The sequence below is a fragment of the Mesorhizobium sp. M0910 genome (assembly GCF_040319465.1).
In the GTDB taxonomy this organism is placed as follows: domain Bacteria; phylum Pseudomonadota; class Alphaproteobacteria; order Rhizobiales; family Rhizobiaceae; genus Mesorhizobium.
This window is the reverse complement of the sequence record NZ_JAMYNZ010000004.1, coordinates 283,303-340,332: the sequence shown is the minus strand read 5'-3', so window position 1 is coordinate 340,332 and position 57,030 is coordinate 283,303. Positions and strand designations below refer to the sequence as shown.

Sequence of the window (57,030 nt, the reverse complement as noted above, 5' to 3'; positions counted from 1 at the left end):
CGGAAGCCGAATGGCAGGCGGCGGGAATTGCTGCTCCTGACCTGCTCGCCATGCGCCGATACCGGCTCGAGCGCATCCGCGCCGAGCTGAAGCGCCGCGACTATGCGGGAGCCTTGCTCTACGATCCGGTCAACATCCGCTATGCGACGGATGCGACCAACATGCAGCTCTGGGTCGCACACAATCGGACCAGGCATTGTTTCGTCGCCACCGATGGCCCGGTGGTGCTGTTCGACTATTTCTCCTGCGAGCACCTTTCCGATCATTCCGGGGTCGTCGACGAGGTGCGGCCGGCAGTGTCGTGGGCTTATCTGTACAGCGGCGAGCTGACCGGTCAAAAAGTCCGCCGCTGGGCAGCCGGCATTGCCGAGCTGGTATTGGAACACGGCGGCGGCAATCGCCGTATCGCGATCGACCACATCAATCCCGAGGGCATCGAAGAGCTCGCCCGTCTCGGCATTTCGACCGGCAATGGCGAGGCGGTGATGGAAAATGCGCGGCTGATCAAATCGCCCGACGAGATCCTTGCCATGCGCCGGGCGATCGTCGCTTGCGAGGCAGCGATGAGTGAGATGGAGCAGGCGCTGAGGCCTGGCATCTCGGAGAATGAATTGTGGGCCGAACTCCATCGTGGCAACATCGCGCGCGGCGGCGAATGGATCGAAACCCGGCTCCTGTCGTCAGGTCCGCGCACCAATCCATGGTTTCAGGAGTGTTCGTCGCGGACGATCGAGGCCGGCGAGCTCGTCGCTTTCGACACCGACCTGATCGGTCCTTACGGCTTCTGCGCCGACCTTTCGCGCACTTGGCTTTGCGGTGACGCGCCGCCCTCGCAGGAGCAGCGCGACCTGTTCCGAATCGCCGCCGACCAGATCGCCCACAACACGGAGCTGATGCGGCCGGGCGTATCGTTCCGCGACCTCGTCGAGCGCTCGTCAGTGCCGCCCGGGGACTGCTTCCCGGCCCGTTACGGGGTGCTCTATCACGGCGTCGGTCTTGCCGACGAATACCCGACCTTGCCGCATGCTAGCGACTGGACCGACGACACACCCGACGGAGTGCTCGAACCTGGCATGGTGCTGTGCGTCGAGAGCTATATCGGCCGGCTTGGCGGCTACGAAGGCGTCAAGATCGAGGAACAGATCCTGATCACCGAAACCGGCAATGAGAAGCTTTCGACCTACCCGCTCGACAATCGGCTGCTTGGCGGCTGAGCGACGCTAATGCATGTCGCGTAAAAGCATGCCCCCGGGCTTGACCCGAGGGTGTGCAGCGGTTCTGCGATAACGACATGCATAAACAGGAATCTAAAGTGCTCGCATGAGGCCGACCGAACGCGACGCGGTTATGTGAGCGCTGCGATCGCCTCGCGCATCGTGGTGACGATCGTTTCCGGCGTTGTCCTTGCCGTGATGAACGGCAAGCCTTTGCGACGCCTTGTCCAGCCGACCACCGTCACCTTCTGGGCCGCAGGCTCGAAACGCTGCGCCAGCGCCCAGCTCTCGCAGTCGATCGCCGCGACGTCGGCCCTGCCCTCGGCAACAGCAACGATCGAAGCACGGTGCCCACAGCTTTCGCTCAACGCGGAAAAGATGTCCAGACTCTCGCCCAATGCTTGCAGGTCGCGAGTTGGCGCGATGATGCCCGACATGGAATCCAAGCTGTTAAAGGTGAAACGCTGGCCGCGCAGCAGATCGAGCGGAATGACGGCACCGCCGTCGGCCGGCGACCTTGCCTGCGGTGCCTCGCCCGCTCTCATGATGATGGCGCTCGAATAGAGTTCGCCCTGTCCACCCTCGAAGGCATCATAACGCGGCTGACCGACGAGCTGGACACGTTGCGACAGGCCGAGTTCCATCGGTCCCCAACAGGTTTGCGCAAGGAGCAGCGCCGGGTGCAGCCAGAGCCGGTGAAAATCCAGCTCGTCCGGCGGCAATGTCGCCGGATCTGGCGCGACGGGTTTTCCCTGATCGTCTCGGATACCGCCAGGCACTGGAGGCAAATCGCCATTGCGGCGGATAATCGTCTCCGGCGCATCGATGCCTCTTTGTCTGAAGGTATCGCGCAACCGCGCCCATTGCGCGTCGACCTCGTCCCGCGCTTCCGGCCAGTCATACATCGGCAAAGCCGCAATGAATTCGCTCATGCCGGGGATTTGACCGTTATGCGAGGAAATTGACAAGTTCAGGAAAGCGTCGTCCGCGCGGAACCGCCTGCAACAACGCAAAATTCACTCTTTCGGCGGCTCGGCGGGTACCGGTGCGCTGCCAAGCCCATTGAGGCTGCGTGCCCTGACACGCGGCTTGAATGCGCGTCCCGGTTCCGGCATGCGCCGCAGCACGGGATGGACGACCGGCTCCTTCGCCTTGAAGGCATAGGCCTTGAGCAACGCGAAATAGTTCGGATAGGCGTAGCCATTGTTCATCCGCAGCCACTCGTCGCGGCGGTCGCGAAACAGTTTCGGCAGCCTGTACCAGGCCACCGTCGGGCTCTTATGATGGACGAAATGTAGATTGTTGTTGAGGAACAGGAAGGACAGCGGCGAGCGCTCGACGATGATCGTGCGGCCTTCCGGATGTTCCGACCATTGGTGCTCGGCGTAGGTGCGGATCGAAATCAGCGATTGTCCCAGCCATACCGGCACCAGAACGTAAAGCCACAATGGCATGCCGAAGCCGAACTGCACGATGGGCAGCACGATGGCGAGGCCGATAGCGTGCAGCAGCCAGGCCTTGCGGACGACCTTGTCGCCCGCGGCAACCTGCCTGGCGTCGTCGATGAAGAAGCCTATGCAGGACAGCCAAGGGCCCAGCACGAAACGGCCGAGCATTGTGTTGTTGATCTTCAGCAGGAATTTCATCGCCGACGGCAGTCCCTCGTGCTGCCAGAGCGCCTTGTAATAGCTTTCGGGATCGTCGAGCGGATCGGTCAGGCGCTCGTCTGCATGGTGGCGCAGGTGAATGGTCTTGAACCGGCGAAACGGCCAGACAAGGCCAATCGGCAGGAACACAAACGCTTCGTTGAGCCGCGCGTTCCGGGTTGGGTGGCCGTGCAGGACCTCGTGCATCAGCGAGGATTGCAGCGTCGCAATCAGGGTCAGAAAGGCGAGCGCCAGCAGCGGGTAGGATGGCCAGAGCAGAAAGCCGGCAGCGAGCCAGCCGCCGTAGCAGAGAAGTGCGAGAAATACGGTCGGCCATTCGATGGCTGCTGCGCCGTGTCGCCTATTGCCCATGCTCGTCATGCTATCGACCACTGCCTTCCAGTCGCCGGAACCCGTTTGATTCCTGACAGCATTGTGTCAGGAGTGTTGCATCGAGGCAACGCGATAAAGCGCACAAACTGTTGCGATTGCGCATTTTCAGCTGCATATGTTATGCATTGTAAACAACGAGCCGGATTCATTTACGCCTGAAGCCCGCGTTCGCAGGTTTCAGCGCAAATTTTTCCTCCTATCGAGTGGGACGGCGATTTGGACAAGCGCGACCTGTCGACGATCTTTCGCGAGCGCCTGAAAACGCTCTTGACAAGGTCCGATTTGAACCAATCAGCGTTCGCCGGTGCGGTTGGCATCGACCGTTCGGCACTGTCGCAGCTGCTCTCCGGCGGCTCGACCCGCCTTCCCCGTGCTGAAACGCTGCTTAACATCGCCGCCGAATTCAAAGTCTCGCTCGACTGGCTGCTCGGCCTCAGCCACGACGAGGGCGTCACCGGTGAAATCCGCGAGAGCCTTGAGATCGAGGAGGCGCCGGACGGCTTCGACCGCACGCTGCTGGCTCGCTGGCATGCCGAGGCGGCGGGAACGAAAATCCGCTACGTGCCGGCCGGCATTCCCGATCTTCTGCGCACCGAGGCGCTTGTCGACTATGAAGCCGTCATCGCCAACAAGAGCCGCGAGGCACAGGCCGGCGAAACGCAGTATCGCATTGACTATAACCGACGGCCCGAAACCGACATGGAAGTCTGTATGCCGCGCCACACGCTGGAGATCTTCGCGCGCGGGCTGGGCGTGTGGGACCGCTTTCCGGAAGCCGACCGCCACCAGCAACTCCTCCACATGGCGACACTGCTCGACGACCTCTATCCCACCTTCCGCCTGTTTCTCTATGACGGGCGGATGCGCTATTCGATCCCCTACACGATCTTCGGACCTTATCGCGCTGCCATTTACGTCGGCGACATGTATCTGGTGCTGAACGCCACGCAGCCGATCCGCATCCTGACCAGCCATTTCGACAATCTGATCCGTGCCGCGGACGTCAACGCGCATGAGGCGGCCAGCTTCACACGAAAGCTGGCGGAGATGCGATTTTGACCGGCTGTTTCCCGCGCCGACATTGACGTCACATAAAGAATTCTTTATATCGTTATCTCAATAATTCTCCGGGAAGGCGTATTCCACAATGACCAATCCGATCGACGCGCTGCTTGCCGAAAGGGGCGTCCTGCTCGCCGATGGCGCCACCGGCACCAATCTGTTCGCCATGGGCCTTGAGGCCGGCGAGGCTCCCGAGCTCTTGAACGAGACCGCACCCGATACCATCACCAGCCTGCACCAGAACTTTGTCGATGCCGGCGCCGACATCATCCTGACCAACTCTTTTGGCGGCACCCGCCATCGGCTCAAGCTGCATCATGCGCAGGACCGGGTCTATGCACTGAACAAGCGCGCCGCCGAGATCGCAAGTGCCGTTGCAAAAAAGGCCGGCCGCAAGGTGATCGTGGCCGGCTCAGTCGGCCCGACCGGCGAGTTGCTGGTACCGCTCGGCGCCATGACCTATGATGAGGCGGTCGAGGCCTTTGCCGAACAGATCGAAGGCCTGAAGGCCGGCGGCGCCGAAGTCGCCTGGATCGAGACCATGTCGGCGCCCGACGAGATCCGCGCCGCCGCCGAAGCCGCCATCCGCGTCGGCCTGCCGTATACCTATACCGGTTCCTTCGACACCGCCGGGCGTACCATGATGGGGTTGCTGCCAAAGGACATTCACGGCGTTGTCGATGGCCTGTCGCAGACACCGCTCGGTGTCGGCGCCAATTGCGGTGTCGGCGCCTCCGATATTCTCGCCTCGCTGCTCGACATGACCGAGGCGAAGCCGGAAGCAACGGTGATCGTCAAGGGCAATTGCGGCATCCCCGAATTTCGCGGTGCCGAGATCTACTATTCGGGCACGCCCGAGCTGATGGCCGATTATGTGCGCCTAGCCGTCGATGCCGGCGCCAAGATCGTCGGCGGCTGCTGCGGTACCTCGTTCCAGCACCTTGCCGCCATGCGCAAGGCGCTCGATGCGCACACCAGGTCGGATCGCCCGACCATCGAGCAGATCGTCGAACGCATCGGTCCGATGCGTAACAAGCAGGCGACGGTCAACGTCGCCGAGACCAGCGAAGCCCGCCGCGAACGGCGCCGCGGACGCGCCTGACGCTTTCGTCTGCGACATCGTCCGCGCGAAGCAGTGCGGCCGCGAAAAAAGGCCGGCAAGGTTTCCCTCGCCGGCCTGCCTCACCCGCCCGTAGGCCGGCTCCCCCTATCAGAACGATCCCATCTGAAAGAAACCGGCCGTCATTGCCACTACCGGTTACCGCCGAGCGCCGAGGCAAGGCGCACAAGCGAGAGGAACTCGGACCGGTATCCAAACGGGTCGGCTCCTCTGGCGGCGATGGCAATCTGCATGATCTTGTCGTAGCCGAACTTCGCGGTCGCATCCTCGTCGCGCAGCTTCTGGCCGAAGGCAGCAACGGCAACGGAGAAACGCTGGTCGGTGCTGGCCTGGTCGAACGACGCCACTTCGTTGGCTGACGTCACTGGCGTGGTGATCAGCTTCGAAGTGTCCTCGTTCGGCAGCTTGTAGCGGATCTTGACGAAGGCATATTCGTCGGCATTGGCAACACCGCCATTGTTCACCGAGGCCTGGCCATAGCGCAGTTGATCAATCTGTTCGCCGCCGCTGCCCTTAGGCGTGATTTCGTAGATCGCTGTGACCGAATGGCCTGAGCCGATCTCGCCGGCGTCGACCCGGTCATTGTTGAAATCCTCGCGATTCATGGCGCGGGTCTCGTAGCCGATCAGCCGGTACTCCGAAACCTTGTTCGGGTTGAACTCGACCTGGATCTTCACGTCCTTGGCGATGGTGAACAGTGTCGAGGAGGCATCCTCGACCAGTACCTTCTCGGCCTCCGCCAACGTATCGATATAGGCAGCGGTGCCATTGCCGTTCTGGGCGATGGTCTGCATCATCTGATCGTTCAGATTGTCGCGGCCGAAGCCGAACACCGACAGGAATACGCCTGTCTTGCGCTCCTTTTCGATCAGCCGCTTCAGATCGTCATCGTCGGTCTGGCCGACATTGAAATCACCGTCGGTGGCGAGCATCACCCGATTGATGCCGTCCTTGACGAAGGATTTCTGCGCCAGCCGGTAGGCTTGCCTGATGCCGGCCTCGCCTGCCGTCGAGCCGCCCGATGTCAGATTGTCGATGGCAGCGAGGATCTTGTCCTTTTCCGAAGCCTGGGTGGGCTCCAGCACGGTACCGGCATCGCCCGCATAGGTGACGATCGAGACGGTGTCGTCAGGTCTCAGCTTGTTGACCAGCAGTCGGAAGGCCGACTGCAGGAGCGGCAGCTTGTCCTGCTCGTTCATCGAGCCCGACACATCGATCAGGAAGACCAGATTGGCCTTGGGCTGCTCGGCCGGCTTCACGTCGAAGCCCTTGATGGCGACATGCATCAGCCTGGTGTGCTCGTTCCACGGGGTCGGCATGACGCTGACGGTCGAGTTGAACGGCGCCGAGGCGGAGCCCGGTCCCTTCCACTCATAGGGGAAGTAGTTGACCATCTCCTCGACGCGCACCGTATCGGCTTGCGGAATAAAACCTTCCTTCAGCGAGCGCCGCACGAAGGAATAGGAAGCGGTGTCGACATCGATAGAGAACGTCGAGACCGGATCTTCCAGCGCGGCATGCACCGGATTGGTCTTGAAATTCTCGATGCGATCGCGGTTTTCCTCTTGCGGCAGCATCTGGTCGGCCGGCGCAGCGGCAGGCTGCTGTGCCATCAGCTTGGGCTCGGCAACCGTGCCAGGCATACGTCCGACCCGCGCGCCGCCATCGACCGCCGGAGCCGCGGTGCTGGTGCCGCCATTCAGCGCAAACTCGCCACTCTGCGCCGGTTCGGGAGCATTGCGGGTGAGCACGTCCTGCTGCGTCAACCCACCGACTGCCGTCGATTCCGCTTTCGGCGGCGATGTCGGCGCCACAAGCGCCTCGCCGACGTCGCGATTTTCACTGTCAGCATCCGCCTTCTTCTGCTTGTCCGCTTCGGCCACGACCGGCGGTTTGACGGTCGCCGGCTTGTCGGCCAGCGTTTCGGTGATCTTATCGTCCCCGCCGAATTCGGGCCCGCTGAATGTGGATTCCCCAAGCATGTACATGGTAGCGTATCCGGCGATCGGCAGGGCAACGAGCCCGGCGAGGGCCGGCGTGGCGAAGAGTTTCTTTTGCATGATTTCGCTCCAGAGCCTTTGTGCTCGCTCTGTGAGACGAAGCCCGCTCACCGATCCTTGGGCGGCCGGTAAAGTTCTTTCTTCCATGTCATAGGCGCGCAGCGCGGCCTGGAGGGCACGCGCCTTTGCGTCCGCGTCCGGCGCCGGTGCCGCGATGTCGCGCAGTCTCTTGAGTTCGTTGTCGTCGACCATGGTCACACTTCCCCGGCTGAACGCATCAGCGTCTTCAGCCGTTTCTTCGCTTCATGGATGTGCCAGGAAACCGTCGTCTCCGAGATCGCCATCGCCTCGGCGGCGGCTGCATGGCTCAGCCCTTCGCCATAGACCAGCAGCACCGCGTCGCGCTGCTTGTCCGGCAGCTTGCGCACCGCCGCCCAGAGCGCCTCGGCCGGGTCTTCCGGCTCAGCCGAGATTTCCCCCAAAATCAGGACATAGGCGCCATAGGCATCGGTCTTGACCGTCTCGCGGGCGGTCTTGCGCATCATGTCGCGCGCCGCATTCAGCGTCATGGCGTAGAGCCATGTCGTGAAGGCGCCGCTGCCATGATAGTCGCGGATCGCCCGGCCAAGCCGGACGCAGACTTCCTGGGCGATATCCTCGGCGTCGGCCTTTTTCCCGCACCAGCGATAGGCGGCGCGATAGACGAAACCGTAGTGCCTTCCGAGCAACTTGCCGAAAGCACCCCGATCTCCGCCCTTCGCCCGCCCGATCAGTTCAGCGTCGGAGGCTTCGCTTTCGTCCAGCATCATCGCCATCATTGCCTGTTGGACGAAGGCTAATGGCTGTTCCTTGGGGCGATGGAAAGAATTTTCTGGCGCGCCGTCACGTCGTAACGGTTGGCGTGCCCTGACCGAGCGTCTCCGCGAACAGCGTCGTCAGCCGCTTCCAGTGGCGCTCGCCGCCGGCTGCATCGAAGGCGCTGTGGTCCGGCACGCACCAGCCGTGCGCCATGCCGGCATAGTTCTCGATGACATGGTCGACCTCGGCCGCGCGCAGCGCTTCAGCCAGCCGCGCCGTTTGCGCGGGCGGAAAGCTGCGATCTGTGCCGGCCGTACCGATATAAACCCTTGCCTTGAGCGAAGCGGCCTTCCGGTGCGGACTGTTGGCAGCGTCACCAGCCAGATTGCCGCCGTGGAAACTGGCCGCCGCGACGATGCGGCCGGGATAGCTGGCCGCTGCGTTCAGCGCCCGCGCTCCACCCATGCAGTAGCCGACAATGCCGACCGGCCCGGCGTGCGATAGATACCCGCGGTGACCGTCGCGGCAAGCTGTAGTGAGGCGATCTGCTTCAAGATTTCGTGCGGCATCGGCGACGCTACAGACGCGCGAATGCTGCCATGTGAAAGGCCTGAACTTCGGCCGGATAGCGATAGTCGGTGCCGTAAGGACAGGCGTTGCGATCAAGGCAGCCGCCGGTGCGGCAGGGCGCGCCGTTTTGCCCGCGCACATGGGCCAGACAGGTTTCATGTGCAAAACCATCCGCAGAATAAGCCTTTACCGGACAGGATTTCAGGCAAGGTTTTTCCAGACATGTATCGCAAAGGTGAATTATGTCGCGGGGTTCTTGGAGCGCAATTTCGTCTTCGAACAGCAGCGCGCCGCGATAGGCATGCCAGAGCCCATATTGCGGATGCATGAGAATGCCGAGCGGTGACGGCTTCAGCCCCTCCGCACGCATCGCCCATTGCTGGAATGGCAGATAAGGCCTGTCGGACGGCGACACCGCGCGCGCCCCGAATTTTCCGGCCACCGCGCCGATCACTTCGCGCGACCATCTGTCGAGCGGATCGTCGATCGGCTGTGACTGTTTCTCCAGCCAGCGCATGAAGTGCGGCCAAGGTGCGGCACCCGCCTGCCCCACCAGCAGGATGGATTTGGCGGCAGCGCCGGAGAGATCGGAAGGCGCCTTCTCAGCGCCTGCAAAATTGAAGCCGCCGCAAAGCACGAGACCGTGTGCGGAAAGTGCCGCCGCGATGGTTTCGACCATGCTGCGCTCGAGGATCATCCCTTCTTGTCCGGGTCGGAGAAGGCGCTCCGCCAGACTTCCTTGTGGATGATGTTGGCGACTTTAGCCCCGCCTGATTCGGGCTCCTTTCAGGTGAAGGCGTCGGCCATCGACGCCTTCTTCCTGGCAATGAAGTCCTTCAGCCCGTCGTCGATACCCGGATCGAGATGCGGCGCCTCGTAGCTTTCCAGCCAGCGGCGGGCGAGCTCGTTGGCGCGCTGCGGCGCGGTTTTTTCGCCTTCGGCCAGCCATTGCTCGTAAGAATTGTTGTCGGCGATGTTGGAACGGTAGAACGCGGTCTGGAAATTCGCCTGGGTGTGGTCGCAGCCGAGATAGTGGCTGCCCGGGCCAACCTGGCGGATGGCGTCCATCGCCTGGCCGTTTTCCGACAGGTCGACGCCTTCGGAGAACTTCTGCGTCATGCCGAGCTGGTCGATATCCATCATGAACTTTTCGTAGCAGGAGGCGAGACCGCCCTCGAGCCAGCCGGCCGAATGCAGCACGAAATTGGTGCCGGCCAGGATCGTCGAGTTCAGCGTGTTGGCGCTCTCGTAGGCGGCCTGCGCATCGGGGATTTTTGAAGCACAGAGCGAACCGCCGGTGCGGAACGGCAGGCCGAGCCTGCGGGCAAGCTGTGCGGCGCCATACGAGACCAGCGACGGCTCCGGCGTGCCGAAAGTCGGCGCGCCCGACTGCATCGAGATCGACGAGGCGAAGGTGCCGAACAGAACCGGCGCACCCGGCCGGATCAGTTGTGTGAACGATGCCCCGGCCAGAACCTCGGCCAAAACCTGTGTCAGCGTGCCGGCGACCGTCACCGGGCTCATCGCACCGGCAAGGATGAACGGCGTGACGATACAGGCCTGATTGTGGCGCGAATAGACCTTCAGCGCTCCCAGCATGGTCTCGTCGAAGACCATCGGCGAGTTGGCATTGATCAGGCTGGTCAGCACCGTGTTGTTCTCGACGAAATCGTCACCAAACACGATCTTGGCCATCGCCACCGTGTCTTCAGCGCGCTCGGGCGCGGTCACCGAGCCCATGAACGGCTTGTCCGAATATTTGATATGGCTGTAGACCATATCGAGATGCCGTTTGTTGACCGGCACATCGACCGGCTCGCAAACCGTGCCGCCCGAATGGTGGATCGACGGCGCCATATAGGCGAGTTTTACGAAATTCCGGAAATCCTCGATCGTCGCATAGCGCCTGACGCCGTCGAGATCGCGCACGAAGGGCGGTCCATAGACCGGCGCGAACACTGTCGCGTTGCCGCCGATCTGCACCGAGCGCTCGCCGTTGCGGGCGTGCTGGGTATACACGGACGGAGCGGTCTTCAACAGCGAGCGGCAGAGGCCCTTGGGGAAATGCACCCGCTCGCCCTTGACGTCGGCGCCCGCCTCTTTCCAAAGCTTTAGCGCCTCGGCGTCGTCGCGGAAGATGATGCCGATCTCCTCCAGCACCGTGTCGGTGTTCTTTTCGATCAGCGCCAGCCCTTCCTCGTCCAGCACTTCATAGACGTTGATCTTGCGCTTGATATAGGTGAGCTGTGTGCCGGGGCCGCCGCCCGAACGTGCAGCCCGTCGGGCTGCGGCGCCACCGCTGGCAGCGCGCCCGCGCCGCGCGTTTGACGCTTCCTGATCGACCGGCGCGTTCTCACTCATAATCGTTCTTCCCTGGCTTTCGTTCTGGCCTTGATTTACTCCGGCCGGGCTCTTGTACCGGCCTGAAATCCGTTTGCGGCCGCATATTGCGGTCTCTGGCCGGATCGTAGCCATGCACCCTATTCGAAACGGCCCGCCAGCGCCAACGCCTGTCGCAAAATCGACAAGAATTCCAAGAGATTTACGGTCGCTTTCGTTTTGCGGGAAGTCGCAAATCGGCTATGGACAACCGGCCCATGCGGGTTAGGTATTGGCGCGATATTTTTAAGCTGCCGCGATAGTTGTAGCCGGCAAGGAGCCTGAGAAAAAATGGCCGACGACGAGATCATCCTTTCGGAACTCTCCGACGACGAGTTGGTGCAGCAGATGCACGACGATCTTTATGACGGGTTGAAGGAAGAAATCGAGGAAGGCACCAATATCCTTCTCGAACGCGGCTGGGCGCCTTACAAGGTGTTGACCGAGGCTCTGGTCGAAGGCATGCGCATCGTCGGTGAGGACTTCCGCGATGGCATCCTGTTCGTTCCCGAAGTGCTGCTGTCGGCCAACGCGATGAAGGCCGGCATGTTCATCCTGCGTCCGCTGCTTGTCGCCACTGGCGCACCAAAGCAGGGTAAGATGGTGATCGGCACCGTCAAGGGCGACATCCACGATATCGGCAAGAACCTGGTCGGCATGATGATGGAAGGCGCCGGCTTCGATGTCATTGACCTCGGCATCAACAATGCGGTCGAAAAATATCTCGATGCCATCGAAAAGCACCAGCCCGACATTATCGGCATGTCAGCGCTACTGACGACGACCATGCCTTACATGAAGGTCGTCATCGATACGATGAAGGAAAAGGGCATTCGCGACGACTATGTTGTGCTGGTCGGCGGTGCGCCGCTCAACGAGGAATTCGGCAAAGCCGTCGGTGCCGACGCCTATTGCCGCGACGCCGCGGTGGCGGTCGAGACCGCCAAGGACTTCATGAAGCGCAAGCACAACGTCCGCGCTTCGGCCTGAGGTCAATAAGTCCGGCACCAACGAGAAAAGCCGCGCCTTGCAGTGCGGCTTTTTTATTCCCAAATGTTTAGAGCCGTGCGGATCAGGGTTTCTTGACGGTATCGTCAACAGCTTTAGCAGTGGATTTGATATCCTTACCGACGCCGCGCACCGTGTTGGCGCAGGCCGAAACAGCCAAGGCGCAGGCGAGAATAGCGATTGGCGCAACGCGGAACAATTTCATGAATGGTGTCTCCCTCAGCATATAAATTCGCTGGACAGCAACGAAGATGGATTAGACTGGTTCCATGACTACCGCGCGAAAACAACAATCCGATCAGGGCGACAGGCTGCTCGTCATCGCCTGCGGGATGATTGCGCGCGAGGTTTTGGCGGTCAAGGAGCAGCTTGGGCTCGACCATCTCGACCTGACCTGCCTGCCAGCGGAGTTCCACTTCTATCCGGACCGCATCGCGCCGGCCATGGACAAGGCAATCGAGAAGGCCAAGACCGACGGCTACAGACACATCTTCGTCGGCTATGCCGATTGCGGCACGGGTGGCTTGCTCGATCGGATCTGCGAGAAGCATGGCGTCGAGCGCATGGCCGGGCCGCATTGCTTTGCTTTCTACCAGGGCATGGATACCTATGCGAAGGTCGCCGATGATGACATGATGTCGTTCTACATGACCGATTTCCTCTGCCGGCAATTCGATGCCTTCTTCATGAAGCCGCTCGGCCTGGACAAGCACCCGGAGCTGATCAAGGACTATTTCGGCAACTACGAGAAGCTGATCTATATCGCTCAGACTGACGACCCGGAACTCGACAAGGTCGCCGAAAAGGCGGCGAAAATGCTCGGTCTCGCCTATGAGCGGCGCTCGACCGGCTATGGTGACCTGACGAAGGAACTGGCCAGCGCTGCAATCCTGGCTTGACGGTACTTCTAGGCAAGGCCTTCTTCAGCTTCGAGCCCGGCGAGCACATCGGCAAAGCTCGTCTTGCAGACGAAACCCAGCCGGTCCCTCGCTCGCGACGCATCGTAGACCCGGTCGATCGACGAAAAAATCGTCCAGCCTTTCTTCGCGTAGAGTGCCGGATAATCCGGAAAATAGCGTGCGACGACCGAGGGTGCATCGGCGATCAATGCCGCGCAATCCTCGGGCTGGAACGGTGTCGGTGCCGAAATGATGAAGATGTCGAAGCCCAATTGCGGTGCTTTCTCCAGGCAGCGATATGGGCATCGGCAGCATCCTCCACCGTCAGCCGGCGAAACAAAAGCTCATTGGCTTTGGTGTTGGCGTCCGACTGTTCGATCACGTGCGCCATATCGTCTGCTTCGGGAAAGAACCGAGCGGTGCGCAGTACGATCGACGGAAGGCCGAACTGGAGCTGGTAAAGGCGACAAAGATGTTCCGCGGCAAGCTTGGTGACGCCATAGATGTTGCGTGGCTCCGGCGACATGTCTTCCGTCAGCCATGCCGCCTTGCGCGCGCCTCCCGTGAAACCGGCGCGTATGGCCTCGGAAATCATCAGCGATGTCGTCGACGTAAACACGAAGCGCTGAACCGCGAATGCAGCGGCCGCATCGAGCAGGTTGAGCGTGCCGCGCACATTCGTCTCGACGAAATCCTCGTTGCGATAACGTTCGATGTCGGGCTTGTGCAGCGCGCCGCTGTGGATGATGGCCTCGATGCGGTTCTCCTCGACCGCCTGCATGACCAGGTCGCGATCGGCGACTGAGCCGACGATTGGAGTTTCCGAAGACGGAACGGGATCGAGGCCGGTGACGTCATGGCCGAGGGCCCGCAGGCGCGGTGCCAAGGCGCTGCCCAGCCAGCCCGACGATCCCGTCAGCAAGATCCGCATTCTTTCCACCTCGTTTCCGCTGTCGATGCCCAAGCACGGATGACAGAACGTGGCGAAACATTAAGGTATGCGCCAGACAAGAAAACGGGCTGCTCTAGCCATCAACAGGGAAACGCCACCGATGATCGCTCGCCTCATGTTTGCCGCAGCAACTGTCCTCCGCTTGACCATGCCCGCGTTCGCCGACGGCGAGGTGCAGAAGTTGATAACGGCTGCCGACAAGGCGCGGCTCGACAAATATGGCGAGACGCGCAAGGCAGCGCTTGACGAGGCGAAGGCCGGCGATCCGGCCGAGGTCAAGCAGCTCGACGCCTTGCTGGCAAAGCCGCTGGTTTCCTTCTCCGACAACGACCTGACCGGCAAGTGGCAATGCCGCACCATCAAGGCCGGCGGATTGAGCCCGCTCGTCATCTATGGCTGGTTCAAATGCAAGGTGAGCGACGATGGTTCCGGCTGGAGACTGGAAAAGATCACCGGCTCGCAGCGCACCAAGGGCCGCTTCTTCGACGATGGCGAGAAACGCGCCATCTATGTTGGTTCCTTCTACGTCAACGACGATCCGGCAAAGCCCTACGGCAGCGGCCCGGAAAGCGATCAGGTCGGCTATGCCTTCCGCAACAGCGCCAGCGAATGGCGCATCGAGTTCCCGGCGCCCTATTACGAATCGAAGCTCGACATCCTCGAACTCAAGCGCTGAGCCCCGATCACCAAGGGTTAACCCGGTCAGCCTAGCATTCGCGCGCAAAGAACAGGTCTTTGCGGAGGTCGCGAACCATGGCACGGTCGAAACCAAACCAACGACCGATCGTCGTCGTCACCGAAGGCGGCTCGCATATCTGGGCGATCGTCAACGCGGTCGCCGATCAACTCGGGCCGGTCAGTGTTATCCTCGAAGCACCTGAATCCAAAAAGCAATTGCTTCTCGGACGGGCGCGACGGCAAGGCTGGGCCTCGGCCATCGGTCAACTCGGCACGATGATGCTGACCCGGCAAAACCGCAGCCGGGCGACACAATTTCAAGCTACGCGTTGCGGCAGGCGGCGTTCTCGCGCGACATCTGCGTCGAGGCGGTCAGAGATGCGCTGGCCGGCAAGCTCGGCACGGTCGAGCCCGGCCTGCCTTCGAAACAATGGTATCACCCGACGGTCTGGTCCTATCTCTGGACCGGGATAACGAACGGCGTCTGGTGACGCGCCGATTTACCGGATGCCCACCCGCCGCTAACATTGCATCATGAGCGACATCGATCACCGCACCATCATTGCCGGCCTTTCGGTCGAGGACCGTCGCGACCTCACCGCCAGGCTTGACCGGCCAGGCATTTTCCGGCTGGCCGCCCATGGCGGGCTGGTTATCCTGCTGGGCGCGTTGATCGCCGCCCGCATCCCGTTCTGGCCGCTTCTCGTCTTGCGCAGGGAATCCTGATCGTCTTCTTCTTCACGCCGCTGCACGAGACCATCCATGAAACGGCGTTCAGGACGGCGTGGCTCAATCGCGCTGTTGCCGCCGTGGCCGGCTTCCTGATCCTGCTGCCGCCGGCATGGTTCCGCTATTTCCATTTCGCCCATCACCGCCATACGCACGACCCCGAAAACGACCCCGAACTGAGGGCGCCGAAGCCGGAGACCGTCAGCCAATATCTGCGCTATCTGTCGGGCGGCCCCTATTGGATCGCCATGGGCCGCGTGGTCGCAACCAATGCGGCTGGCCGCAATCGCGACGGCTTCGTACCGGAAAAGAGTCGCGGCAAGGTGGTTGCCGAAGCACGGCTGTTCCTTATCGGTTATGCGGTGTTGCTGGCCGCATCTCTCACCATACAGTCGGCGCTGCTGTTGTGGGTCTGGATCGTGCCGGTGCTGGTAGGACAGCCGTTTTTGCGGGCCTACCTGCTGGCCGAGCACGCGTTGTGCCCGCATGTCGCCAACATGCTCGAGAACACCCGCACCACCTTCACCAACAGGCTGGTGCGCTTCGTGGCCTGGAACATGCCATACCATTCGGAGCACCATTCCTATCCGGCCGTTCCCTTCCACCGCCTGCCGCGCTTCCATGAGATCGTCGCGGAGCATCTAGGCACGACCGAACGAGGTTACGTGCGTTTCCACAGGAAGCTGGTCGGCAGCTTCGATGGCCGCGCCGGCTGACCTGTGCTGAAAGACTCCGCTTTCAACCGCGGCCGTCGATTGCGTCGCTTTTGAAGGCCCCCGCGTCGTCCCATAACAAGCAGCCCAACAGCGCTTCCGGCAATGCTCGAAACCACTGCATTGGCCCAAAACATCGGAATCGATCTTTGGAGGGCACGATGCAGCGGAGTTAGATGGTAGAGCATCGTTTGTGCGTTCGATTGGACGCGCGGCGCTCTGCAGGAGCAGGAATTCATGGCCGATCTGATCGTCGTCTACTGGCGCGACATCCCCGCCCAGGTCATCGTCAAAAAGGGCCGGCAGAACGCCAAGCGCGAACTGCCGCTGCGCTTCACCGAGGCGATCGACATGTGCGCCATGCGCACCGGCGCCGGCGGCACCGACGACTATCTTGCCGAATGGCGCAAGGCAGAACCCATCCTAGTCGGTGACGATCTTGAAGCCGAGGCGGAGAAGGCTCTTCAGGAAATCGATGCGAAATACGACCGCGAGCGGCTGATAGCTCTGGTCAAGGCGGGCGGCAAAGAAAATGTCTGATCCCCAATCAATGCCGGCGACGACGGCTCAGACCGGCCTGACGCAGGCGACCATCGTCAGGAAGGCGGCGCCGAAATCCGACTACAAGCCGGCCGACGTGTCGCCGCAGCGGCGCGTGCAGCGTTCGTTTGCAGTGCGGCTTTGGTCGGTCCGGCATTCGCGGTTGCTCGAATGGTTTTACGCCAAATTCGCCGACATGTTTCTGCTCCTCCACCCGCTTTGGAAGGGCATCGGCTACAGCCGCGTCGAAGGACCGGTGAAATTCGTCGAAAAGCGCGTCAAGGGTTTCATGTTCGACTGCCGCATGTGCGGCCAGTGCATCCTTTCCTCGACCGGCATGTCGTGCCCGATGAACTGCCCTAAGCAATTGCGCAACGGCCCTTGTGGCGGTGTCCGCGCCAACGGCAATTGCGAGGTCGAGCCTGATATGCCCTGCGTCTGGGTTAAGGCCTGGGAAGGCTCGCGGAACATGGTGCATGGCGACAGGATTTTGGAGGTGCAGAAACCGGTCGACCAATCCTTGCGCGAGACCTCCGCGTGGCTGCGCGTCACCGCGCAGGCGGCGGCCGCCCGCGATGCGGCCCGGAACATTACCAACACTGGAGCGTCGGCATGATTGGCCGCCAGCCCGACGAGAATCCGGCCGGCATCCATTTGCCGCTCGATCCCCTGCCCGGCCACACCTCGCGTGGTCGCCTGGAGCGCGTATTGAGACGCGGCGAATTCGCAGTGACGACCGAGCTCAATCCGCCCGACAGCGCCGATCCGGAAGACGTCTACAACCGCGCCAGGATTTTCGACGGCTGGGTCGACGCCATCAATGCCGTCGACGCTTCCGGCGCCAACTGCCACATGTCGTCGGTCGGCATCTGCGCCCTCCTGACCCGCATGGGCTATGCCCCGATCATGCAGATCGCCTGCCGCGACCGGAACCGCATCGCCATCCAGGGCGACGTGCTTGGGGGTGCTGCGATGGGCGTCGCCAATATGCTCTGCCTGACCGGCGACGGCGTGCAGGCCGGCGACCAGCCCGGCGCCAAGCCGGTGTTCGATCTCGACTGCATGTCGCTGCTCGAAACCTGCCGTATCATGCGCGACAACGGAAAATTCCTGTCCGGCCGCAAATTGACGACCCCGCCGCAGCTTTTCCTTGGCGCGGCCATCAACCCGTTCGCGCCGCCGATCGATTTCCGGCCCTATCGGCTTGGCAAGAAGATCGCTGCCGGCGCGCAGTTCGTGCAGAGCCAGTATTGCTTCGACGTGCCGATGTTCCGTACCTACATGCAGAAGGTCCGCGATCTCGGCTATACCGAGAAATGCTTCATCCTGTGCGGCGTCGGGCCGCTGGCCTCGGCCAAGACGGCCAAATGGATCCGCTCCAACGTGCCGGGCATTCACATTCCCGATCAGATCGTCAAGCGCCTGGAAGGCGCTCAGGATCAGAAGAAGGAAGGTAAGCAGCTCTGCATCGACATCATCAATGAGGTGAAGGAAATTCCCGGTGTGTCCGGCGTTCATGTGATGGCCTATCGCCAGGAAGAATACGTCGCCGAGATCGTCGACGAATCCGGCGTGCTGAAGGGTCGCCGGCCATGGAAGCGCGAAATCCGCCGCGACGACCAGCTCGTTGCCGACCGGCTCGACCACATACTGCATGACGACCTCACCGAAACCCAGGTCGACATGGTCAAAACCGCGCATTGACAGCGCGAATCGTCAGCATTCGCTTGATCACAAACAGATAACGATATAAAGAACTCTTTATATCACGATGGAGAGATTTCATGACCCGCACCATCGTCGCCTCGGCGACACGAGAAATCATCATCGGCTTCGATCAGCCCTTCTGCGTGATCGGCGAGCGCATTAATCCGACCGGCCGCAAAAAGCTCGCCGCCGAAATGATCGCCGGCAATTTTGAGACCGTCATCAAGGATGCGCTGGAGCAGGCCGCCTGCGGCGCGACCATGCTCGACGTCAACGCCGGCGTCACCGCAGTCGACCCCAACGCCACCGAGCCGGCGCTGCTGGTGCAGACGCTGGAGATCGTGCAGGGCCTGGTCGATCTGCCGCTGTCGATCGACTCCTCGGTGACCGCCGCGATCGAAGCGGCGCTGAAGGTCGCCAAGGGCCGGCCGCTGGTCAATTCCGTCACCGGCGAGGAGGAAAAGCTCGAAGCCATCCTGCCGCTGATCAAGAAATACAACGTTCCGGTCGTCGCCATTTCCAACGACGAGACCGGTATTTCGATGGACCCCGATGTGCGCTTTGCCGTCGCCAAGAAGATCGTTCAGCGCTGCGCCGACTTCGGCATTCCGGCGCATGACGTGGTCGTCGACCCGCTGGTCATGCCGATCGGCGCGCTGGGCGATGCCGGCCGCCAGGTATTTGCCCTGCTACGCCGGCTGCGCGAGGAGCTCAAGGTCAACACCACCTGTGGCCTCTCCAACATCTCATTCGGCCTGCCGCACCGTCATGGCATCAACGCCGCCTTCATCCCGATGGTGATCGGCGCCGGCATGACCTCGGCGATCATGAACCCGGTGCGGCCGCAGGAAATGGAAGCGGTGCGCGGCGCCAACGTGCTGAACGGCACCGACGAGAACTGCACCAACTGGATCAGGACATACAAGGACTACAAGCCTGCTGAAGGCGGCCAGGCCGTTGCCGCCCGGACGCAGGTCAACGCGCCGGGCGATGGCAATGGCAATGGCGGACGCAGGCGCGGCGGCCGCGAAGCGCGGATGGCCCGGGGTTGAGCCATGGCTTGGCCGACACGATATGGGTTTACGACTGGGAGGAACCGAAACACAGCGGCATCGCTGCCGTGGCCAAGACCCGAGCAGCGTAGAAAGTAAAGTCTGGAACGAATGAACTCTCCCGTCAACATCACTGATCCGCTCGTGCTGTTCATGCCGTCGGGCAAGCGCGGGCGGTTTCCGGTCGGCACACCGGTTCTGGATGCCGCGCGCCAGCTTGGTGTCTACGTCGAGAGCGTGTGCGGCGGGCGTGCCACTTGCGGGCGTTGCCAGATCGAGGTGCAGGAAGGCAATTTCGCCAAGCACAAGATCGTCTCCTCCAACGATCACCTCTCGCCCAAGGGCGCCAAGGAAGAGCGCTACGAGCGCGTTCGCGGGCTCCCCGAGCGGCGCCGCTTGTCCTGCTCGGCACAGATCCTCGGCGATCTCGTCGTCGACGTGCCGCAGGACACCGTTATTAACGCGCAGACTATCCGCAAGGACGCCGATACCAGGGTCATCGCCCGCGATGCGGCTATCCGCATGTGCTATGTCGAGATCGAAGAACCCGACATGCACAAGCCGCTCGGCGACCTCGACCGCCTGAAGATCGCGCTGATGAAGGACTGGGGCCTCAAGAGCCTAGATTTCGATTTCCATCTGTTGCCGCAGGTGCAAGGCATTTTGCGCAAAGGCAACTGGACCGCGACGGCCGCCATCCACAAGGACACCGACAGCGAGACCGCGCGGGTCATCGCTCTGTGGCCTGGCCTGAAGAACGAGGCATACGGGCTTGCCTGCGATATCGGCTCGACCACGATCGCCATGCATCTGGTGTCGTTGCTGTCGGGTCGGGTCGCCGCCTCGTCGGGCACCTCCAATCCGCAGATCCGCTTCGGCGAGGATCTGATGAGCCGCGTCTCTTACGTGATGATGAACCCGGACGGCCGCGAAGGCATGACGGTCGCCGTGCGCGAGGCCATTTCGGGCCTCGTCGACAAGGTCTGCGCCGAAGGCAACGTCCAGCGTAACGATATCCTGGATTCCGTTTTCGTCGGTAATCCGATCATGCATCATCTGTTCCTCGGCATCGATCCGACCGAACTCGGCGGCGCTCCCTTCGCGCTAGCCGTCTCCGGCGCCGTGCACATCAAGGCATCGGATATCGGCTTGAAACTCAACCAGGGCGCCAGGCTTTACATGCTGCCTTGCATTGCCGGCCATGTCGGCGCTGATGCGGCTGCAGTGACGCTGTCGGAAGGCCCGCATCGGCAGGACGAGATGATGCTGATCGTCGATGTCGGTACCAATGCCGAGATCGTGCTCGGCAATCGCCAGCGGGTCGTGGCGGCCTCCTCGCCAACCGGCCCGGCCTTCGAGGGTGCGGAAATCTCCGGTGGCCAGCGCGCCGCACCGGGTGCAATCGAACGCGTCCGTATCGATCCCGAAACGCTGGAGCCGAAATACCGCGTTATCGGCTCGGAACTCTGGTCCGACGAGCCGGGCTTCCTCGACAGCGTGCAGGCGACCGGCGTCACCGGCATTTGCGGCTCCGGCATCATCGAGGTGGTAGCCGAGATGTACCTCGCCGGCATCATTTCCGAGGACGGCGTCGTCGATGGATCGCTGAGCGGCCACTCGCCTCGCGTCGTCGCCAATGGCCGCACCTTCTCCTATGTGCTGAAGGAAGGCGAGCCCAAGATCACCATTACCCAGACCGACGTGCGCGCCATCCAGCTTGCCAAGGCGGCGCTTTATGCCGGAACCAAGCTTTTGATGGAAAAGCAGCACACCGAACATGTCGACCGTATCCATTTTGCCGGCGCGTTCGGCTCGTTCATCGATCCGAAATACGCAATGGTGCTGGGCCTGATCCCGGACTGCGACCTCGACAAGGTCTCGGCCGTCGGCAATGCGGCCGGCGCCGGCGCCCGCATGGCGCTCCTGAACCGCGGCTATCGCCGCGAGATCGAGGAAACCGTCAGCAGGATCGAGAAGATCGAGACGGCGCTGGAGCCGAAATTCCAGGAACATTTCGTTTATGCCATGGCGCTCCCAAATAAGATCGACCCGTTCCCCAAGCTGTCGGCGGCGGTGAAACTGCCGCCGCGCAAGACGGTGAGCGAAGACGGCATTGCCGGCGACGCTGCCCCGCGACGGCGTTCGCGCGAAGGCCACGCCGCGCGGCGCGGGCGGGGATGACTCGCCTCCGCTCGGCTGTCAGCCTTTCTATTTTCATTTGTATGCAAATGTTTCCAGATCGCGCCGATCTGGAAACGAAATCGCGTTTTCGTGAAATCCGCCAGATACATGTGCGGAGCATTTAACCGGCATCGAACGGCAGGCAGAAACAGTTGTCGGCCACCGCAACGCTCCAAAGGAGATCAAGATGTCGATGTTCGGAAGCCTCGGCCGCTATGGTGCGGCCTTCAAGAAAACACGCGAAGCGCGCAAGTCGCTGCGCATCCTCAACAGCTTGCCGCCTGAGATCCAGAAGGACATTGGCTGGCCGGTGTCGCCGCGTTCAAGCGAAAGGCAGCTTTCGGTCGGCTGGGGCATGCAGCGCGGATGAACTTCATCGACAAATGCAAGCTGCTTGGTATTCGCCGGGGCCGCAATGCGGCTCCGGCTGCACCCAGCAATTGGCTGCGCGCCGCACTGCCGCCCGCGGCGCTGAGCTGCCCAGGTGGGCTAGCGACTTCATGGACCTGAGGCTTTATCGCCAGCTGGAGTCAAATCACCGTGTTGAGATTGCATAAATATTGACTTTTTTGGTGGCGACACAATCTTCAAAATAGTCGGGGGTTCTCTTAGTCGGCTCAGCCGAAGTCCGTGTATCTGCATGCCCAGTCTCAAAAGCCACGTCGTTTCGTTCGTGCTCAGGTACAGCCGTAAGAAGGCGTTTTCCAGCCCGGAGAACCTGCAGCGCTGGATCGCCTATGCGCGCAAGACGGAAAACCATCGGCCGCCTGCGTCGCTGCGGTCGCGCCTGGAGATCACAACCCGCACGATCAACGGCTTTCCCGTCTACGAGATCGCGCCCAAGGCTGGTGAGCGGAGGCGGATTCTCTACCTGCACGGCGGCGCTTACGTCTTTGAAATCACCCCCTATCATTGGCGGCTGATCGCCGACATGGCCGACCGCCTCGGGTTCGGTATCACCGTGCCGATCTATCCCATTGCTCCCGAACACGATTTCCACGCGATGTTCGGTATGGTCGGCGCCGTCTACCGCCAGATGTTCGGCGAAACCAGGGCAAATGACATCATCTTCATGGGCGATTCCGCCGGCGGAAACATGGCTGTCGTGCTGACCATGATGGCTGCGCAAGACGGCCTGCCCTTGCCATCGCGCCACGTGCTGATTTCGCCCGGCCTTGACGTGTCGCTCGCCAACCCAGAAATGTATGAGGCCGAACGCAACGATCCATGGCTGGGCATTGCCGGCGGCCGCGAGGCGATCCGGCTTTACAGCGCCGGCATAGATCCCACCGACTGGCGCATCAGCCCGGTTTACGGCGACCTGTCGGTGCTGCCCAAAACGCTGCTGCTGACCGGTTCACGCGATCTGCTTACACCCGACAATCTGATCTTCGCGGAAAAGGCACGCGCGGCCGGCGTCGACATTGAGGTCGTCCACGAGCAAGGCATGTTCCATGTCTGGCCGTTGATCGACATGCCGGAGGCGCGACGCGCGCGGGACAGCATAGTGGCCTTCTTGACCAACGAAACTGACAGTTATCATGCCAAGGCAGGAGAGTTGTCGCTGCAAAGGGCAGACCGCGACGGAACCCCTCGCGATCTGGTTGCGCCGCTCAGGTCGTAGTTTGGCTCAGAACTTCCCAGTTTCCCTGAACATCTCAAACGTCGCTCGGATATGGTCGGCGACTGCCTTCACCGGCGCGCTGGCGTCCGGCGTCACCACCATGGCGAGGTTGTAGGTGCCTATGTCTGGCATGCCGTCCTTCGGGCACAGCTCGACCATGTCACTGCCGAGGAAGGATTTCGGCAGCGGCGCGACTGCAAGATCCGCCATGATCGCGGCGCGCTGGCCGGCCGTGTGCGCGCTCATATAGGCGATACGGTAGTTGCGGCCCTCGCGGCCAAGCGCCTCCAATGCACCCGCCCGCCAGGCGCAGCCTTCTTCCCACAAGGAGACCGGCAGCGGCTCGCGCAGATGCGCACAGCCCCCCTTGGCGCCGGCCCAGACGATAGGCTCGGTGAGCAGTACTTCGGCGCCGATCGCGCTGGTCTTGTATGAGTTGGTGAGCAGCGTGATGTCGAGTGCCCGATCGTCCATGCGACGGCGCAGGTTGACGCTCTGGTCGATGGTGACGTCGACCGCGATGGAAGGATGCGACTGTGCGAATCGCTTCAGCACATGCGGCAGCACACGTTCGCCATAATCGTCCGGCGAGCCGAGCCGCACCACCCCGACAATGTCTGGAATGATGAACTTCGACACCACCTCGCGATTGATCGACAGCAGCCGGCGCGCATAGCCGAGCAGCATCTCGCCATCGGTGGTCAGCGTCACCGAACGGGCGTCGCGCGCGAACACCGAGCGGCCGAGAATGTCCTCCAGCTTCTTGATCTGCATGGAGACGGCCGACGGCGTGCGGAAGACCGCATTGGCCGCAGTGGTGAAGCTGCCGGTCTCGGCGATTGCGACGAAAGTGCGCAGAACGTCGAGATCGAGCAGCGGCAGCGGATGATTGAGTGGGGCGTTCATGGCAAGCGACCTTCAATTTTTCTGATGCAAACCATCATTCCATTTCGTTTGATTGAACATCAGTTTGGGAGGATAGTCAACTCCATCGAAGGCAGGACGCATCGAAGTGGTCCCGAAACAACCATGACACGGACCTGCAATCGACACGAAATGAAGCTGAAACAAACCCGGTGTACCGCCTGACGCTGCAAGCGCCGGGACATCCCGGCCAACGCGAAGGAGAATGAGATGTCTATCCTGTCATCCATCGGTCGGATCGCGACCGAGTTCAGCGAGGCCCGTGCCCGCTACCAGACGGAACGCGCCATCCGCGCGCTGCCGATTGAACTGCAGAAGGATATCGGCTGGCCCGAAGCTGCCGATGCCAAGACCGGCACTCGCCATGGTGTGGGATCTTGGGCTGGAGCAAAGTAAACCGTGTGTATCAACAGCTGAAGGCCTGCCGCGCAGATCAGCCCGGCAGGCCTTTTTGTTTGTATTCAAATGATTTTCCCGAGCCATGTCGCCGTCGCATGCCGCATATGAGCAAGTCGCATAGCAGCCCGCACTGGCAATCAACACATTGTAAATAATCGAAAATCCTAGGCAGATTGCCCAAATTTGTCGCATTCGGTGTCGCTTTTCATATCAAGTGCTTCGCTTTTGCGATTTAGTTTCCCCTCACGTAAGCCTATATCATCATCAACAAACGAGCTGCCCCACTCCATCAAGCGAAGGCGACCCGTCTGAGCAACCGAATGGAGATGATCATGAAGCTTTTTGCCCGCCTCTTTGCCCGCCGCGAAATGAACCTGACGACCGCGCTCGAGCGCCAGCGCCTGGCCAACACCATGCCCGGCCAGACCGGGGCCATGGCTGCCGCGCGCCTCGGCTTCGTCGCCTGAGACAGCAATCCTGGCGGAAGCAGCCCAGCGCTGCTTCGAAGTCGATCCAGCGCCGCCTTGGTTTTGCCGAGGCGGCGTTTTCGTGTGCGCAGACTGCGTAGGCTCGTTGGTCGATCCGGCGGCCTGTCACGTCCTTCGCCGCACAGCGATTGCCCATTTGCGACCCGTGTCGCAAATAAAGTCGCTCCGTTGCCATCTAGCCAATTGACAGGAAACGTCTTTCCTGATGTCGCTATGCTGATCGCGACATCCTGTTCGCGCCATTGCAGCGTGAGGATCTACCCGTGAACGTCGTAAAGCACCCGATCCGGCGATCGTTCGTATTCTTCCTGGTCCCCGATTTCACCATGATCGCCTTCGCGACGGCGCTCGATCCGTTGCGTTCGGCCAACCGCATGCTCGGCTATGAAGCCTATCGCTGGCGGCTCGCCAGCATCGACGGCAAGCCGGTGCGCGCCTCGAACGGCGTCGAATGCGCCGTCAACACCTCGCTGGAGGAAGAGCGCAAGAAAATGTCCGGACCGGACCGGCCGAACATGGCCATCGTCTGCAGCGGCATCAATGTCGAGCGCTACCAGAACAAATCGGCCTTTGCCTGGTTGCGCGAAGAGTACAATCGTGGCGTTGCCGTCGGCGGCCTGTGCACCGGCGCGCATATCCTGGCCGCAGCAGGCCTGTTGTCCAACAAGCGCTGCGCCATCCATTGGGAGAACCTGCCGGGCTTTTCCGAGGCGTTCCCCAAGGCCAATGTCTTCGCCGACCTCTTCGAGATCGACCAGAACATCTACACCTGCGCCGGCGGCACCGCCGCCCTCGATATGATGCTGAAGCTGATCGGCGACGATTTCGACGAGAGCCTCGTCAACCGCGTCTGCGAGCAGGTGCTGACCGATCGCGTGCGCAGCCCGACCGACCGCCAGCGCCTGCCGCTGCGCGCCCGCCTTGGCGTGCAGAATTCCAAGGTGCTGACCATTATCGAGCTGATGGAAGCCAATCTCTCCGAGCCGCTCTCGCTGATCGAGATCGCTGACCATGTCGACCTGTCGCGCCGGCAGATTGAGCGCCTGTTCCGCACCGAGATGGGGCGCTCCCCTGCCCGTTACTATCTGGAGATCCGCCTCGACCGCGCCCGGCACCTGCTGATCCAGTCGTCGTTGCCGGTGGTCGAAGTGGCGGTCGCCTGCGGCTTTGTTTCCGCCTCGCATTTCTCCAAATGCTATCGCGAGTTGTACGCCCGCTCGCCGCAACAGGAACGCGTCGACCGCAAGCAGCTTCTGGCGGCTTGATCGGGCCATCGGCTGAACGAAGCCCGCCGAGTCAATGCACTTCGGCCGTGCGCATCGCCTCGACGCGGATATCTTCGGTCAGCCGCGCCTTCAGTGCCGAAAACTCCGGGCTGGTCTTCAGCGTGTAGTGGCGCGGATGCGGCAGGTCGACGGCAACGTCCGACTTGATGCGGCCGGGGCGCGCCGTCATCACTACCACGCGCGACGCCATGAAGATCGCCTCCTCGATGTCATGGGTGACGAACAGCACCGTTTTTGCCGGCGCTCCCATATGCCGAGAAGCAGCTCCTGCATCAGCCCTCGGGTCTGGTTGTCGAGTGCTCCGAACGGCTCGTCGAGCAGCAGGATCTCCGGATCGTTGGCCAGTGCCCTGGCAATCGCGGTGCGCTGCTGCATGCCGCCGGAAAGCTGCTTCGGCCAATGGTTTTCAAAACCTCTCAGCCCGACGAGATCGACGTAAGAAGCGACGATTTCGCTGCGCTCGTGCTCGGCCATTCCACGTTCGCGCAGGCCGAAGCCGATGTTCTCGGCGACCGTCAGCCACGGAAACAGCGTATAGGACTGGAAAACCATGCCGCGGTCTGGACCGGGCCGGTCCACCACCCTGCCGTCGAGCATAACACGTCCCCCACTCGGCGCTTCGAGGCCGGCGACGATCCTGAGCAGCGTCGACTTTCCACAGCCGGATGGCCCCAGGATGGTGATGAAGTCGTTGGCGGCGACCGCCAGATCGATCGGCATCAGCGCCTTGACCGGCTGCCCACCGCCGACACCGGCGAAGGTGCGCGAGACGCCTTCGATGACCAGCTTGCTCACGCCAGGCTCCATGGAAACAGCCAACGGTTGAGCGCCTTGAAGGCGAAATCGGACAACAGCCCGATCAGGCCGATGACGATGATGCCGAAGATGATCTGCCCTGTCGCCAGCCGCGACTGGCTGTTGATGATCATGTAGCCGATGCCCGACGACGAGCCGATCAGCTCGGCGACGATGACATAGGTCCAGGCCCAGCCGAGCACCAGCCGCAGGGTCTCGGCAATCTCCGGCGCATTGGCCGGCATGATCACGCGCCGCACGATGCCGTTGTCGGACGAGCCAAGCGTGTAGGCCGCCTCGACCAGGTCGCGCCGTGTGCCGCCGACCTTGACCGCGATGATCAGGATGATCTGGAACACCGAGCCGACGAAGATCACCAGCAGTTTTTCGAGCTCGCCAACGCCCGCCCACAGAATGAGCAGCGGGATGAAGGCCGATGCCGGCAGATAGCGGGCGAAGGAGACGAACGGCTCCAGGAACGCCTCCACGGGCTTCCAGGCACCCATCACGATGCCAAGCGGCACGGCAACGATGGCCGCCATCAGGAACCCGCCGAAGACGCGCCAGATGGTGATAAGGATGTCGAGCCAGAAGCGGTCCTCGACCAGCAGCCGCCAACCGTCTCTCACCATCGACAGCGGATCGGCAAGGAAAATGCGATTGACGTGGCCGCCAAGCGTGATCCACGCCCAGAACGCCACGGACAGCACGAAGAACGAAATGCCGAGCACGGTTCGAATGCCCGGCGAGACCGGATGCAAGGGGCGCGGCATCTTCGACCGTCCTCTGATCGGAATGAAAAAGCGGCGGCGCACGCGCCGCCGCCGGGCGACAATCCTGCCGATTAGTCGGCGACGGCGCTGGTGTCGGCCAATGTCGATACGTCGGGCGCTTCCTTGATCAAGCCCATCTGCAGCAGAAGCTCGCCGGCGGTCTTGGAAAAGTCCTGGAATTCCTTGGTGAAGAACTGCTTGTTTTCAGCCTTGTCGGCCCATTTCAGGTATTTTGCCGACTCTTCGAACTCCTTGGCCGACTGCTTCACGTCGGCGCCCATCGTCTCATAGGATTTCGCCGGGTCGCTCTTGATCAGGTCAAGTGCCTCGAAATAGCTGTCGGCAAGCGCCTTGGCCGCATCCGGATTGGCCTTGAGGAACTCCGGCGTGCAGCCGACCGTGTCGAGCACCATCGGATAATCGAGAGTGGTCACAAGGATATGGCCCTGGTCGGACTTTTCGCGCACCGCCGAGATGAACGGCTCATAGGTGACCGCCGCATCGTTCTGTCCGGCGAGAAACGCCTGCGCCGCCGCGTCCGGCTCCAGGTTGACGACCGTCACGTCCTTGGTCGACATGCCGTTCTTGTTGAGCACCCAGGCCAGCATGAAATAGGGCGACGTGCCCGGCGCCGAGGACGCGACCGACTTACCCTTGAGATCGGCGACGGTCTTGATGTCGTTGCGGGCGACGATGCCGTCGGCCCCGTAGGACTTGTCGAGCTGGAATATCTGCTTGGTCGTCACGCCGTTAGCGTTCCAGACCAGCCAGGTCTCGACTGTAGTGGCGGCGCATTGCAGGTCGCCGCTGGCGATGGCGAGGGGCCGACTGGCTTGCGGCACCTTCTTCAAGGTGACGTCGAGGCCGTGCTTTTCGAAGATGCCGGCCTGCTTGGCGAGCGTCAGCGGCGCAAAGCCGGTCCATCCACTGATGCCGATGCTGACCGATGTAGCGGCGGTGGCCGGCGCGGACAATCCGACGGCAAGCGTCAAGCTTGCTGCAAGAATTCCGATCTTGTTCATGTCGGTTCCCCTTTTTTGTTCGGATGGAGAATTGTGTCACAGACGCGCACAGGCTTGTCAATGAAGCAGATGCTGCACTGCGGTATGTCACCACCGGCAGCAAACTTCGCCATTAGCGGGTGTTGTACATCCAGCTGCGGTCGCGCCACATTTTTTCGCCGACCAGGCAGTCGGTGACGGGGATGTCCTGTGCCAGCACCAATGGCGGATGCGCCGCCTCTTCCGCCGCTCGCTGCGGCGAGGCCGGACCGGCAAGCTCCAGCACCAGCTTGCGGCGGATGGCCTCCGGAAACTGCGTCCAGTCATTGACCGGGATCATGAAGGAGCCCGGCCCGCCGATGACGCAGTCGCTGTAGTAGCGGTCGAGATTGTTGACATCGTAGGCGCTGGTGAACCCGCCCCTGGTCATCAGCGGCAGGCCGTTGACGGTGATGCCCTGCTTGATCACGGCGTCGCGGGTGATATCGACAGGTGCGCCCTGGTTGTTGGGGCCGTCACCCGAAATGTCGATCACCCGCTTGACGCCCTGGAAGCCGCTTTCGGCAAAGAGATCGCTGGCGAATTCCAGCGCGCCGGAGATCGAGGTGCGCCTGGCACTGGCCGGCGGATGAGCGGAAAGCTGCGCTGCCAGCCGTTCGGCGTCGGCACGATTGGCGATCACCGTCCACGGCACGACGACCTGCTGCCAGGTCGCGCCAGCCCATTCGACATAGGTGACGGCAATCTTGCCATGAGCGCCTTCGCCGATTGCCTGCAGGACATCGTCATGCGTCAGCGCCGCCGCATAGCCATGACGCTGGATTTCGAGCTCGTCCGGCGACATGGACAAGGATACGTCGACTGCCAGCACCAGTTCGACATCGACCGGCTCGGCGGCGCGGGAGATTGCCGCTGGCCATAGCACCGACGCCAGCGCGGCGGCACCCGAGACGAAATGTCTTGCACTGGCAAAACCAGACATGCCGCACGTTAAGCGAAAATCGCCGATCGACAAAGAGAAAGCCCGGTGGAGAGCCGGGCTCACTCGGTCACATTTTTGCGACCGTCCCAATGCTTAGCTGCGCGGATTGAGGTTCTCCGGGTCATAGAGCGGCCTGTAGCCGACGGCGGCCACTTCGACCGGGTATTTCTCGCCGAAATATTCGACGTTCAGCTTGCGGCCCTCCTGGCAATACGCCCAGGGCAGGTAGGCGAGCGCGATGTTCTTGCCGAGGGTCGGACCATAGGCCACCGAGGTCGTGAAGGAGCGGCGGCCGAGCTCGTCGACGAGCGTCTCACCGGTTTGCGGGTCCATCACCGGCATCGTGCCGACCGGATAGCGCGGAACGCCGTTGGAATCGGTATTGTCTGTCATGATAAGCGTGCAAAGCATGGCCGGCTGGTGCACCCGGGCGCGATATTCCAGATGCTTTGCCTTGCCGCAGAAATCGGCCTCCTTGACCTTCGGTCGGGCAAGGTCGGCTTCCAGCAGATTATATTCGGTCAACAGATCCGCGTTTTGCAGACGCAGGCTCTTCTCCATACGGCGGCTGTTGGCATAGGTCTCGACGCCAAAGGCCATCACGCCGGTCGACCGCAGCGCGTCCCAGACGGCGAGGCCGTCCTCGTAGCGCATGTGCAGTTCCCAGCCTTGCTCGCCGACATAGGAGATGCGGAAGGCGGTCACGTCCTTGCCGGCGATCCTGACGGGCTTGATCGCGGCAAAGGGAAAATTCTCCGGCGTCAGCCCGTCGGGGTTTTCCACGCACTTGCCCAATGTCGCCCGCGCGTTCGGACCCCAGATGCCGATGGTCACGTACTTCTCGGTCACGTCGGTGACGGTAACGTCGAAGCCTTTGTCTTTTGCCGTCCGGCGCATGTACTGGAAGTCGCGCGGCCCGGCATCAGCGCCGTCGATGACGCGGCAGCGGTCGGCCATGCGGATGACGGTCAGGTCGGCGCGCACCATGCCTGCCTCGTCGAGGAAATGGGTATAGATGCCCTTGCCGATATTGCCGTCACCGCCGATCTTTGCCGCGCACAGCCATTCCATCAGCGCGACATGGTCCGGGCCTTCGACGTCGTACATGGCGAAATGCGACAGGTTGACGATGCCGCAATCCTCGCTCATGGCTAGATGCTCGGCGTTCGAGACGCGCCAGAAGTGGCGGTTATCCCATTCGTTTTGGCGCACCGGCACCCGGTTGCCGTATTTCTCGAGCAGATGCTCGTTGGCGGCGTAGCCATGGGCGCGCTCCCAGCCGCCGAGCTCCATGAAATAGCCGCCGAGTTCCTTCTCGCGCTCCCAGAACGGCGAGCGGCGGACATTGCGAGCCTTGGAGAAGGGCTCGCGCGGATGGACCGCCGGATTGTAGACCTTCATCGCCGTTTCAGTGCAGCGGTCCCAGATGAACTGCTCTTTCGTCTGGTGCGGATAGAAGCGCGAATAGTCGATGGCGTGATGGTCGATCGCCGTGCGGCCGTCTGTCATCCAGTCAGCGATGAGCTTGCCCATGCCGGGACCGTCCTTGACCCAGATCGCCACGGCATACCAGAGGCCCCTCACCTTCTGGCTTTCGCCCATCGAAGGGCCGCCGTCCGCCGTCACCTGCAGCAGCCCGTTGAAGGAATGGCTCTCATTGTAGCCCAGCTCGCCCAGGATCGGCGTCAGTTCCATGGCCCGCTCGAGCGGCGCCAGGATCTGCTCCATGTCGAGATCGCGCTGCGACGGCGAAAGCCGTGCCTCGTTTTTCTCGAGAATATCGCGCGGATGGCAAAGGCGCGGATTGGTCTCTTCGTAATAACCCCATTCGATCTGCCCGCCTTCGGCGGTCTTGGGATCGCCGGTATCGCGCATATAGGCCGAATTACCCTGGTCGCGCAGCAGCGGCCAGCCGATCTCCTTGCCGGTGCCGGCGAACTCGGTGTACGGCCCGAAGAAGGTGAGCGGGTGGTCGATCGGCATGACCGGCAGGTCCTCGCCCGCCATTTCCGCGATCAGCCGCCCCCAAATGCCCGTGCAGACCACGACGTAGTCGGCCTGGATGGTGCCGCGGTCGGTCACCACGCCCTTGATGCGGCCGTTCTCGATGACGAGCGACCTGGCCGAGGTGTTGGCAAACGCCTTGAGTTTGCCCGAGGCTTCCGCCTGGTCGACCAGCTTGCCGGCGACTGTCTGCGAACGCGGGATGACGAGGCCGGCATCGGGATCCCACAGGCCGCCCTGTACCATCTGTTCTTCGATCAGCGGGAATTTTTCCTTGATCTCGGCGGGATCGATCAGGCGGGCGCGTGTGCCGAAGGCCTTCGCCGAGGCGATCTTGCGCTTGATTTCCGCCATGCGGGCGTCGTCGCCGACGCGTGCGACCTCGAGGCCGCCGATGCGGGCGTAATGACCCATCTTTTCGTAGAAATCGATGGAATAGAGCGTCGTCCAGCACGAAAGGAAATCATGGCTGGTCGTGTAGCAGAAGTCGGAGGCATGCGCCGTCGAGCCGATATCCGTCGGGATGCCCGATTTGTCGATGCCGACAATATCGTCCCATCCGCGCTCGATCAGGTGATGGGCGACCGATGCGCCGACGATGCCGCCCAGCCCGACGATGACGACCTTCGCCTTTTCCGGAAACCCTGCCATTGCCCGCGACTCCAAGATGCTATTGCGAGCAGACTATAGGTCGGCGCGGCGGCGCGCTTGCAGCCTGTTTGCGACATCGCCAAAAAAGCCCGCGCCACCAGCTCGTCGAATGCAGTTGGACCTACGCCTTCACCCTGCTCGGTACGAAAGCGCTGCTAGAGCCCGTTCTGCGCAGCTTCGAAGAAAAGTGAATACCTTCATCGCCGATTACTGGAAGTAAATAAAAGGCCGGGCGTTTGCCCGGCCTTCAAAAATCATGGCGTCGACTTTACTTGATGCGCGCGACGCCGCCCGAGATCTCGACGGTTTCCGAACCCGTCAGCGCCTCGAGGTCGCCATTCGGCAAGGTAACAAAACAGCCGCTCGGGCAAAATTCCACGGTTTCGCCGGCGGCCAGCGCCAGCTCGGTCTTGCCGCCGCCTTCCGTCACGATCAGCGTGCGGGTCTCGGCGTCCTTGTTGACCGCGCTGGCGGCATGGGCCGAACCGCCCACGGCCAGAAAAGCGATGGCGGCGACGAGAGACTTCCACATTTTGCAGTATCGGTGTTGCCACCGCCTCTGTTGCATTTCGCAAGGCATTCTCGCCGTTTGCAGGTGAGCTTATATGCAATGCAAGCTGAACAGCAACTGAATGCCGCATTCATGCCGCAATTGATTTCCGAAGCTTGAAGGCAAGCTCCAAACGCTAGTCAGGATCGGGCTTGCGTACCTTGCGTCCCGACTTGGCGAGACGTTTCGCCTCGACCGCCGCTAGAGCTTTTGCTTGTTCCCGTTCGGCGAATTCGACTTCGATCTTGTCGTCGTCGATCGGCCACGCCTCGTGCTTTTTGGTCTCGACGACGGCGCGCGGTGTCGACGGAATTTCGATATGCTGGTCGGCGAACACATCGAAGATGGCAAAGCGGATGTCGTTCTGGACGATATTGCCACTAAGAACGTCTGCCAGGAACACGCGGATCTCGAATTCGAGCGCGGCCGGGCCGAAATTGGAAAACAACACAAAGGGTTCCGGGTTCTTCAGCACCAGCGGATGGCTGCGTGCGATCTCCAACAGGACGCCATGCACGTGCTTGACGTCGCTGCCATAGGCAACGCCGACCTTGATGTCGATGCGGCCGAGCTTGTTGCGGTGCGTCCAGTTGCCGACCGCATTGTTGATCAGGTTTGAATTGGGCAGGATCACCGATTGCCGTTGAAACGTTTCGATCTCGGTGGCGCGCACGCTGATCTTCTTGACCGTGCCGCTGATGTCGCCGGCGACGATCCAGTCGCCGACCTTGAACGGCCGCTCGGCCAGCAGGATCAGGCCCGACACGAAATTCGAGACGACATTTTGCAGGCCGAAACCGATGCCGAGGGACAGGGCGCCGGCGACCAGCGCAAGATTGGAGAGGTCAATACCAGCCGCCGAGATGCCGACCAGTGCCGCGACCGCGACGCCGGCATAACCGACCGCCAGCCGGATCGAATTGCGCACGCCGGTGTCGACCCGGCCGCGCGCCATCACCGAGCCGTCGAGCCAGCCCTGGAACCAGCGCGTGAGGAAATAGCCGATAATGAAGACGACGACGCCGGTGAGAATGCCGGTGACCGAGATCGTCACCGAACCGATGGTGAGGCCGGTCGCCAGCTTGTAGGCCCAGGCCTGGATGTCGCCGGGCTGGAAACCCCACATCAACAGGATCAGCGGCAGGAACACCAGCACAATCATGATGTTGATGGCGGCGCTGACGACAAGCCCGAGCTGGTCGAGGGCGGTCTCTTCGTAGCTTGAATTGGCCGCTAGCCAGCGCCCGATCGAAGTTTTGGCGAACCCGCCTTCCTCGCCGATCGCCCGCGCCGACAGGAAACCGATATAGGCGGTGACCAGGATCGTGCCGGTGACTACGACCTGCAGCGAGACGAAAATTGCAAGGCCGATATAGCCAAGCAGTGCCGATGCGATGGTGAAAAGGCCTAGCGCGATGGCGGTGTAGCGCAGCCACGCCGGCCATGGGCGCCAGCTTCCGTCGGGAGCCTTGAACGGCTTCAGCAAGCCCATCAGGATCAGGATGATGCCGACGATGATGGTGGCGATGAAGCTTCTGGCGATGGTCAGCGACAGTGGCGAGCCCATCTTGTCGTTCACGACCGACAGGAAATAGTTGATGCCGATGGCGACGGCCATAGCGGTCGTCAGCCGCACCAGCCAGCGCGCCGGGCCGGTTTCGACCGGGATCAGACGCCAGTTCGGCAGTCGGGGCTCGAGCGCTGCGTTGGTCAGGCGGTTGACGCAGAACACCACCGCGACAACGGCAACCAGCGAATTCAGGAAGATGCCGATGTCACCGCGTAAAACGTTGTAATAATTGAAGAAGAAGATCGTCGAGACAAGGAAGGCGCCGACCGCCAGCGTCGGCAGCAATGTCGACCAGAACGCCACCGACAGCCGGCTGAGATAGGAGGGGTCCTCGACGGAGGGATCCGCTTCGAAGACGCGGCCGAACAGGCGTCGGCCGCCGATAAAAAGCACTGCAGCGAATGCGAGCGCCATCAAAGTCGCGGCAAGAATGGCCTGGAACTTGAACTTGAAGGCGAAGCTCAGCCAGGACGAGACCGCCTTATAGAAGCCGGAAAACTCAGCGTTGGCGTCGGAAAAGACTTCGGGGCTGAGCGCATCGGACAGCACGTAGCGCTTGGTAAGCACATTGCGAAACAGCTCGCTGCGCATGTTGCCGATCTTCTCGATCAGCCCACTGATGCGGATCGACAGGTTCTGCGCGCTGGCAATAACGGCGTTGATCTCGGCTTTTTCGGAAGCCAAGGCCTGGCGTTCACCGGTTACGATGTCTGGCTCGGCCGGCTGGCCCGCGGCCGGCGGAGGTCCCAGCACCTCAATCCGATCGTTGATATCGCCGAGACGCGAGCGGAACGCTAGCGCGCTGGTGAGCGCCGCCCGCGACAGATCCTCCAATTGCAGACGGATTTCCACCAGGGTGGCATCGTCTTGGCCGTCCTGCTGTATCTTCTTCTCGAGACCGTCGGTTTTGGCGGTCAGACTCTGGATGACCTTCTGCTGGTCTGCGATCAACCCGGCGGCGCCCTGCCCGAGTGCCTGCGCCATTGCAACGAACGACGGCGGCGCCGAGACGACAAGCGCAAGAATCAAGACCAGGCGGAGTAAACGAAAGAACATGTTTTTTCTGGTGACTCGCGGGCGGCATCGGCAGTTTTGAAGCACGTCCTTGATAAAGAGGCTCATATCACGGGGCAAGTCACCCCAGGCGTCTCGTTTTTCGAAGTCGGCCAATCGAACTCGGCCAATCGGAGTCGGTCAATCGAAGTCGGGGAGTCGAAAAGCGATGGCGCAATCTTGGCTTTGCGTTGGCCACCTGCTCTATAGTCTGCCGCCAAGCCTGAAATGGATGACAATAAGAATGGCGGAATATTCGGCCTTTTCGCTTCTCAAAAACGCGCTGACCGGAAACAAGGATTGGAGGCCGGCCTGGCGCAAGCCCGACCCGAAGGCGTCCTACGACGTGATCGTCATCGGCGGCGGCGGCCATGGCCTGTCGACCGCTTACTACCTAGCCAAGGAGCACGGCATCACCAATGTCGCGGTGCTGGAGAAGGGCTGGCTCGGCTCCGGCAATGTCGGCCGCAACACCACGGCGGTCCGTTCCAATTATCTCCTGCCGGCCAACACGCGCTTTTACGAGCATTCGATGAAGCTGTGGGAGAACCTGGCCCACGACCTGAACTATAACGTCATGTTCTCGCAGCGCGGCTGCCTGAACCTCGCCCACACACCCGCCCAGCTCGACGACTATGCCCGGCGCGGCAACGCGATGCGCCATCTCGGCGTCGACGCCGAACTAATGACTACGGCGGAGATCGCCCGCCTGGTACCGGCACTGGACGTCTCGGCCACCGCGCGCTTCCCGATTGTCGGCGGCCTGATGCAGCGGCGCGCCGGCACCGCCCGCCACGATGCCGTCGCCTGGGGCTATGCGCGCGGTGCAGATCGCCGCGGCGTCGACATCATCGAAAACTGCGAGGTCACCGGCTTCCTGCGCGACGGCGACCGTATCACCGGCGTCACGACGACGCGCGGCGAAATCCGCGCCAAGAAGGTAGCCGTCGCAGTGGCCGGCAGCACCGGGCAAGTCATGCGGCTCGCCGGGATCGAGACGATGCCGATCGAGAGCCACGTGCTGCAGGCCTTCGTCACGGAATCGCTAAAGCCGTTCATCGATACGGTCCTGACCTTCGGCATGGGCCATTTTTATATGTCGCAATCGGATAAGGGCGGCCTTGTCTATGGCGGCGATCTCGACGGCTACAACAGCTACGCCCAACGCGGCAGCCTGCCGATCGTCGATGAGGTGATGAGCGAGATGCTGGCGCTGTTCCCTGGGCTGGCCCGTGTCCGCATGCTGCGCTCATGGGGCGGCGTCTGCGACATGTCTATGGACGGTTCGCCAATCATCACCACCGGTCCGCTGCCGGGCATGTATCTCAACTGCGGCTGGTGCTATGGCGGCTTCAAGGCGACGCCGGCTTCCGGCTGGTGCTTTGCCTGGACCATTGCCAAGGACGAGCCGCACGATCTCAACGCGGCCTTCACGCTCGACCGCTTCTATCGTGGCCTGGTGATCGACGACAAGGGCCAGGGCGCCACGCCCCGGCTGCATTAGGCCATGATCCCGAACCTCAGGTCCGCGTCAGCGAAAAGTGGAAACCGGTTTTCGGACAAGATCATGGTCAAACGAGAAGTTTAAGAGATCCATGCTCATCACCTGCCCCTATTGCGGCCCGCGCGACGTGATCGAATTCACCTATCAGGGCGACGGCAATCGCCAGCGCCCACAGCCGGCCTCGCAGAATCTCGACGCCTGGAACGCTTATGTCTACGACCGGCTGAACCCGGCCGGTGACCACAATGAGATCTGGCAGCATTCCGGCGGCTGCCGCGCCCATCTCAGGGTCGTGCGCAACACGCTGACGCACGAGATCTCCAGCACCGCGTTCGCGCGCGGCGATCACAATTCGGTTGCGCGGCACCGGGCCGAGGACAAGCCATGAGCCCGCGCCGTACCGAGGCCGGCGGCCTCATAGACCGGCTGCGGACCATTCGTTTCACCTTCGACGGCGCGCCCTATACCGGCCACGCCGGCGACACGCTGGCTTCGGCGCTGCTGGCCAACGGCGTCACCCTGTTCGGGCGTTCGTTCAAATATCACCGTCCCCGCGGCGTGCTGACCGCCGGCGTCGAGGAGCCTAACGCGCTGGTCACCGTGTTGAGGGGCGAGGTTCGCGAGCCGAACATTCCCGCCACCATGGTCGAGATCTATGACGGGCTGACTGCAATCAGCCAGAACCGTTTCCCCTCACTTGCCTGGGACGTCAGTGCCGTGAACCAGCTCGGCGGCAAGCTTTTGTCGGCCGGCTTCTACTACAAGACCTTCATGGGACCGGTGATCGGTCCGCTGAAGGGCACGCGCTTCTGGATGTTCTGTGAGCATTTCATCCGCCGTGCCGCCGGCCTGGGCAAGGCAGGCACGGCTCCCGATACGGCGCGCTACGAACGCATGAATGCGTTTTGCGATGTGTTGGTAGTCGGCTCCGGCCCGGCCGGGCTGATGGCCGCCAGGGCTGCTTCCGATCAGGGTGCACGCGTCATCCTGGCCGAGCTCGAGCCGCATTTCGGCGGCTCGGCCAATTGGTCGGGCGAGACGATCGATGGCATGCCGGCCGCCGACTGGGCGGGGCGCGCCGCTGGCCAGCTCGAAGGCCGTGACAATGTCCGCCTGCTGCCGCGCACCACGGTCTGGGGCTATTATGACGGCAACACGCTTGCTGCGCTCGAACGCGTCACCGACCACAAGGAAACGCCGGGCAAGGGCGAACCCCGCCATCGCTACTGGACAATCCGCGCCAAGTCGGTGGTGCTGGCCACCGGCTCCCTGGAGCGTCCGCTGGTCTTTCCGGGCAATGATCGACCAGGCGTGATGCTGGCGCATGCGGCCGAACGTTTTGCCAATGAATATGGCGTGCTGCCCGGCGACAGGATCGGGCTGTTCACCAACAATGACAGCGCCTATCGCGCGGCCCTGGCGCTGAAGAAGGCCGGCGCCGTGGTCGTCGCCATCGTCGACGTACGCCCTGAGCTTTCGAGCGAGATGCGCAAGCTGGCCGGCGAAACCGAGGCCGAGATCTTTTCTGGCCACGCGGTGATCGCCACCGAGGGCGGCAAGGCGCTGTCCGGCTTCAAGGTGCAGCGCTTCGATATGGCGAGGGGCGCGCTTTCCGGCGATGCGCGCAGCATCCACGCCGATTGCCTGCTGATGTCGGGCGGCTGGTCGCCGACCATCCATCTGGCCAGCCAGGCCGGCGCCAAGGCGGAATGGAACGAAACGTTGCAAGCGTTCCTGCCGCCGAAACCTACAACACGGCAATGGATCGGCGCCGGCGCCTTCACCGGCAGTTTCTCCACCGCCGAGGCGATCGCCGAAGGCCGCGCCGCCGGTTTTTCCACGACGGGCGGAACCGGCACGCCGGCGGCCTTGCCGGTTGTCGAAGCCGCTCTCGGCGATCCCGATCCGGCGCCGGTGTTCGAGATCAGGGCCAGTGGAAAGAGCTTCGTCGATTTCCAGCATGATGTGACGGCCGACGACGTGCGGCTGGCGCATCGGGAAGGCTTCGTCTCGGTCGAGCATCTGAAGCGCTACACCACGCTCGGCATGGCGACCGACCAGGGCAAGAGTTCCAACATACCAGGCCTGGCCATAATGGCCGAGGCGCTGGGCAAGCCGATCCCGCAGGTCGGCACGACGCGCTTTCGCCCGCCCTTTGCGGCGGTATCGATCGGCTCGCTTGCCGCCGAACGCTTCGGCGATCTGAAGCCCGAGCGGCTGACGCCGATGCATGACTGGCACGTCGCCAACGGCGCCACCATGTATTCGGCCGGCCTCTGGTACCGGCCGATGATCTACGGCCATCCCGGCGAGACGATCGAGCAGGCCTATGTGCGCGAAGCGAGAGCCACGCGCGAGAGCGCCGGCATCGTCGACGTCTCGACACTGGGCAAGATCGCCGTGCAAGGCCCTGACGCTGCGGAATTCCTTGACCGCGTCTACACCAACATATTTTCGACGCTGGCCGTGGGCAAGGCGCGCTACGGGCTGATGCTGCGCGAGGACGGTCTCGCCTTCGACGACGGCACAACATGGCGGCTCGGCGAGCAGGATTTCCTGATGACCACCACGACCGCCAATGCCGGCAAGGTGATGCAGCATCTGGAGTATTTCCTCGACGTGATCTGGCCGGAGCTGAAGGTCCACGTCACCTCCGTGACCGATCAATGGGCCGGTGCCGCCATCGGCGGGCCGAAGGCAAGGCAGATATTGGCTGCTTGCGTCAGCGGCACCGCCGTCGACAATGCCGCCCTGCCCTTCATGGGCATCGTCCACGGCGAAATCGCCGGCGTGCCGGTGATGATCTGCCGGCTGTCCTTCTCCGGCGAAATGGCCTTCGAGGTCTATTCCGGCGCCGGTTACGGCACCCATGTCTGGGAGGCGCTCATCGAAGCCGGCAAGCCGTTCGGGCTGGTGACCTACGGGCTGGAGGCGCTGGGCACCATGCGCATCGAGAAAGGCCACGTCACCGGTGCCGAGATCGACGGCCGTACCACGGCACGCGACCTGCATCTCGACTGGATGCTGTCGAAGAAGAAGCCGTTCATCGGCTCGGCGATGATGGATCGCGAGGGGCTGATCGCACCCGACCGCCTGGAACTCGTCGGTATTGTTTCGCTCGACAACCAGCCGCTCAATGGGGGCGCACACATCGTCGAGGAGCTTGACGAAGCCAATCCCCACGGCTCGCTTGGCCACATCACCGCCTGCTGCTATTCGCCGGCGCTCGGCAAATATATCGCGCTTGCCCTGGTCAAGGGCGGCAAGGCGCGGCGCGGCTCGCGTGCCTACGTTTCCGACCCGTTGCGCAACCGGTTCGGGCCGGTCGAGATCGTCTCCAACCATTTCTTCGATCCGGACGGGAGCCGCATGCATGGTTGAACGCCAGTCGCCGCTTGAGCCGGTGCTGCATCCGGGCTCGCATGGCAATTTCGAGCACGGCGTCGAAATCATCCTCTCCGAAACCAGGCCGGGGTCGATTCTGCAGCTCGCCGCCTGGCCCGGCGAGGAGAAGACGTTGATGGCCGGCATCCATACGGTCACCGGCCTGACTTTGCCCGACGGCGCCGGCGGCGGTGTGACGAACGGCGCCAGGTCGGTGTTCGGCTTTGCGCCGGGAAAATTTACGGTTGTCGATGAAGCCGAGGGATTGGCGACGGCCTTTGCCGATGTCGTCACTCCGGCCATCGGTACGGTCACCGACCTTTCGCACGGCCGCTCCGCGATCCGTATCGCCGGGCCGAAGGCCGAGTGGGTGCTGGCGAAATTCTTCGCCATCGACTTCGCGCTGCCGGCCTTCCCGATCGGCGCCGGCCGCTCGACCATGCATCACGACGTCTTCGCGCAGATCCAGCGCACCGCGGCCGATCAGTTCGACATCTACGTGTTCCGCTCGTTCGCACGCTCGTTCTGGAAGGCACTCTGCCACGCCAGCGAGGAAGTCGGCTACGACGTGCAATAACTCAGGCGGCGTCGCCACGTTAGCTGGCGAACGTCACCCACTCTTCCAGCGGCGCGCGGTCGGTGCGGAATGCGTTTTCGGGCTTGGACGTGTCCTCATGGCCGAGCGCCATGCCGCAGACGACGATCTCCTCGTCGGGAATGTTGAGCACCGGCCTGATCTGCCGGTGATAGGGCGCGAAGGCAGCTTGCGGACAGGTGTGCAGGCCCCTGCCCCGCGCCGCGACCATGATGTTTTGCAGGAACATGCCGTAGTCGATCCACGACCCCTTGTTCAGCCGCCGGTCGACGGTGAAGATCATGCCGACCGGCGCATCGAAGAAGGTGAAGTTGCGGTCGTGCTGCGCGCGCATCCTGTCGACCTCGCGCCGGCCGATGCCGAGCACGCCGTAGAGACCGAAGCCGTTGGCCCGCCGCCGCGTCAGATAGGGTTCGAAGAACTGGTCGGGATAGTAGCGATATTCGTCCCACTCCGCCTTTTCGGCGCGGATGCCCGAGCTGAGGATGGCATCGGTGATGCGCTGCTTGACCTCGCCCTTGGTCACATAGACCTTCCAGGGCTGCATGTTGGTGCCTGAGGGCGCGCGCGCGGCAACGGCGAGAATATCGCGGATGGTGTCGTCGTCGATCATATCGGGCAAGAAGGCGCGTACCGATCGGCGCGAGGTGATCGCGTCATCGACGATCGCCGCCGCAATCCGGGAGTTGTTTTCCAGCATGGCCGTCCCTTTGCGTATGATCCCGAACCCGATTCTCCGGAAGGATCATGCGCCGACTAGAAGTAATGGAGCATCCTTGCGCGTCTTTTTGAACGCCCGATAAGCCTATCCGCCTCGACCGGACGCCCCACTCGCCGCTCGTGCGCCGAGCCTTTGCCCGAACCGTCAAAATGGCGCAAGTAAATCTTGTGGGCGCATGAAAATCCTCTTGATTTTTTCACAAACGTGCCGTCACATGAAATTTGCTGGGAATTTTTCACCGAAACAGGGACAGCTTTGCCCTCAACCGCGGCCAGATCGGAACAAGACAGCGGCGAACGGCTGCTGGCCGGCGACATCCGCGCGTTGCGCAAGGCGCGCGGACTGACGCTTGCCGAGACCGGCCTCAAGCTCGGCCGCTCCGTCGGCTGGGTCAGCCAGGTCGAGCGCGGCCTGTCGATCCCGTCGCTCGGCGACCTCAGAGCCTTCGCCGAATTGTTCGGCGTGCCGGTCAGCCTGTTCTTCAGCCATGACGTGCCTGTCGAGACCGAGCGCGGCGTGGTCGTGCGCGCCGGCAGCCGACGCGTGCTTGGCACAAGCGATTCTGGCTTGGTGGAGGAGCTGCTGTCGCCCGATCTCGGCGGTAGCTTCGAGATGCTGCGTTCGGCCTTCGCCCCGGGTGCCGAGCTGAAGACCGAGGCGCGCCGGCCGACCGAGGAAGCCGGCTACGTCGCTTCCGGCAGCTTCGACATCGAAATTGCTGGCGTCTGGCACCGGCTTGGCGAAGGCGACTCCTTCCGCTTTGACGGCAAGCCGTTCCGCTGGCGCAATCCTGGAGCCGAGCCGGCTGTCGTCATCTGGGTGGTTTCGCCGCCTGTCTATTGAACGAATGCATGTCGCCCAAAAGTGCGTGGCGGTTTTGGGACAACGACATGCATCAAAACAAATAGTCGGAGAAGAACATGGCCGGTTTGCCGACCACGGCACGCGTTGTGATCATCGGAGGCGGTGTCGTCGGCGCCTCCTCGCTCTATCATCTCGCCAAAGCGGGCTGGATCGACTGCGTGCTTCTGGAGAAGAACGAGCTGACTTCCGGCTCGACCTGGCATGCCGCCGGCAACGTGCCGACTTTCTCCTCGTCATGGTCGCTGATGAACATGCAGCGATATTCGACCGAACTCTATCGCCGGCTGGCCGACGAGGTCGGCTATCCCATGAACTACCACGTCACCGGCTCGCTCAGGCTAGCCCATAGCGCGGAGCGCATGCAGGAATTCCAGCGCGCCAAGGGCATGGGCCGCTACCAGGGCATGGACATCGATATCGTCGGGCTCGACGAGATCAAGCGTCGTTACCCCTTCATCGAGACGCATGAGCTGAAAGGCGCGCTCTACGATCCGAATGACGGCGACATCGACCCGGCGCAATTGACCCAGGCGCTGGCTAAAGGTGCCCGCGACATGGGCGCGAAGATCATCCGCTTCTGCCCGGTCACCGGCGTGCGCCGAGAAAACGACGAGTGGGTGGTCGAGACGGCGCAAGGCGAGATCCGCTGCGAGATCGTCGTCAACGCCGCCGGATACCGCGCTGCCGAGATCGGCAGGATGTTCGGCCGCGAGGTGCCGATGATGGTGATGAGCCATCAATATATCCTGTTCGAGGAAATCCCCGAACTGGCGGCGTGGTCGAAGGAACAGGGCAAGAAGCTGCCGCTGCTGCGCGACGTCGATACGTCCTATTATCTGCGCCAGGAAAAGAACGGCATGAATCTCGGCCCTTATGAGCGCAATTGCCGCGCCCACTGGGTCGGCCACAACGACCCGATGCCCGACGACTTTTCGTTCCAGCTGTTTCCCGACGATCTCGATCGGCTGGAACATTACCTGGCCGATGCTGTCGCCCGCGTGCCGATCCTCGGCACCGCCGGCCTATCCAAGGTCATCAACGGGCCGATCCCCTACGCGCCGGACGGCAACCCGCTGATCGGGCCGATGTCCGGCGTGCCCAACGCCTTCGAGGCCTGCGTCTTCACCTTCGGCATCGCCCAGGGCGGCGGCGCCGGCAAGGTGCTGGCCGAATGGGTAACCGAGGGCCAGACCGAATGGGATATGTGGTCCTGCGATCCGCGCCGTTTCACCGCCTTCGCCTCGGCTCCGGATTATTGCGTTGCCAAGGGCATGGAAATCTACGGCAACGAATACGCCATCCAGTTCCCGCGCCATGCCTGGCCGGCCGGACGCGACCGTAAGCTGTCGCCGCTCCACGGCCGCATCAAGGCACTCGGCGCCCAGTTCGATGCCTATAATGGCTGGGAACGCGCCACCTGGTATGCGCAGCCCGGTGACGACGTCTCCGAAGAAGCCACGCTGACTTTCCGTCGCGACGGGCCGTGGCAGCATCGTGTGCGCCAAGAATGCCTCGCCGTCCGCGATGCCGCCGGCATTCTGGACCTGCCGGGCTTTTCCCGTTTCAATCTCGATGGTCCAGGTGCGGCCGAATGGCTCAGCCTCCAGGTCACAGGCCTGGTGCCGAAACCCGGCCGCATCGGCCTCGTCTATTTTGCCGACGACAAGGGCCGCATGGTCACCGAAATGTCGGTGGTCCGCCACGACGAGAACCTGATGACGCTGATCACCGCCGCGGTGGCGCAATGGCATGATTTCGAATGGCTGAAATCGCGCATCCCGAAGGACGCCGCATTCAAGCTGGTCGACAGGACGGAGGAATACTCTACCCAGATCCTCGCCGGCCCCAACTCGCGAAAAATCCTGGCCGAACTCTGCGCGGCCGACCTCACCCTGCCCTGGCTGACGCATCAGGAGACCAGTATCGCCGGACGTTGGGCAAAGCTGGTGCGCGTGTCCTTCGCGGGCGAGCTCGGCTGGGAAATCCACAGCAAGATCGATGATACCGCAGCGATCTTCGACACCGTCTGGGCAGCTGGCCAGAAGCACGGCCTGAAACCGTTCGGCATGTACGCGCTGGATTCGCTGCGGCTCGAAAAAGGTTACCGCACCTGGAAGGGCGACCTGTCGACCGCCTATTCGATCCTGCAGGGCGGGCTGGAGCGCTTCGTCAGATGGGACAAGCCTGACTTCCGCGGCAAGGCAGCGCTGCAGAACGAGAAGCAGCAGGGCGTCAAGAAACGCTTCGTCACGCTTGTCGTCGAAAACCCCGGTGACTGCGATGCGCCTATATGTCGACGCTGTGGCGTGACGGCCGGATCGTCGGCGAGACGACGTCCGGCGGCTGGGGTCATCGTATCGACAAATCGATCGCGCTCGGCATGCTGCGCGCGGACCTGACCGAGCCGGGAACGGCGGTCGAGGTCGAGATCTTCGGGGAACGTTTTCGGGCGGTCGTGCAGGAGGACGAGCCGTTATGGGATCCAAAGAACGAGAGGCTCAGAGCATGAAGAAAGTGATCCTCACCGATGGCGGCATGGGCCAAGAGCTGGTCCGCCGCAGCAGCTCCGAGCCGACGCCGCTGTGGTCGGCCAGGGTGCTCATCGACGAACCGGATCTGGTGCGCGACCTGCATGCCGAATTTATCCGCGCCGGCGCCCGCGTCATCACCATCAACACTTATTCCGCAACGCCGGAGCGGCTGGCGCGCGAAGGCGCGGAAGAGCTGTTCAAACCGTTGCAGAAGCTCGGCATAGAACTGGCAAGGCAAGCACGCGACCAGGCCGGCGACGCGGCGATCGCCGGCTGCCTGTCGCCGCTGTTCGGCAGCTATGCGCCAGCGCTGACGATATCCTTCCAGGATACGCTCGACGTCTATCGCTGTATCGTTGCCGAGCAGGCGGACGGCGTCGATCTGTTTCTGTGCGAAACCATGGCGTCGGCCGAAGAGGCGCGCGCCGCCGTCACCGCGGCATCGGAAAGCGGCAAGCCCGTATGGGTGTCGTGGACGCTCGCCGACCACGGCGCACCGCGCCTGCGCAGCGGCGAAGCCATTGCGGCGGCGGCAAGCGCTCTCGACGGCCTGCCCGTCACGGCCCGGCTGATCAATTGCTGCCGGCCCGAGGCGATCGCTGCAGCGCTCCCCGAACTGATCGCCCTCGGCGGGCCGGTCGGCGCCTATGCCAACGGCTTCACCTCGGTCGAGGCACTCAAGCATGGCGGCACAGTGGAAGTGCTGCACGCCCGCCACGACCTCGATCCGGATGCCTATGCCGGCCAGGCGATCGGCTGGGTCGAGGCTGGCGCCGGCATCGTCGGCGGCTGCTGCGAAGTCGGACCGGCCCACATCGCCGCGCTGCGCGACCGGCTCGAACAGGCCGGCTACGAAATTTCGGGAGTAGCATAATGCCTAGGCCATCATCGCGCATTTCCGGCATCGTGCCCTCGGGCAAGGATGGCTGGGAGGTTCATTCCGCTGCCTGGGCGCGCAAGCAGGCTGGCGAAGACATCATCATGCTGTCGGTCGGCGACCATGATTTTGACACGCCGAGCGAGACGATCGAAGCCTGCGTGACGGCCGTCCGCGCCAGCAATCACCACTACACGCCGCTTGCCGGCGTTCCACGCCTGCGCAAGGCGATGGCGGCGGCGTCGACGCGGTGCACCGGGGTTGCGACCAGCCCCGACCAGGTCATCGCCACGCCGGGCGGGCAGGCCGCGCTTTACGCGGCCATTCAAGCGGTTCTCGACCAGGGCGACCATGCCATCGTCGTTGCGCCCTATTACGCCACCTATCCGAATACCTTCAGTGCGGCGGGCGCCGAGTTCAGCGTCGTCGAGACCCCCGCCGAAGACAGCTTTCAGCCGCGCGCCGCCGACATCCGCGCCGCCCTTCGGCCGAACACCCGCGCCATCCTGATCAACACGCCGAACAATCCCACGGGCGCCGTCTATTCGCGCGAGCGCCTGGAAGAGCTGGCGCAGATCTGCCGCGAGCATGACCTCTGGCTGCTGTCGGACGAGGTCTACTGGACGCTGGGCCGCGGCGAGCACGTCTCACCACGCTCACTGCCTGGCATGACGGAACGCACGCTAGTCATCAATTCGATGTCCAAGAGCCACGGCATGACCGGCTGGCGCATGGGCTGGCTGACCGGGCCCGAGGAGATGATCTCGCTGCTGACCGACCTCAATCTGGTGATGACCTACGGCCTGCCGGCCTTCATCAGCCTCGCCTGCGCCGAGGCGCTCGAAAACGGCTACGGCGTCGAGGAGATCGCCGAGCGCTATGCCGCGAGGCGCGCCGTCGTTCTCGATGCCATGCGCGGTATGAACAACGTCACCGTGCGCGGCTCCGAAGGCGGCATGTATGTGATGCTCGACATATCGGCGATCGAGCCGGACGACGAAAAATTCGCCTGGGCTTTCCTCGACCAGGAGAAGGTCGGCGTTATGCCCGGCTCGAGCTTCGGCGCGGCCGCAGCAGGCCACATCCGCTTCAGCCTCTGCCAGCCTGAGCCGGTGCTGATGGAGGCTGCCACACGCCTGCGCCGCTTCGCATCCAGCTATCGCCGCGAGGCCGCATGAGCGCCCCGCCCACCAAAGCCATTCCGACTAAGGCCATTCCTCCCAAAGCAAGGGCGGTCATCATCGGCGGCGGCGTCTCCGGTTGTTCGGTCGCCTATCATCTGGCCAAACTCGGCTGGACCGATATCGTGCTGCTCGAGCGCAAGCAGCTGACGTCAGGCACAACATGGCACGCTGCCGGCCTGATCGGCCAATTGCGCGGCTCGCAGAACATGACGCGGCTGGCGAAATATTCGGCCGACCTCTACGTCAAGCTCGAGGCCGAGACCGATGTCGGCACCGGCATGCGCCAGGTCGGCTCGATCACCGTGGCGCTGACCGAGGAGCGCAAGCACGAGATCTATCGGCAGGCGTCTCTCGCCCGCGCCTTCGATGTCGACGTGCGCGAGATTTCGCCACGTGAAGTCAAGCAGATGTACCCGCATCTCAATGTATCCGATGTGGTCGGCGCCGTGCATCTGCCGCTCGACGGCCAGTGCGACCCCGCCAACATCGCCATGGCCTTGGCCAAGGGCGCGCGCCAGCGTGGTGCGACGATCGTCGAGAATGTGAAGGTGACCAAGGTCCATACCAGGGCCGGCCGCGTCACCGGAGTGTCTTGGGCGCAGGGCGACGAGCAAGGCACGATCGATACCGACATCGTCGTCAACTGCGCCGGCATGTGGGCACGCGAGCTTGGCGCCCAGAATGGCGTCACCATCCCGTTGCACGCCTGCGAACATTTCTATCTCGTCACCGAACCGATCGCCGGGCTTTCCCGCCTGCCGGTGCTGCGCGTCCCGGACGAGTGCGCCTACTACAAGGAAGATGCCGGCAAGATGATGCTCGGCGCTTTCGAACCGGTAGCCAAGCCGTGGGGCATGAACGGCATAAGCGAGGATTTCTGCTTCGACCAGTTGCCCGCGGACATGGATCACTTCGAGCCGATCCTCGAAATGGGCGTCAACCGCATGCCGATGCTGGGCACCGCCGGCATCCACACCTTCTTCAACGGCCCCGAAAGCTTCACGCCCGACGATCGCTACTATCTCGGCGAGGCGCCGGAGCTTTCCGGCTACTGGATGGCGACCGGCTACAATTCGATCGGCATCGTCTCCTCCGGTGGCGCCGGCATGGCGCTGGCGCAATGGATCAATGACGGCGAGGCGCCTTTCGATCTCTGGGAGGTCGACATCCGCCGCGCTCAGCCGTTCCAGAAGAACCGCCGTTATCTCAAGGAGCGCGTTTCCGAAACGCTCGGCCTGCTCTACGCCGATCATTTCCCCTACCGGCAGATGGCGACTTCGCGGAACATAAGGCGCTCGCCGCTGCATGAGCATCTGAAGGCGCGCGGTGCGGTGTTCGGCGAGGTCGCCGGCTGGGAGCGCGCCAACTGGTTCGCCAGGCCCGGCCAGGAGCGCGAATACCGCTATTCCTGGAAACGGCAGAACTGGTTCGACAACCAGCGTGAGGAGCATCTGGCGGTCAGGAACGGCGTCGGCCTGTTCGACATGACCTCGTTCGGCAAGATCCGCGTCGAAGGCCGCGACGCCTGCGCCTTCCTGCAAAGGCTCTGCGCCAACGACATGGATGTGGCGCCGGGCAAGATCGTCTATACCCAGATGCTCAACCAGCGCGGTGGCATCGAGAGCGACCTCACCGTCTCGCGGCTGTCTGAAACAGCCTTCTTCCTCGTCGTGCCCGGTGCGACGCTGCAGCGCGATTTAGCCTGGCTGCGAAAACACCTTGCCGACGAGTTCGTCGTCATCACCGATGTGACCGCTGCCGAAGCCGTGCTCTGCCTGATGGGCCCGGATGCGAGAAAGCTGATTCAAAGGGTGAGCCCCAACGATTTTTCAAACGAAAACAACCCGTTCGGGACGTTTCAGGAGATCGAAATCGGCATGGGGCTGGCCCGCGCCCACCGCGTCACCTATGTCGGCGAGCTCGGCTGGGAGCTTTATGTCTCGACCGATCAGGCCGCCCACGTCTTCGAGGCTATAGAAGAAGCCGGCGCCGACGTCGGCCTGAAGCTATGCGGCCTGCACACACTGGATTCCTGCCGCATCGAAAAGGCCTTCAGGCATTTCGGCCACGACATCACCGACGAAGACAATGTGCTGGAGGCCGGCCTTGGCTTTGCCGTGAAGACGGCCAAGGGAGACTTCCTCGGCCGCGATGCGGTGCTGAAGAAGAAAGAAACCGGCCTATCACGTCGGCTGGTGCAGTTCCGCCTGAACGACACCGAGCCGCTGCTCTTCCACAACGAGGCGATCCTGCGCGACGGCAGGATCGTCGGTCCGATCACCTCGGGCAATTACGGCCATCATCTCGGCGGCGCTATCGGGCTTGGTTACGTGCCTTGCAAGGGCGAGAGCGAGGCGGATGTCCTGTCGTCGTCCTACGAGATCGAGATCGCCGGCGAGCGCTTTGCGGCGGAGGCGTCGCTTAAGCCGATGTACGATCCGAAGGCGGCACGGGTGCGGATGTAGCGCACCTCAGAGCGCGTCCATCCTGGCCGCGACCTTCGCCACGAACCTGGTCCGACTGCCCTCGGTCGACTGGTTCATCGAGTAATGCGCAAGGTAGGAAACCGACCCGCCGGGCTGGATCGTCGCGCGCAGCACCCGATTGACCAGCTTGCGCGGCGGGTCACCCATCAGCATGGCTCGGAACCGGCTGCCGCCATAGGTTGTGACGGCGACCACCTTGCGAATATTGTGCAGTGACGGCTGCACCTTGCCGGCGACCAGCTTGAACGACACACCGGGCAGGAAGACGCGATCGAAAAAGCCTTTCAGAATGGCCGGATAGCCGAAGTTCCACACCGGAAACGACAGCACCAGCGCCTCGGCCCGCAGCAAGCGCTCGACATAAGGCGACGCCGGATCGCCGTCGCTGCGTTCGTCGTGATAGGACATCCGTTCGGCGCGCGTCAGCCTGGGATCGAAATTCTCGGCATAGAGGTCACAGTCGTCTACCACATGGCCGGCCGCCTTCAGGCGCTCGACGATGGTCCGGTGCAGGCCGGCATTGAAGCTGGTCTCCACCGGATGAGCGTAGAGGACGAGGATGTTCAACCCGCGTTCTCCAGCCCCTTGAACAGAAACGACTTGCCCGAGCGATAATCATAGTCCGGATTTTCCCAGGCGATCATCTTGCCCGGATTGAGCAGCCCTTGCGGGTCGGTTTCGCGCTTGAAGGCGAGCTGCACCTCGTCGGTGCGCTTCATGCCGCCTTCTTCCAGCGTGTAGCGGTGCGGGTTGAAGATCCAGCAGCCATTGTCCTCGTGGATGCGGATGATCTCGTCGAGCCGCTCCGCCGTGGTGAAACGCACCAGCGGCAGCCCTGCGATGCCGATGGCGCCGTCGAAGCGGATGAATTCGAGATGCGCCGGCACCTCGTCGCCGAAGCGATCGACCATCGCCTTGACGTGGCCGAGGTGGTCCGGCGAAGGGTAGCGGGTCTGCAGGTAGGTGATCGTCGGATCGACCCGGATGGCACGCAGCGTCGTGTGGTTCCAGGTCAGCTCATAGGCCGGCGGCAACCCTTTGAGATCGGCCTCCTTGTCGGCCCGGAAGACAATCTCGCCCTTGCTGCGCGCCGTGAAGGCAAGGAAGGCATCCATCGCATGCGGTGCGATCATCAGGACGACGATGCTTTGGCCGCGCCGGAAAAACCGCTGGTGGCGCTTGAAATAATCGTAGGGGATCGGTGCTGCGATCGGCGTGATCAGTTTCGCCAGTATGCCGTCCTGGATGGCGAGGTCGTTGCCGAACCCGGCCGCATCCATGAAATCGTCGAAGCCGACGATGACGTCGATCCAGTCATAGCTGGCGGTCAGCGGCATCTCGACTTCGGTGATGATGCCGTTGGTGCCGTAGGCATGCATCACCTTCAGCACGTCCTCGCCGGTGAGCTCCATGACACGCGGCTCAGCCTCCATCGTCACGGTCCTCAGCCGGATGACATTGCCGAGGTCGCGCAGTCCGCCCCAGCGGATCGAGCCGATACCGCCGGAGCCGCCGGCGACGAAGCCGCCGATCGACGCCGTGTTGTAGGTCGACGGCGACATGCGGAGCTCCTGGCCGGAATGCGCCCGCGTCGCTCTGTCCATGTCGGCGAGCACGGCGCCGGGGTCGGTGACGACACGGCCGGGGGCGATCGTCTTGACCGCGTTCATCTCGGCGAGATTGAGCACGACGCCGCCGGACAAGGGCATCGCTTGGCCGTAGTTCCCAGTGCCGCTGCCGCGCGGCGTCACCGGCACGCCATGCCGGTGACAGGCGGCGAGAATGCGGACGACCTCGTCTTCGGTTTTCGGCGTCACGATCAGGTCGCCGGTGACGTGATCGAGCTGCTGCTTCAGCACCGGGCTGTACCAGTAGAAGTCGCGGCTCTTCTGCTGGACGATCGCCGGATGGTCGTCGATCTTCAAACCGTACAGGTCGCGCTTGAGCGCCGCAATATCCATCATTCCACCATCAGATCATCGAGTTCGGCATAATCGGGCAACTGACGCTCGATCGCCAGGCCGTCGCGTACAACGATGCGATCCGATTCGGGCCGTGACAGCAATTCCGTCCAGCTCCGCCCCTTGAAGACGACGAAATCGGCCGGCGCTCCGGCGGCAAGCGTGCCGAAACCGTCGAGCCGCATCACCTTGGCCGGCGTCGAAGTCACCGCTTGCGGCCAGTCGGCGACGGGATGGTCGAGATGCAGGATGCGCGTCGCCATCCGGTAAACCTCAAGCATGTCGAGATCGCCATAGGCGTAGAACGGGTCGCGCGTATTGTCGGAAGCGACGGCCACGGCAATGCCGCGCGCCTTCATCTCGTGCAGCAACGTCACCCCGCGCCAGCGCGGCGTGGTGTTGTCGCCGCGCCGGTCCTGCAGATAGAGATTGCACATCGGCAGCGACACCACCGCCAGGCCGGCCTTGGCGACCTTGTCTAGCGTGTCGAGCACGTCAAGATCGGGCTGGCGCGCCAGCGAGCAGCAATGGCCGACCAGGATGTTCCCCTCGAAACCGTTCCAAAGGGCGGCTTCGGCGATTTTCTTCAGCGAGATCGCCGCGATATCGTCGGTCTCGTCCGCATGGAAATCGAGATCGAGGCCGTGCTCGATCGCCTGCGCAAATACCTGGTCAAGTAGTTCTTCGAGATCCGGCACCATATAGGTGACGACGCCGAGCACGCCGTTGGCCGCAGCCACTCGCTTGGCCAGCCTCTCGAACCATTTCCTGTCGCGCACGCCCTCGATGCCGAGCAGGCAGGCCGCCTGCAGCTCGATGCGGCCGCGCCATTTATCCCGCATCGTCTCGAACACCGGCCAGGAGATCTCTTCCTGCGGCGCAACGCTGTCGAGATGCGTGCGCAGCGCCCTGGTACCATGCGCATAGGCCGAGCGCAGCGAAAAATCCATGCGGCGGGCAACGTCGTCGGCGCTCCAGCGCGCCGCCCGGTCGGCGCCCGTTGCGTTCAGCGCGCCCATGAAGGTGCCGTCCGGGTTGGGCGTTCGAGGCCAAATATGGCCCTTGTCGATATGGGTGTGGCAGTCGACGAAGCAGGGCAAGACGATCCGGCCGCCGAGGTCGATGGCGCCTGCCGGTGCATTGGATCGCTGATGTGCTGCAATGCTGGAGATTTTTCCGTTGGCGACGGCGATATCCGTAAGCGCAAAGCCGTCGGCATCGAATGCTGCGGCCAGTCCTGGCGTCAGCGACTGATGAACACGAACGTTTGCAAGATGATAAGGACCAGAGGCTGGTATCAAGCCGCACTCCCCTCTGTCCTGCCGGACATCTCCCGCTCAAGGGGGGAGATCGGCAGCTTCAACCGGGGCACGCGCCTTGCCACGTCAGTAATTGGCGAAATCCGAAATGAGGTCCAATCTCCCCCCTTGAGAGGGAGATGTCCGGCAGGACAGAGGGGGGTAACGGCGCCGACCATGCCTACCGCTCCTGCCTCAGTGCGCTCTCGTGCCAGCGCCGCAAAATGAGATGCGATACAAGCGACAGAACCAGGAAGATCAGGATGCCGGTGAGCGAGATCAGGATCAGCGCGGCGAACAGCCTTGGTGCGTTGAGCCGGTAGCCGGCCTCGATGATGCGCGAGGCGAGGCCAGACGACTGGCCGGTGGCGCCGGCGACGAACTCGGCCACCACCGCGCCGATCAGCGACAGCCCGCCGGCGATCTTCAGCCCGCCGAGGAAATAAGGCATCGCCGCCGGCAGCCGCAGATAGCGCAATTGCTGCCAGCGGGTCGCACCGTTGAGCTTGAACATGTCGCGCAGATTGCGGTCGACCGAATTGAGGCCGAGCGTGGTGTTGGAAAGGATTGGGAAGAAGGCGACGATCCAGGCGCAAAGCAAAAGCTTTGTCGTCTGGTTGTCGACATAGATGTTGATCAGCGGAAAGATCGCGACGATCGGCGTCACCTGCAGCACGATGGCGAACGGAAAGAACGACATCTCCACCCATTTCGACTGAGCGAACAGCACCGCCAGCCCGACGCCGCCGATGACGGCGAGAAGCAGGCTCAAGAAGGTGATCCTGAGTGTCACCAGCAGCGAGGAGAACAGCAGCCCGGCATCGTCATGCAACGTCTGCAGCACCACGCCGGGACGCGGCAGGATGTATTTCGGGACGTCGTTCCAGACGCAGACACGGTCCCACAGCCAGATCGCCAGGATCATGATGGCCAGCGGCAGCAGCCATCTGCCGATGCGCTCGAAGCGCTCCTGGCGGACGCGGCGCGCCTCCTCCGGGTCGAGCGCCAGGACTGGTTCTTCAATGGCCGTCATGATGCGGTCCGGCAGTTGAGTTGATGGCGCCGATCAGCACGTCGGATGCCTGGCGGCAGAGCGCGGCATAGTCGGGCGAGGTGCGAAACGCCTCGTCGCGCGGATAGGGCGCGTCGACGGCAAGCTCCGCGAACACTCGGCCCGGCCGCGCCGCCATGACGACGACGCGGTTGGAGAGGAAAACGCTTTCGAAGACGCTGTGGGTGACGAAAACGACGGTGAAATGCTCATCCTGCCATAGCTCCAGAAGGTCATTGTTGAGCTTGAAGCGGGTGATCTCGTCGAGTGCCGCGAACGGCTCGTCCATCAACAGAATCCGCGGCTTGGTCACCATGGCGCGGGCGATCGAGACGCGCATCTTCATGCCGCCCGACAGTTCGCGCGGCACCGCCTTCTCGAAGCCGGTCAGGTGAACCCGTGCCAGCATCTCCATCACCGTCGGTGCCGCCTTGGCCCGCGACACGCCCTTCAGCCGCAGCGGCAGCCAGACATTGTCGAAGACGTCGGCCCAGGGCAGCAGCGTCGGCTCCTGGAAGACGAAGCCGATATTCGAACGGTCGCCGATATTCGAACGATCGCGGGCGCCGCTGCCGCGCCAGTCGAGCAGGCCCGAGGTCGGCGTCGACAGGCCGGCAATCAGCCGCAGCGCCGTCGATTTGCCGCAGCCGGACGGGCCGAGCAGGCTGAGGAAGTCGCCTTCCCGGATCGTCAGCTCGACATTGCTGAGCGCGGTGACGCCGTTGGAAAAAACCTTGCCGACGCCACGCAGCGCCAACAGCGTCGGCCCCGGTACACTTCCTGGCTGTTGCGCCACTTTCTCCAGCTTCACGGTCTACTTCTTCAGGTCGAGCCCGACGCCCTTGTTGACGAAGGAAAGCGTGTAGGCCTTCTTGATGTCGATGCCCGCCGGCGCGACCTTCGCCTTGACCATCTTGTCGTAAAAACTCTGGATGCGCGCGTCGGTCATGGCGCCGATGCCGAGCTTTTCGCTGTCGCCGGAATCGACCACGCCGAACTTCTTCAACTGCTCGATCGAGAAGGCGATCTGCTCATCCGTCATGTCCGGATTTTCCTTCTTGATCATTTCGTTGGCGGCCTTGTTGTCGCCGTAGAGATAATTGTACCAGCCCTTGGCCGAACCATCGACGAAGCACTGGACCACCTCGGGCCGCTTGTCGATCGTCTCCTGCATGGTCTCGACCGTCGTTGCATATGTGTCCCAGCCATAGTCGGCCAGCAGGAACTGGTTCGGCGTGAAACCGCCCTGCTTCTGAACGGCGAATGGCTCCGAGGTGACGTAACCCTGCTGGATCGACTTCTTGTTGGCGATGAACGGCGCAGGGTTGAAGGTGTATGGCACGCGCTTGGCGGCATCGAAGCCAAGGTCGGTGACCATCCACTGGAAGAAGGTCTGCGCACCTTCGTCGCCGAGGATGTACTGGTCGGCGTTCTTCAGGTCTTCCCATTTGTCCAGCTCCTGGCCGGGATGGGACATGATGACCTGCGGGTCCTTCTGGAAGTCGGCGGCCACGACGCGCATCGGTATGCCTTGCTGCACGGCATCGAAGGCCGACAGCAAATTGCCGCCCATGTAGAAATCGATCTTGCCGGCCAGCAGCAGCGGCCGGCCGCTGACCTGTGGGCCGCCCTGCATGATCGTCACGTCGATGCCGCAGGCCGCATAGGTGCCATCCGCCACCGCCTGGTAGTAACCGCCATGCTCCGGCTCGGCCAACCAATTGGTGCCGAAGGTGACTTTTTCGTTCGCTGCCGCAGCAAGCGTGCCTGCGCCAAGCAGCACGATCGCGCCGGCCGAAATCTTCAGTTTTCCGTACATCCACACCACCCTTTGTTCGCTCCGGCGCATTACGCGGCGGGCTCGACACCATTGTTTCAAGAAGCAAGACACATGCCACCGGCGCGTTGCGCCGGGACCGCCCGCTTGTGCAATGCCCGCCTGTGCAATGGCGGCGCGAAGGCCGGACGGGTCATGCTGTACGAAAGGCATCGTGCCTATTTTTTGATCGCCTGTCCACAATCGCCCTCGTGACATGCACCGCCATCTTGATGCCCGCATCGATCCCGCATTAGAGCGACGTGCGTCCACTTGGACGCACAAAGTACGCTCTAAAACTTCGTATCCTGTCGCATCGTGCTTTCCGAAAATCGATCTCGATTTTCGGGCCGATGCGATAGGCTGCCGTGAACGGAGATTGCCATGTTCAAATTTCTCACGCCGAAGTCGATCAAGCCGCCCTTCGCCCGCTACAGCCACGGCGTCGAGTTGCCACCCGGCAAGCGGCTGGTGCTGTGTTCGGGCCAAGTTGCGATCACAGCGGACGACCAGATCCCGGAAGACGCCGGCGCGCAGGCCGAGCTCTGTTTCCAGAATATATCGGCGATTCTCGGCGAGGCCGGGCTCAGCCTGTCCGACATCGTCCGCATCAACGCCTACGTCACCGACCGCGCCTTCCTGCGCCCCTATATGGAAGTTCGCGACCGGCTGTTCGCCAGCCCTGCGCCGGCTTCGACGCTGATGGTCGTTTCCGGTTTTGCCCGGCCGGAATTCAAGGTCGAGATCGAGGTCATCGCTGCGGGTTGAGCAGGCGCTGGCCAGCGGCTGGAATCGACAGGCCGATGATCTCAAGTTACACGACAAAGGTTGGCGCTGCCCCTCATCCGCCTGCCGGCACCTTCTCCCCGTGTAGTGACGGGGACAGGGCTAGCCGGAACGCTGGCGATCGCCCTCTCCCCCGTCCTTCACGGGGAGAGGCTAAGGGTGAGGGGCAGCGCAAACGCCCATTCAGTCTCTTCGAGGTTCAAAATGGCCGGAACAAAAAAGCGCGTATGG

The 57,030-nt window shown here is 62.6% G+C and carries 51 protein-coding genes and 4 pseudogenes (2 of these 55 cut by a window edge); 30 read left to right on the top strand and 25 right to left on the bottom strand.

What is annotated here, in order from left to right:
- A protein-coding gene (locus NKH78_RS12625) for a M24 family metallopeptidase (RefSeq protein ID WP_352737219.1) crosses the window boundary here: on the top strand, positions 1-1,214 show its 3' portion. 100 nt of this gene lie to the left of the window's left edge; only the last 1,214 of its 1,314 coding nucleotides appear in the window; its start codon lies beyond the left edge, outside the window; its stop codon occupies positions 1,212-1,214.
- Positions 1,215-1,345: 131 nt separating this feature from the next.
- Here the strand turns inward: NKH78_RS12625 and NKH78_RS12620 are convergent, their stop codons facing one another.
- Together NKH78_RS12620 and NKH78_RS12615 are read right to left on the bottom strand one after the other, a co-directional pair.
- Complete coding sequence (locus NKH78_RS12620; protein ID WP_352646897.1) at positions 1,346-2,146, bottom strand: phosphate/phosphite/phosphonate ABC transporter substrate-binding protein; 801 nt, start codon at positions 2,144-2,146, stop codon at positions 1,346-1,348.
- A gap of 84 nt (positions 2,147-2,230) precedes the next feature.
- Positions 2,231-3,241 (bottom strand): fatty acid desaturase, encoded by a 1,011-nt coding sequence (locus tag NKH78_RS12615; RefSeq protein WP_352737204.1) that lies wholly within the window; start codon positions 3,239-3,241, stop codon positions 2,231-2,233.
- Between the two features lie 228 nt (positions 3,242-3,469).
- On the opposite strand from NKH78_RS12615, the gene NKH78_RS12610 reads away from it, so the two are divergent.
- Positions 3,470-4,312, top strand: a complete 843-nt coding sequence (locus NKH78_RS12610) for a helix-turn-helix domain-containing protein (RefSeq protein ID WP_352737205.1) — start codon at positions 3,470-3,472, stop codon at positions 4,310-4,312.
- 88 nt (positions 4,313-4,400) lie between these two features.
- The gene (gene bmt / locus NKH78_RS12605) at positions 4,401-5,417 is read left to right on the top strand and encodes a betaine--homocysteine S-methyltransferase (protein WP_352737206.1); all 1,017 of its coding nucleotides are present in this window, start codon (positions 4,401-4,403) and stop codon (positions 5,415-5,417) included.
- A 149-nt stretch (positions 5,418-5,566) separates the two neighbouring features.
- Here bmt and NKH78_RS12600 read toward each other — a convergent pair whose 3' ends face one another.
- The 5 genes and pseudogenes from NKH78_RS12600 to NKH78_RS12580 all read right to left on the bottom strand — a co-directional run bounded on the left by NKH78_RS12600 (position 5,567) and on the right by NKH78_RS12580 (position 11,164).
- Positions 5,567-7,687, bottom strand: a complete 2,121-nt coding sequence (locus tag NKH78_RS12600) for a vWA domain-containing protein (protein WP_352883001.1) — start codon at positions 7,685-7,687, stop codon at positions 5,567-5,569.
- Positions 7,688-7,689: 2 nt separating this feature from the next.
- Positions 7,690-8,250 (bottom strand): RNA polymerase sigma factor, encoded by a 561-nt coding sequence (locus NKH78_RS12595; protein ID WP_352737220.1) that lies wholly within the window; start codon positions 8,248-8,250, stop codon positions 7,690-7,692.
- A gap of 67 nt (positions 8,251-8,317) precedes the next feature.
- Positions 8,318-8,725, bottom strand: a pseudogene (locus NKH78_RS12590) (dienelactone hydrolase family protein); the annotation flags it as partial.
- 85 nt (positions 8,726-8,810) lie between these two features.
- Positions 8,811-9,500: a hypothetical protein gene (locus NKH78_RS12585; RefSeq protein ID WP_352706034.1), complete on the bottom strand. Its 690-nt coding sequence runs from the start codon at positions 9,498-9,500 to the stop codon at positions 8,811-8,813.
- Between the two features lie 89 nt (positions 9,501-9,589).
- A complete protein-coding gene (locus NKH78_RS12580) occupies positions 9,590-11,164 on the bottom strand; it encodes a trimethylamine methyltransferase family protein (protein ID WP_254818174.1) in 1,575 nt (524 codons plus the stop codon).
- 309 nt (positions 11,165-11,473) lie between these two features.
- On the opposite strand from NKH78_RS12580, the gene NKH78_RS12575 reads away from it, so the two are divergent.
- A complete protein-coding gene (locus tag NKH78_RS12575; RefSeq protein ID WP_023676506.1) occupies positions 11,474-12,172 on the top strand; it encodes a cobalamin B12-binding domain-containing protein in 699 nt (232 codons plus the stop codon).
- Between the two features lie 82 nt (positions 12,173-12,254).
- Here the strand turns inward: NKH78_RS12575 and NKH78_RS12570 are convergent, their stop codons facing one another.
- Complete coding sequence (locus NKH78_RS12570; protein ID WP_023676507.1) at positions 12,255-12,395, bottom strand: entericidin A/B family lipoprotein; 141 nt, start codon at positions 12,393-12,395, stop codon at positions 12,255-12,257.
- Positions 12,396-12,459: 64 nt separating this feature from the next.
- Between NKH78_RS12570 and NKH78_RS12565 the strand changes: the two genes are divergently transcribed.
- Positions 12,460-13,089 (top strand): DUF1638 domain-containing protein, encoded by a 630-nt coding sequence (locus NKH78_RS12565; RefSeq protein ID WP_254818173.1) that lies wholly within the window; start codon positions 12,460-12,462, stop codon positions 13,087-13,089.
- Between the two features lie 8 nt (positions 13,090-13,097).
- On the opposite strand, the gene NKH78_RS12560 is transcribed toward NKH78_RS12565, so the two are convergent.
- Together NKH78_RS12560 and NKH78_RS12555 are read right to left on the bottom strand one after the other, a co-directional pair.
- Positions 13,098-13,298: a hypothetical protein gene (locus tag NKH78_RS12560; RefSeq protein ID WP_352882997.1), complete on the bottom strand. Its 201-nt coding sequence runs from the start codon at positions 13,296-13,298 to the stop codon at positions 13,098-13,100.
- Positions 13,295-14,020: an NAD-dependent epimerase/dehydratase family protein gene (locus NKH78_RS12555; protein WP_352882995.1), complete on the bottom strand. Its 726-nt coding sequence runs from the start codon at positions 14,018-14,020 to the stop codon at positions 13,295-13,297. The genes NKH78_RS12560 and NKH78_RS12555 overlap by 4 nt, the downstream gene beginning before the upstream one ends.
- A 121-nt stretch (positions 14,021-14,141) precedes the next feature.
- On the opposite strand from NKH78_RS12555, the gene NKH78_RS12550 reads away from it, so the two are divergent.
- The 11 genes and pseudogenes from NKH78_RS12550 (at position 14,142) to NKH78_RS12500 (ending at position 23,265) form a co-directional block, all read left to right on the top strand.
- Positions 14,142-14,717: a DUF4893 domain-containing protein gene (locus NKH78_RS12550; RefSeq protein WP_352882993.1), complete on the top strand. Its 576-nt coding sequence runs from the start codon at positions 14,142-14,144 to the stop codon at positions 14,715-14,717.
- 77 nt (positions 14,718-14,794) lie between these two features.
- Positions 14,795-15,210 (top strand): annotated as a pseudogene (locus NKH78_RS12545) (hypothetical protein).
- A 43-nt stretch (positions 15,211-15,253) separates the two neighbouring features.
- Positions 15,254-15,445, top strand: coding sequence for a hypothetical protein (locus NKH78_RS12540; protein ID WP_352821436.1), 192 nt, complete (start codon positions 15,254-15,256; stop codon positions 15,443-15,445).
- Positions 15,412-16,164 carry a fatty acid desaturase gene (locus NKH78_RS12535; protein WP_352883067.1) on the top strand — a complete coding sequence of 251 codons (753 nt, stop codon included), beginning with the start codon at positions 15,412-15,414 and terminating at the stop codon, positions 16,162-16,164. Before NKH78_RS12540 ends, NKH78_RS12535 begins: the two co-directional genes overlap by 34 nt.
- Before the next feature lie 234 nt (positions 16,165-16,398).
- On the top strand, positions 16,399-16,701 hold the full coding sequence (locus tag NKH78_RS12530) for a virulence factor (RefSeq protein ID WP_352505748.1): 303 nt from the start codon (positions 16,399-16,401) through the stop codon (positions 16,699-16,701).
- Positions 16,694-17,317: a methylenetetrahydrofolate reductase C-terminal domain-containing protein gene (locus NKH78_RS12525; RefSeq protein WP_352505747.1), complete on the top strand. Its 624-nt coding sequence runs from the start codon at positions 16,694-16,696 to the stop codon at positions 17,315-17,317. The genes NKH78_RS12530 and NKH78_RS12525 overlap by 8 nt, the downstream gene beginning before the upstream one ends.
- Positions 17,314-18,405, top strand: a complete 1,092-nt coding sequence (locus NKH78_RS12520; RefSeq protein WP_352477600.1) for a methylenetetrahydrofolate reductase — start codon at positions 17,314-17,316, stop codon at positions 18,403-18,405. Before NKH78_RS12525 ends, NKH78_RS12520 begins: the two co-directional genes overlap by 4 nt.
- Positions 18,406-18,485: 80 nt before the next feature.
- Entirely contained in the window at positions 18,486-19,460 is a 975-nt protein-coding gene (locus NKH78_RS12515; protein WP_023676516.1) for a methyltetrahydrofolate cobalamin methyltransferase, read from the top strand.
- 111 nt (positions 19,461-19,571) lie between these two features.
- Entirely contained in the window at positions 19,572-21,641 is a 2,070-nt protein-coding gene (locus NKH78_RS12510; protein WP_352688163.1) for an ASKHA domain-containing protein, read from the top strand.
- A gap of 187 nt (positions 21,642-21,828) precedes the next feature.
- Positions 21,829-22,011, top strand: a complete 183-nt coding sequence (locus NKH78_RS12505; protein WP_352477599.1) for a hypothetical protein — start codon at positions 21,829-21,831, stop codon at positions 22,009-22,011.
- Between the two features lie 270 nt (positions 22,012-22,281).
- Entirely contained in the window at positions 22,282-23,265 is a 984-nt protein-coding gene (locus tag NKH78_RS12500; protein WP_352737209.1) for an alpha/beta hydrolase, read from the top strand.
- A 6-nt stretch (positions 23,266-23,271) separates the two neighbouring features.
- Here NKH78_RS12500 and NKH78_RS12495 read toward each other — a convergent pair whose 3' ends face one another.
- Positions 23,272-24,171, bottom strand: a complete 900-nt coding sequence (locus NKH78_RS12495; protein WP_023676521.1) for a LysR substrate-binding domain-containing protein — start codon at positions 24,169-24,171, stop codon at positions 23,272-23,274.
- A gap of 228 nt (positions 24,172-24,399) precedes the next feature.
- On the opposite strand from NKH78_RS12495, the gene NKH78_RS12490 reads away from it, so the two are divergent.
- From NKH78_RS12490 to NKH78_RS12480, 3 genes are all read left to right on the top strand, one after another.
- Positions 24,400-24,585 (top strand): hypothetical protein, encoded by a 186-nt coding sequence (locus tag NKH78_RS12490; protein WP_023719925.1) that lies wholly within the window; start codon positions 24,400-24,402, stop codon positions 24,583-24,585.
- Between the two features lie 335 nt (positions 24,586-24,920).
- A complete protein-coding gene (locus NKH78_RS12485) occupies positions 24,921-25,055 on the top strand; it encodes a hypothetical protein (protein ID WP_013894968.1) in 135 nt (44 codons plus the stop codon).
- A 347-nt stretch (positions 25,056-25,402) separates the two neighbouring features.
- Entirely contained in the window at positions 25,403-26,341 is a 939-nt protein-coding gene (locus NKH78_RS12480) for a GlxA family transcriptional regulator (RefSeq protein ID WP_302895626.1), read from the top strand.
- Between the two features lie 31 nt (positions 26,342-26,372).
- On the opposite strand, the pseudogene NKH78_RS12475 reads toward NKH78_RS12480, so the two are convergent.
- The 7 genes and pseudogenes from NKH78_RS12475 to NKH78_RS12445 form a co-directional block, all read right to left on the bottom strand.
- Positions 26,373-27,157: pseudogene (locus tag NKH78_RS12475) on the bottom strand (ABC transporter ATP-binding protein).
- Positions 27,154-27,930: an ABC transporter permease gene (locus NKH78_RS12470; protein WP_352737211.1), complete on the bottom strand. Its 777-nt coding sequence runs from the start codon at positions 27,928-27,930 to the stop codon at positions 27,154-27,156. Before NKH78_RS12470 ends, NKH78_RS12475 begins: the two are co-directional and overlap by 4 nt.
- 71 nt (positions 27,931-28,001) lie before the next feature.
- Positions 28,002-28,952, bottom strand: coding sequence for an ABC transporter substrate-binding protein (locus tag NKH78_RS12465; RefSeq protein WP_352738689.1), 951 nt, complete (start codon positions 28,950-28,952; stop codon positions 28,002-28,004).
- A 112-nt stretch (positions 28,953-29,064) separates the two neighbouring features.
- Positions 29,065-29,913: a DUF1194 domain-containing protein gene (locus NKH78_RS12460; RefSeq protein WP_352738691.1), complete on the bottom strand. Its 849-nt coding sequence runs from the start codon at positions 29,911-29,913 to the stop codon at positions 29,065-29,067.
- Between the two features lie 93 nt (positions 29,914-30,006).
- Complete coding sequence (locus NKH78_RS12455; RefSeq protein WP_352738693.1) at positions 30,007-32,568, bottom strand: GcvT family protein; 2,562 nt, start codon at positions 32,566-32,568, stop codon at positions 30,007-30,009.
- A gap of 268 nt (positions 32,569-32,836) precedes the next feature.
- On the bottom strand, positions 32,837-33,100 hold the full coding sequence (locus NKH78_RS12450) for a hypothetical protein (RefSeq protein WP_254818157.1): 264 nt from the start codon (positions 33,098-33,100) through the stop codon (positions 32,837-32,839).
- A gap of 154 nt (positions 33,101-33,254) precedes the next feature.
- A complete protein-coding gene (locus NKH78_RS12445) occupies positions 33,255-35,744 on the bottom strand; it encodes a mechanosensitive ion channel family protein (protein WP_352738695.1) in 2,490 nt (829 codons plus the stop codon).
- Between the two features lie 241 nt (positions 35,745-35,985).
- On the opposite strand from NKH78_RS12445, the gene NKH78_RS12440 reads away from it, so the two are divergent.
- The 4 genes from NKH78_RS12440 (at position 35,986) to NKH78_RS12425 (ending at position 41,206) form a co-directional block, all read left to right on the top strand.
- A complete protein-coding gene (locus NKH78_RS12440; RefSeq protein ID WP_352646938.1) occupies positions 35,986-37,245 on the top strand; it encodes a sarcosine oxidase subunit beta in 1,260 nt (419 codons plus the stop codon).
- A 91-nt stretch (positions 37,246-37,336) separates the two neighbouring features.
- Entirely contained in the window at positions 37,337-37,633 is a 297-nt protein-coding gene (locus tag NKH78_RS12435) for a sarcosine oxidase subunit delta (protein ID WP_023676536.1), read from the top strand.
- Positions 37,630-40,626, top strand: a complete 2,997-nt coding sequence (locus NKH78_RS12430; protein WP_352882989.1) for a sarcosine oxidase subunit alpha — start codon at positions 37,630-37,632, stop codon at positions 40,624-40,626. Before NKH78_RS12435 ends, NKH78_RS12430 begins: the two co-directional genes overlap by 4 nt.
- On the top strand, positions 40,619-41,206 hold the full coding sequence (locus NKH78_RS12425; protein WP_352738698.1) for a sarcosine oxidase subunit gamma: 588 nt from the start codon (positions 40,619-40,621) through the stop codon (positions 41,204-41,206). Before NKH78_RS12430 ends, NKH78_RS12425 begins: the two co-directional genes overlap by 8 nt.
- Positions 41,207-41,225: 19 nt before the next feature.
- Here NKH78_RS12425 and NKH78_RS12420 read toward each other — a convergent pair whose 3' ends face one another.
- A complete protein-coding gene (locus tag NKH78_RS12420) occupies positions 41,226-41,924 on the bottom strand; it encodes a nitroreductase (protein WP_352738700.1) in 699 nt (232 codons plus the stop codon).
- A gap of 276 nt (positions 41,925-42,200) precedes the next feature.
- On the opposite strand from NKH78_RS12420, the gene NKH78_RS12415 reads away from it, so the two are divergent.
- The 5 genes and pseudogenes from NKH78_RS12415 to NKH78_RS12395 all read left to right on the top strand — a co-directional run bounded on the left by NKH78_RS12415 (position 42,201) and on the right by NKH78_RS12395 (position 49,866).
- Positions 42,201-42,788 (top strand): helix-turn-helix domain-containing protein, encoded by a 588-nt coding sequence (locus tag NKH78_RS12415; protein ID WP_352505733.1) that lies wholly within the window; start codon positions 42,201-42,203, stop codon positions 42,786-42,788.
- 77 nt (positions 42,789-42,865) lie between these two features.
- A pseudogene (locus NKH78_RS12410) lies at positions 42,866-45,318 on the top strand (GcvT family protein).
- Complete coding sequence (locus NKH78_RS12405) at positions 45,315-46,214, top strand: homocysteine S-methyltransferase family protein (RefSeq protein WP_352688157.1); 900 nt, start codon at positions 45,315-45,317, stop codon at positions 46,212-46,214. Before NKH78_RS12410 ends, NKH78_RS12405 begins: the two are co-directional and overlap by 4 nt.
- Positions 46,214-47,395: a pyridoxal phosphate-dependent aminotransferase gene (locus NKH78_RS12400; RefSeq protein WP_352738705.1), complete on the top strand. Its 1,182-nt coding sequence runs from the start codon at positions 46,214-46,216 to the stop codon at positions 47,393-47,395. The genes NKH78_RS12405 and NKH78_RS12400 overlap by 1 nt, the downstream gene beginning before the upstream one ends.
- Positions 47,392-49,866 (top strand): GcvT family protein, encoded by a 2,475-nt coding sequence (locus NKH78_RS12395; protein ID WP_352505729.1) that lies wholly within the window; start codon positions 47,392-47,394, stop codon positions 49,864-49,866. Before NKH78_RS12400 ends, NKH78_RS12395 begins: the two co-directional genes overlap by 4 nt.
- Before the next feature lie 6 nt (positions 49,867-49,872).
- Here the strand turns inward: NKH78_RS12395 and NKH78_RS12390 are convergent, their stop codons facing one another.
- From NKH78_RS12390 to NKH78_RS12365, 6 genes are all read right to left on the bottom strand, one after another.
- Entirely contained in the window at positions 49,873-50,454 is a 582-nt protein-coding gene (locus NKH78_RS12390; RefSeq protein ID WP_352738707.1) for an NAD(P)H-dependent oxidoreductase, read from the bottom strand.
- Entirely contained in the window at positions 50,451-51,851 is a 1,401-nt protein-coding gene (locus NKH78_RS12385) for an FAD-binding oxidoreductase (RefSeq protein ID WP_502896041.1), read from the bottom strand. Before NKH78_RS12385 ends, NKH78_RS12390 begins: the two co-directional genes overlap by 4 nt.
- On the bottom strand, positions 51,848-53,149 hold the full coding sequence (locus tag NKH78_RS12380; protein WP_352505728.1) for a cytosine deaminase: 1,302 nt from the start codon (positions 53,147-53,149) through the stop codon (positions 51,848-51,850). The genes NKH78_RS12385 and NKH78_RS12380 overlap by 4 nt, the downstream gene beginning before the upstream one ends.
- 178 nt (positions 53,150-53,327) lie before the next feature.
- Positions 53,328-54,179 carry an ABC transporter permease gene (locus tag NKH78_RS12375; protein ID WP_352505727.1) on the bottom strand — a complete coding sequence of 284 codons (852 nt, stop codon included), beginning with the start codon at positions 54,177-54,179 and terminating at the stop codon, positions 53,328-53,330.
- Positions 54,166-55,008 carry an ABC transporter ATP-binding protein gene (locus NKH78_RS12370; protein WP_352505726.1) on the bottom strand — a complete coding sequence of 281 codons (843 nt, stop codon included), beginning with the start codon at positions 55,006-55,008 and terminating at the stop codon, positions 54,166-54,168. The genes NKH78_RS12375 and NKH78_RS12370 overlap by 14 nt, the downstream gene beginning before the upstream one ends.
- 3 nt (positions 55,009-55,011) lie before the next feature.
- Positions 55,012-56,016 carry an ABC transporter substrate-binding protein gene (locus NKH78_RS12365; RefSeq protein WP_352505725.1) on the bottom strand — a complete coding sequence of 335 codons (1,005 nt, stop codon included), beginning with the start codon at positions 56,014-56,016 and terminating at the stop codon, positions 55,012-55,014.
- Between the two features lie 381 nt (positions 56,017-56,397).
- Here NKH78_RS12365 and NKH78_RS12360 point away from each other — a divergent pair, with 381 nt between their 5' ends.
- Both NKH78_RS12360 and NKH78_RS12355 read left to right on the top strand, forming a co-directional pair.
- Positions 56,398-56,781, top strand: a complete 384-nt coding sequence (locus NKH78_RS12360; RefSeq protein WP_352505724.1) for a RidA family protein — start codon at positions 56,398-56,400, stop codon at positions 56,779-56,781.
- 222 nt (positions 56,782-57,003) lie between these two features.
- Positions 57,004-57,030 carry the beginning of a creatininase family protein gene (locus NKH78_RS12355; protein ID WP_352505723.1) on the top strand. 777 nt of this gene lie beyond the right edge of the window, so 27 of the gene's 804 nt are visible here — the first part of the coding sequence; its start codon is at positions 57,004-57,006; the stop codon falls past the right edge of the window.

Excerpts from the sequence above, each read along its gene's own strand:
- NKH78_RS12435 (WP_023676536.1), top strand. The coding sequence starts at position 37,337 with ATGCTCATCACCTGCCCCTATTGCGGCCCGCGCGACGTGATCGAATTC.
- NKH78_RS12555 (WP_352882995.1), bottom strand. The coding sequence starts at position 14,020 with ATGCGGATCTTGCTGACGGGATCGTCGGGCTGGCTGGGCAGCGCCTTG.
- NKH78_RS12445 (WP_352738695.1), bottom strand. The coding sequence starts at position 35,744 with ATGTTCTTTCGTTTACTCCGCCTGGTCTTGATTCTTGCGCTTGTCGTC.
- NKH78_RS12450 (WP_254818157.1), bottom strand. The coding sequence starts at position 33,100 with ATGTGGAAGTCTCTCGTCGCCGCCATCGCTTTTCTGGCCGTGGGCGGT.
- NKH78_RS12465 (WP_352738689.1), bottom strand. The coding sequence starts at position 28,952 with ATGAACAAGATCGGAATTCTTGCAGCAAGCTTGACGCTTGCCGTCGGA.
- NKH78_RS12490 (WP_023719925.1), top strand. The coding sequence starts at position 24,400 with ATGTCTATCCTGTCATCCATCGGTCGGATCGCGACCGAGTTCAGCGAG.
- NKH78_RS12580 (WP_254818174.1), bottom strand. The coding sequence starts at position 11,164 with ATGAGTGAGAACGCGCCGGTCGATCAGGAAGCGTCAAACGCGCGGCGC.
- NKH78_RS12425 (WP_352738698.1), top strand. The coding sequence starts at position 40,619 with ATGGTTGAACGCCAGTCGCCGCTTGAGCCGGTGCTGCATCCGGGCTCG.
- NKH78_RS12455 (WP_352738693.1), bottom strand. The coding sequence starts at position 32,568 with ATGGCAGGGTTTCCGGAAAAGGCGAAGGTCGTCATCGTCGGGCTGGGC.
- NKH78_RS12600 (WP_352883001.1), bottom strand. The coding sequence starts at position 7,687 with ATGGTCGACGACAACGAACTCAAGAGACTGCGCGACATCGCGGCACCG.
- NKH78_RS12385 (WP_502896041.1), bottom strand. The coding sequence starts at position 51,851 with ATGATGGATATTGCGGCGCTCAAGCGCGACCTGTACGGTTTGAAGATC.
- NKH78_RS12525 (WP_352505747.1), top strand. The coding sequence starts at position 16,694 with ATGTCTGATCCCCAATCAATGCCGGCGACGACGGCTCAGACCGGCCTG.
- NKH78_RS12620 (WP_352646897.1), bottom strand. The coding sequence starts at position 2,146 with ATGAGCGAATTCATTGCGGCTTTGCCGATGTATGACTGGCCGGAAGCG.
- NKH78_RS12575 (WP_023676506.1), top strand. The coding sequence starts at position 11,474 with ATGGCCGACGACGAGATCATCCTTTCGGAACTCTCCGACGACGAGTTG.
- NKH78_RS12375 (WP_352505727.1), bottom strand. The coding sequence starts at position 54,179 with ATGACGGCCATTGAAGAACCAGTCCTGGCGCTCGACCCGGAGGAGGCG.
- NKH78_RS12440 (WP_352646938.1), top strand. The coding sequence starts at position 35,986 with ATGGCGGAATATTCGGCCTTTTCGCTTCTCAAAAACGCGCTGACCGGA.
- NKH78_RS12615 (WP_352737204.1), bottom strand. The coding sequence starts at position 3,241 with ATGACGAGCATGGGCAATAGGCGACACGGCGCAGCAGCCATCGAATGG.
- NKH78_RS12530 (WP_352505748.1), top strand. The coding sequence starts at position 16,399 with ATGGCCGATCTGATCGTCGTCTACTGGCGCGACATCCCCGCCCAGGTC.
- NKH78_RS12360 (WP_352505724.1), top strand. The coding sequence starts at position 56,398 with ATGTTCAAATTTCTCACGCCGAAGTCGATCAAGCCGCCCTTCGCCCGC.
- NKH78_RS12480 (WP_302895626.1), top strand. The coding sequence starts at position 25,403 with ATGATCGCCTTCGCGACGGCGCTCGATCCGTTGCGTTCGGCCAACCGC.
- NKH78_RS12365 (WP_352505725.1), bottom strand. The coding sequence starts at position 56,016 with ATGTACGGAAAACTGAAGATTTCGGCCGGCGCGATCGTGCTGCTTGGC.
- NKH78_RS12400 (WP_352738705.1), top strand. The coding sequence starts at position 46,214 with ATGCCTAGGCCATCATCGCGCATTTCCGGCATCGTGCCCTCGGGCAAG.
- NKH78_RS12565 (WP_254818173.1), top strand. The coding sequence starts at position 12,460 with ATGACTACCGCGCGAAAACAACAATCCGATCAGGGCGACAGGCTGCTC.
- NKH78_RS12500 (WP_352737209.1), top strand. The coding sequence starts at position 22,282 with ATGCCCAGTCTCAAAAGCCACGTCGTTTCGTTCGTGCTCAGGTACAGC.
- NKH78_RS12405 (WP_352688157.1), top strand. The coding sequence starts at position 45,315 with ATGAAGAAAGTGATCCTCACCGATGGCGGCATGGGCCAAGAGCTGGTC.
- NKH78_RS12550 (WP_352882993.1), top strand. The coding sequence starts at position 14,142 with ATGATCGCTCGCCTCATGTTTGCCGCAGCAACTGTCCTCCGCTTGACC.
- NKH78_RS12420 (WP_352738700.1), bottom strand. The coding sequence starts at position 41,924 with ATGCTGGAAAACAACTCCCGGATTGCGGCGGCGATCGTCGATGACGCG.
- NKH78_RS12570 (WP_023676507.1), bottom strand. The coding sequence starts at position 12,395 with ATGAAATTGTTCCGCGTTGCGCCAATCGCTATTCTCGCCTGCGCCTTG.
- NKH78_RS12515 (WP_023676516.1), top strand. The coding sequence starts at position 18,486 with ATGACCCGCACCATCGTCGCCTCGGCGACACGAGAAATCATCATCGGC.
- bmt (WP_352737206.1), top strand. The coding sequence starts at position 4,401 with ATGACCAATCCGATCGACGCGCTGCTTGCCGAAAGGGGCGTCCTGCTC.
- NKH78_RS12395 (WP_352505729.1), top strand. The coding sequence starts at position 47,392 with ATGAGCGCCCCGCCCACCAAAGCCATTCCGACTAAGGCCATTCCTCCC.
- NKH78_RS12470 (WP_352737211.1), bottom strand. The coding sequence starts at position 27,930 with ATGCCGCGCCCCTTGCATCCGGTCTCGCCGGGCATTCGAACCGTGCTC.
- NKH78_RS12460 (WP_352738691.1), bottom strand. The coding sequence starts at position 29,913 with ATGTCTGGTTTTGCCAGTGCAAGACATTTCGTCTCGGGTGCCGCCGCG.
- NKH78_RS12485 (WP_013894968.1), top strand. The coding sequence starts at position 24,921 with ATGAAGCTTTTTGCCCGCCTCTTTGCCCGCCGCGAAATGAACCTGACG.
- NKH78_RS12520 (WP_352477600.1), top strand. The coding sequence starts at position 17,314 with ATGATTGGCCGCCAGCCCGACGAGAATCCGGCCGGCATCCATTTGCCG.
- NKH78_RS12495 (WP_023676521.1), bottom strand. The coding sequence starts at position 24,171 with ATGAACGCCCCACTCAATCATCCGCTGCCGCTGCTCGATCTCGACGTT.
- NKH78_RS12595 (WP_352737220.1), bottom strand. The coding sequence starts at position 8,250 with ATGGCGATGATGCTGGACGAAAGCGAAGCCTCCGACGCTGAACTGATC.
- NKH78_RS12430 (WP_352882989.1), top strand. The coding sequence starts at position 37,630 with ATGAGCCCGCGCCGTACCGAGGCCGGCGGCCTCATAGACCGGCTGCGG.
- NKH78_RS12505 (WP_352477599.1), top strand. The coding sequence starts at position 21,829 with ATGTCGATGTTCGGAAGCCTCGGCCGCTATGGTGCGGCCTTCAAGAAA.
- NKH78_RS12510 (WP_352688163.1), top strand. The coding sequence starts at position 19,572 with ATGAACTCTCCCGTCAACATCACTGATCCGCTCGTGCTGTTCATGCCG.
- NKH78_RS12585 (WP_352706034.1), bottom strand. The coding sequence starts at position 9,500 with ATGATCCTCGAGCGCAGCATGGTCGAAACCATCGCGGCGGCACTTTCC.
- NKH78_RS12540 (WP_352821436.1), top strand. The coding sequence starts at position 15,254 with ATGAGCGACATCGATCACCGCACCATCATTGCCGGCCTTTCGGTCGAG.